The organism is Virgibacillus sp. MG-45, assembly GCF_036409425.1.
In the GTDB taxonomy this organism is placed as follows: Bacteria; Bacillota; Bacilli; order Bacillales; family Amphibacillaceae; genus LDC-1.
Map to the genome: position 1 here is coordinate 173,014 of NZ_JAXOFU010000002.1, position 57,671 is coordinate 230,684.

General features: G+C 37.4%; 57 protein-coding genes, 1 other RNA gene, 1 pseudogene and 3 other annotated features (2 of these 62 only partly in view). Of the genes and pseudogenes, 8 read left to right on the forward strand and 51 right to left on the reverse strand.

Annotated features, from left to right (window positions below):
• The 5 genes in view from recD2 to cymR are tightly spaced (at most 46 nt apart) and all read right to left on the reverse strand, a layout consistent with a single transcriptional unit that may run on beyond the window.
• Window positions 1–926, reverse strand: partial view of an SF1B family DNA helicase RecD2 gene (recD2, locus tag SPK86_RS03095; RefSeq protein WP_284139682.1) — the 5' end (the start) only. 1,396 nt of this gene lie to the left of the window's left edge; the window shows 926 of its 2,322 coding nt (coding positions 1–926); it begins with the start codon at window positions 924–926; the stop codon falls past the left edge of the window.
• Window positions 927–943: 17 nt separating this feature from the next.
• Window positions 944–1,609 carry a tetratricopeptide repeat protein gene (locus tag SPK86_RS03100; RefSeq protein ID WP_330948637.1) on the reverse strand — a complete coding sequence of 222 codons (666 nt, stop codon included), beginning with the start codon at window positions 1,607–1,609 and terminating at the stop codon, window positions 944–946.
• Window positions 1,610–1,655: 46 nt separating this feature from the next.
• The gene (gene mnmA, locus SPK86_RS03105; RefSeq protein ID WP_330948638.1) at window positions 1,656–2,768 is read right to left on the reverse strand and encodes a tRNA 2-thiouridine(34) synthase MnmA; all 1,113 of its coding nucleotides are present in this window, start codon (window positions 2,766–2,768) and stop codon (window positions 1,656–1,658) included.
• A gap of 10 nt (window positions 2,769–2,778) precedes the next feature.
• Entirely contained in the window at window positions 2,779–3,927 is a 1,149-nt protein-coding gene (locus SPK86_RS03110; RefSeq protein WP_330948639.1) for a cysteine desulfurase family protein, read from the reverse strand.
• Window positions 3,928–3,962: 35 nt separating this feature from the next.
• Window positions 3,963–4,382 carry a cysteine metabolism transcriptional regulator CymR gene (cymR, locus tag SPK86_RS03115; protein WP_330948640.1) on the reverse strand — a complete coding sequence of 140 codons (420 nt, stop codon included), beginning with the start codon at window positions 4,380–4,382 and terminating at the stop codon, window positions 3,963–3,965.
• A 197-nt stretch (window positions 4,383–4,579) separates the two neighbouring features.
• Here cymR and SPK86_RS03120 point away from each other — a divergent pair, with 197 nt between their 5' ends.
• Both SPK86_RS03120 and SPK86_RS03125 read left to right on the forward strand, forming a co-directional pair.
• A complete protein-coding gene (locus SPK86_RS03120; RefSeq protein ID WP_284139687.1) occupies window positions 4,580–5,857 on the forward strand; it encodes a replication-associated recombination protein A in 1,278 nt (425 codons plus the stop codon).
• A gap of 172 nt (window positions 5,858–6,029) precedes the next feature.
• Window positions 6,030–6,683, forward strand: a complete 654-nt coding sequence (locus SPK86_RS03125; protein ID WP_284139688.1) for an RsfA family transcriptional regulator — start codon at window positions 6,030–6,032, stop codon at window positions 6,681–6,683.
• Between the two features lie 70 nt (window positions 6,684–6,753).
• Here SPK86_RS03125 and ssrS read toward each other — a convergent pair.
• From ssrS to SPK86_RS03145, 4 genes are all read right to left on the reverse strand, one after another.
• Window positions 6,754–6,942: non-coding RNA, 6S RNA (ssrS, locus tag SPK86_RS03130), on the reverse strand.
• 116 nt (window positions 6,943–7,058) lie between these two features.
• Window positions 7,059–8,837 carry an aspartate--tRNA ligase gene (gene aspS / locus SPK86_RS03135; protein WP_330948641.1) on the reverse strand — a complete coding sequence of 593 codons (1,779 nt, stop codon included), beginning with the start codon at window positions 8,835–8,837 and terminating at the stop codon, window positions 7,059–7,061.
• A gap of 1 nt (window position 8,838) precedes the next feature.
• Window positions 8,839–10,119, reverse strand: a complete 1,281-nt coding sequence (gene hisS, locus SPK86_RS03140; protein WP_284139690.1) for a histidine--tRNA ligase — start codon at window positions 10,117–10,119, stop codon at window positions 8,839–8,841.
• 118 nt (window positions 10,120–10,237) lie between these two features.
• Window positions 10,238–10,463: a binding site (T-box leader), on the reverse strand.
• A 52-nt stretch (window positions 10,464–10,515) separates the two neighbouring features.
• On the reverse strand, window positions 10,516–10,689 hold the full coding sequence (locus SPK86_RS03145) for a sigma factor-like helix-turn-helix DNA-binding protein (RefSeq protein WP_284139691.1): 174 nt from the start codon (window positions 10,687–10,689) through the stop codon (window positions 10,516–10,518).
• A gap of 103 nt (window positions 10,690–10,792) precedes the next feature.
• Here SPK86_RS03145 and SPK86_RS03150 point away from each other — a divergent pair, with 103 nt between their 5' ends.
• Window positions 10,793–11,842, forward strand: coding sequence for an N-acetylmuramoyl-L-alanine amidase (locus tag SPK86_RS03150; protein ID WP_284139692.1), 1,050 nt, complete (start codon window positions 10,793–10,795; stop codon window positions 11,840–11,842).
• A gap of 159 nt (window positions 11,843–12,001) precedes the next feature.
• On the opposite strand, the gene dtd is transcribed toward SPK86_RS03150, so the two are convergent.
• The 7 genes from dtd to SPK86_RS03185 all read right to left on the reverse strand — a co-directional run bounded on the left by dtd (window position 12,002) and on the right by SPK86_RS03185 (window position 20,806).
• Window positions 12,002–12,448, reverse strand: coding sequence for a D-aminoacyl-tRNA deacylase (dtd, locus tag SPK86_RS03155; RefSeq protein WP_330948642.1), 447 nt, complete (start codon window positions 12,446–12,448; stop codon window positions 12,002–12,004).
• A gap of 50 nt (window positions 12,449–12,498) precedes the next feature.
• Window positions 12,499–14,703, reverse strand: a complete 2,205-nt coding sequence (locus SPK86_RS03160; protein WP_284139694.1) for a RelA/SpoT family protein — start codon at window positions 14,701–14,703, stop codon at window positions 12,499–12,501.
• A gap of 163 nt (window positions 14,704–14,866) precedes the next feature.
• Window positions 14,867–15,382: an adenine phosphoribosyltransferase gene (locus tag SPK86_RS03165; RefSeq protein ID WP_284139695.1), complete on the reverse strand. Its 516-nt coding sequence runs from the start codon at window positions 15,380–15,382 to the stop codon at window positions 14,867–14,869.
• The gene (gene recJ, locus SPK86_RS03170) at window positions 15,360–17,702 is read right to left on the reverse strand and encodes a single-stranded-DNA-specific exonuclease RecJ (protein WP_330948643.1); all 2,343 of its coding nucleotides are present in this window, start codon (window positions 17,700–17,702) and stop codon (window positions 15,360–15,362) included. The genes SPK86_RS03165 and recJ overlap by 23 nt, the downstream gene beginning before the upstream one ends.
• Before the next feature lie 82 nt (window positions 17,703–17,784).
• On the reverse strand, window positions 17,785–18,093 hold the full coding sequence (locus tag SPK86_RS03175) for a LapA family protein (protein WP_330948644.1): 309 nt from the start codon (window positions 18,091–18,093) through the stop codon (window positions 17,785–17,787).
• A gap of 117 nt (window positions 18,094–18,210) precedes the next feature.
• Window positions 18,211–20,460, reverse strand: coding sequence for a protein translocase subunit SecDF (gene secDF / locus SPK86_RS03180; protein WP_330948645.1), 2,250 nt, complete (start codon window positions 20,458–20,460; stop codon window positions 18,211–18,213).
• 37 nt (window positions 20,461–20,497) lie between these two features.
• A complete protein-coding gene (locus SPK86_RS03185) occupies window positions 20,498–20,806 on the reverse strand; it encodes a post-transcriptional regulator (RefSeq protein WP_330948646.1) in 309 nt (102 codons plus the stop codon).
• A 118-nt stretch (window positions 20,807–20,924) separates the two neighbouring features.
• Here SPK86_RS03185 and spoVB point away from each other — a divergent pair, with 118 nt between their 5' ends.
• On the forward strand, window positions 20,925–22,475 hold the full coding sequence (gene spoVB, locus SPK86_RS03190; RefSeq protein WP_330948647.1) for a stage V sporulation protein B: 1,551 nt from the start codon (window positions 20,925–20,927) through the stop codon (window positions 22,473–22,475).
• A 79-nt stretch (window positions 22,476–22,554) separates the two neighbouring features.
• Window positions 22,555–22,932, forward strand: coding sequence for a TIGR04086 family membrane protein (locus SPK86_RS03195; RefSeq protein WP_284139701.1), 378 nt, complete (start codon window positions 22,555–22,557; stop codon window positions 22,930–22,932).
• Window positions 22,933–22,979: 47 nt separating this feature from the next.
• On the opposite strand, the gene yajC is transcribed toward SPK86_RS03195, so the two are convergent.
• The 31 genes and pseudogenes from yajC to SPK86_RS03350 form a co-directional block, all read right to left on the reverse strand.
• Window positions 22,980–23,240: a preprotein translocase subunit YajC gene (yajC, locus tag SPK86_RS03200; protein ID WP_284139702.1), complete on the reverse strand. Its 261-nt coding sequence runs from the start codon at window positions 23,238–23,240 to the stop codon at window positions 22,980–22,982.
• A 17-nt stretch (window positions 23,241–23,257) separates the two neighbouring features.
• Window positions 23,258–24,397: a tRNA guanosine(34) transglycosylase Tgt gene (tgt, locus tag SPK86_RS03205; protein ID WP_284139703.1), complete on the reverse strand. Its 1,140-nt coding sequence runs from the start codon at window positions 24,395–24,397 to the stop codon at window positions 23,258–23,260.
• Between the two features lie 17 nt (window positions 24,398–24,414).
• On the reverse strand, window positions 24,415–25,443 hold the full coding sequence (gene queA, locus SPK86_RS03210) for a tRNA preQ1(34) S-adenosylmethionine ribosyltransferase-isomerase QueA (RefSeq protein ID WP_330948648.1): 1,029 nt from the start codon (window positions 25,441–25,443) through the stop codon (window positions 24,415–24,417).
• 27 nt (window positions 25,444–25,470) lie between these two features.
• On the reverse strand, window positions 25,471–25,647 hold the full coding sequence (locus SPK86_RS03215; protein ID WP_443089750.1) for a DUF2905 domain-containing protein: 177 nt from the start codon (window positions 25,645–25,647) through the stop codon (window positions 25,471–25,473).
• Between the two features lie 17 nt (window positions 25,648–25,664).
• Complete coding sequence (gene ruvB, locus SPK86_RS03220) at window positions 25,665–26,669, reverse strand: Holliday junction branch migration DNA helicase RuvB (RefSeq protein ID WP_330948650.1); 1,005 nt, start codon at window positions 26,667–26,669, stop codon at window positions 25,665–25,667.
• Window positions 26,670–26,684: 15 nt separating this feature from the next.
• Entirely contained in the window at window positions 26,685–27,290 is a 606-nt protein-coding gene (gene ruvA, locus SPK86_RS03225; protein ID WP_284139707.1) for a Holliday junction branch migration protein RuvA, read from the reverse strand.
• Between the two features lie 242 nt (window positions 27,291–27,532).
• Window positions 27,533–28,264: a YebC/PmpR family DNA-binding transcriptional regulator gene (locus tag SPK86_RS03230; RefSeq protein WP_284139708.1), complete on the reverse strand. Its 732-nt coding sequence runs from the start codon at window positions 28,262–28,264 to the stop codon at window positions 27,533–27,535.
• A gap of 107 nt (window positions 28,265–28,371) precedes the next feature.
• Window positions 28,372–28,872, reverse strand: a complete 501-nt coding sequence (locus SPK86_RS03235) for a YhcN/YlaJ family sporulation lipoprotein (RefSeq protein WP_284139709.1) — start codon at window positions 28,870–28,872, stop codon at window positions 28,372–28,374.
• A gap of 62 nt (window positions 28,873–28,934) precedes the next feature.
• The gene (gene nadE / locus SPK86_RS03240; protein ID WP_330948651.1) at window positions 28,935–29,672 is read right to left on the reverse strand and encodes an NAD(+) synthase; all 738 of its coding nucleotides are present in this window, start codon (window positions 29,670–29,672) and stop codon (window positions 28,935–28,937) included.
• A 61-nt stretch (window positions 29,673–29,733) separates the two neighbouring features.
• Complete coding sequence (locus SPK86_RS03245) at window positions 29,734–30,696, reverse strand: phosphotransferase (RefSeq protein WP_284139711.1); 963 nt, start codon at window positions 30,694–30,696, stop codon at window positions 29,734–29,736.
• Window positions 30,689–31,591 carry a SafA/ExsA family spore coat assembly protein gene (gene safA, locus SPK86_RS03250; protein ID WP_284139712.1) on the reverse strand — a complete coding sequence of 301 codons (903 nt, stop codon included), beginning with the start codon at window positions 31,589–31,591 and terminating at the stop codon, window positions 30,689–30,691. The genes SPK86_RS03245 and safA overlap by 8 nt, the downstream gene beginning before the upstream one ends.
• Before the next feature lie 163 nt (window positions 31,592–31,754).
• Window positions 31,755–32,624 (reverse strand): prephenate dehydratase, encoded by an 870-nt coding sequence (pheA, locus tag SPK86_RS03255; protein WP_330948652.1) that lies wholly within the window; start codon window positions 32,622–32,624, stop codon window positions 31,755–31,757.
• A 54-nt stretch (window positions 32,625–32,678) separates the two neighbouring features.
• Entirely contained in the window at window positions 32,679–33,131 is a 453-nt protein-coding gene (locus tag SPK86_RS03260; RefSeq protein ID WP_330948653.1) for an ACT domain-containing protein, read from the reverse strand.
• Window positions 33,132–33,159: 28 nt separating this feature from the next.
• Window positions 33,160–34,440 carry a GTPase ObgE gene (gene obgE, locus SPK86_RS03265; RefSeq protein WP_284139715.1) on the reverse strand — a complete coding sequence of 427 codons (1,281 nt, stop codon included), beginning with the start codon at window positions 34,438–34,440 and terminating at the stop codon, window positions 33,160–33,162.
• 15 nt (window positions 34,441–34,455) lie between these two features.
• Complete coding sequence (locus SPK86_RS03270) at window positions 34,456–34,992, reverse strand: Spo0B domain-containing protein (RefSeq protein WP_284139716.1); 537 nt, start codon at window positions 34,990–34,992, stop codon at window positions 34,456–34,458.
• Window positions 34,993–35,195: 203 nt separating this feature from the next.
• Window positions 35,196–35,486 (reverse strand): 50S ribosomal protein L27, encoded by a 291-nt coding sequence (rpmA, locus tag SPK86_RS03275; protein WP_284139717.1) that lies wholly within the window; start codon window positions 35,484–35,486, stop codon window positions 35,196–35,198.
• A gap of 12 nt (window positions 35,487–35,498) precedes the next feature.
• Window positions 35,499–35,834 (reverse strand): ribosomal-processing cysteine protease Prp, encoded by a 336-nt coding sequence (locus SPK86_RS03280; protein ID WP_284139718.1) that lies wholly within the window; start codon window positions 35,832–35,834, stop codon window positions 35,499–35,501.
• A gap of 16 nt (window positions 35,835–35,850) precedes the next feature.
• Entirely contained in the window at window positions 35,851–36,159 is a 309-nt protein-coding gene (rplU, locus tag SPK86_RS03285; RefSeq protein ID WP_284139719.1) for a 50S ribosomal protein L21, read from the reverse strand.
• 13 nt (window positions 36,160–36,172) lie between these two features.
• Window positions 36,173–36,242 (reverse strand) — a sequence feature (ribosomal protein L21 leader region).
• A gap of 70 nt (window positions 36,243–36,312) precedes the next feature.
• Window positions 36,313–37,173 carry a M50 family metallopeptidase gene (locus SPK86_RS03290; RefSeq protein ID WP_284139720.1) on the reverse strand — a complete coding sequence of 287 codons (861 nt, stop codon included), beginning with the start codon at window positions 37,171–37,173 and terminating at the stop codon, window positions 36,313–36,315.
• The gene (locus SPK86_RS03295; RefSeq protein WP_284139721.1) at window positions 37,160–37,936 is read right to left on the reverse strand and encodes a M23 family metallopeptidase; all 777 of its coding nucleotides are present in this window, start codon (window positions 37,934–37,936) and stop codon (window positions 37,160–37,162) included. Before SPK86_RS03295 ends, SPK86_RS03290 begins: the two co-directional genes overlap by 14 nt.
• 166 nt (window positions 37,937–38,102) lie before the next feature.
• On the reverse strand, window positions 38,103–38,900 hold the full coding sequence (gene minD, locus SPK86_RS03300) for a septum site-determining protein MinD (RefSeq protein WP_284139722.1): 798 nt from the start codon (window positions 38,898–38,900) through the stop codon (window positions 38,103–38,105).
• Complete coding sequence (gene minC, locus SPK86_RS03305) at window positions 38,893–39,582, reverse strand: septum site-determining protein MinC (protein ID WP_330948654.1); 690 nt, start codon at window positions 39,580–39,582, stop codon at window positions 38,893–38,895. Before minC ends, minD begins: the two co-directional genes overlap by 8 nt.
• A gap of 74 nt (window positions 39,583–39,656) precedes the next feature.
• The gene (gene mreD / locus SPK86_RS03310; RefSeq protein ID WP_284139723.1) at window positions 39,657–40,163 is read right to left on the reverse strand and encodes a rod shape-determining protein MreD; all 507 of its coding nucleotides are present in this window, start codon (window positions 40,161–40,163) and stop codon (window positions 39,657–39,659) included.
• On the reverse strand, window positions 40,163–41,041 hold the full coding sequence (gene mreC, locus SPK86_RS03315) for a rod shape-determining protein MreC (protein WP_284139724.1): 879 nt from the start codon (window positions 41,039–41,041) through the stop codon (window positions 40,163–40,165). Before mreC ends, mreD begins: the two co-directional genes overlap by 1 nt.
• Window positions 41,042–41,053: 12 nt before the next feature.
• A complete protein-coding gene (locus SPK86_RS03320) occupies window positions 41,054–42,094 on the reverse strand; it encodes a rod shape-determining protein (RefSeq protein ID WP_284139725.1) in 1,041 nt (346 codons plus the stop codon).
• 251 nt (window positions 42,095–42,345) lie between these two features.
• Window positions 42,346–42,486: pseudogene (locus tag SPK86_RS03325) on the reverse strand (JAB domain-containing protein); the annotation flags it as partial.
• A 282-nt stretch (window positions 42,487–42,768) separates the two neighbouring features.
• Window positions 42,769–44,124: a group II intron reverse transcriptase/maturase gene (locus tag SPK86_RS03330; RefSeq protein WP_330948655.1), complete on the reverse strand. Its 1,356-nt coding sequence runs from the start codon at window positions 44,122–44,124 to the stop codon at window positions 42,769–42,771.
• A 546-nt stretch (window positions 44,125–44,670) separates the two neighbouring features.
• On the reverse strand, window positions 44,671–45,240 hold the full coding sequence (radC, locus tag SPK86_RS03335) for a RadC family protein (RefSeq protein WP_284139727.1): 570 nt from the start codon (window positions 45,238–45,240) through the stop codon (window positions 44,671–44,673).
• Window positions 45,241–45,422: 182 nt separating this feature from the next.
• Complete coding sequence (locus SPK86_RS03340) at window positions 45,423–46,310, reverse strand: SPOR domain-containing protein (RefSeq protein ID WP_284139728.1); 888 nt, start codon at window positions 46,308–46,310, stop codon at window positions 45,423–45,425.
• 160 nt (window positions 46,311–46,470) lie between these two features.
• Entirely contained in the window at window positions 46,471–48,210 is a 1,740-nt protein-coding gene (locus tag SPK86_RS03345) for a sensor domain-containing diguanylate cyclase (RefSeq protein WP_330948656.1), read from the reverse strand.
• Between the two features lie 91 nt (window positions 48,211–48,301).
• Window positions 48,302–49,582 carry a bifunctional folylpolyglutamate synthase/dihydrofolate synthase gene (locus SPK86_RS03350; protein ID WP_284139730.1) on the reverse strand — a complete coding sequence of 427 codons (1,281 nt, stop codon included), beginning with the start codon at window positions 49,580–49,582 and terminating at the stop codon, window positions 48,302–48,304.
• A gap of 130 nt (window positions 49,583–49,712) precedes the next feature.
• On the opposite strand from SPK86_RS03350, the gene SPK86_RS03355 reads away from it, so the two are divergent.
• Window positions 49,713–50,609 carry an ATP-grasp domain-containing protein gene (locus SPK86_RS03355; protein ID WP_284139731.1) on the forward strand — a complete coding sequence of 299 codons (897 nt, stop codon included), beginning with the start codon at window positions 49,713–49,715 and terminating at the stop codon, window positions 50,607–50,609.
• 14 nt (window positions 50,610–50,623) lie between these two features.
• On the forward strand, window positions 50,624–51,490 hold the full coding sequence (locus tag SPK86_RS03360; protein ID WP_284139732.1) for an ATP-grasp domain-containing protein: 867 nt from the start codon (window positions 50,624–50,626) through the stop codon (window positions 51,488–51,490).
• A gap of 91 nt (window positions 51,491–51,581) precedes the next feature.
• On the opposite strand, the gene SPK86_RS03365 is transcribed toward SPK86_RS03360, so the two are convergent.
• Window positions 51,582–54,227, reverse strand: a complete 2,646-nt coding sequence (locus SPK86_RS03365; protein WP_284139733.1) for a valine--tRNA ligase — start codon at window positions 54,225–54,227, stop codon at window positions 51,582–51,584.
• 78 nt (window positions 54,228–54,305) lie between these two features.
• Window positions 54,306–54,562 (reverse strand) — a binding site (T-box leader).
• A gap of 173 nt (window positions 54,563–54,735) precedes the next feature.
• On the opposite strand from SPK86_RS03365, the gene SPK86_RS03370 reads away from it, so the two are divergent.
• Window positions 54,736–54,924 carry a hypothetical protein gene (locus SPK86_RS03370; RefSeq protein WP_284139734.1) on the forward strand — a complete coding sequence of 63 codons (189 nt, stop codon included), beginning with the start codon at window positions 54,736–54,738 and terminating at the stop codon, window positions 54,922–54,924.
• Here SPK86_RS03370 and SPK86_RS03375 read toward each other — a convergent pair.
• From SPK86_RS03375 to hemL, 3 genes are all read right to left on the reverse strand, one after another.
• Window positions 54,921–55,937, reverse strand: coding sequence for a phosphotransferase (locus tag SPK86_RS03375; protein WP_284139735.1), 1,017 nt, complete (start codon window positions 55,935–55,937; stop codon window positions 54,921–54,923). The genes SPK86_RS03370 and SPK86_RS03375 overlap by 4 nt on opposite strands.
• 94 nt (window positions 55,938–56,031) lie before the next feature.
• Window positions 56,032–57,138, reverse strand: coding sequence for a stage VI sporulation protein D (gene spoVID / locus SPK86_RS03380; RefSeq protein WP_284139736.1), 1,107 nt, complete (start codon window positions 57,136–57,138; stop codon window positions 56,032–56,034).
• 290 nt (window positions 57,139–57,428) lie between these two features.
• On the reverse strand, window positions 57,429–57,671 hold the 3' end of the coding sequence (gene hemL / locus SPK86_RS03385; RefSeq protein WP_284139737.1) for a glutamate-1-semialdehyde 2,1-aminomutase. It continues 1,047 nt past the right edge of the window; the window shows 243 of its 1,290 coding nt (coding positions 1,048–1,290); the start codon falls outside the window, past its right edge; it ends in the stop codon at window positions 57,429–57,431.

Sequence of the window (57,671 nt, forward strand, 5' to 3'; positions counted from 1 at the left end):
ATGATGCGTTTTAAATTAGATACGAACCCATCCTCTGCATAATAAAGCGAAGGCATATATACATGCCCATCCTGAATGATAATTTTCTTTTCTTGATTCAGTCTTTCCATACCGCTCTCTATTTCTTCGTCAGGTAGCGCATAAGATGGATGGTTTAATAATTCTTTCATTTCTTTTATACAATGGTCTACTGGTAAAAACACATGCCCTTCTTGAACACTTTTCTGAAGGATATACAAGCAACCCGCACCAATTCGATTTGAATGGGTAAACTCAATTCCATTTTGTCTTGCAATCGCATCTGCCGTTTGAAATCCAAAACCATCAATATCAAATACATATTGATAAGGGTCCTTTTCTAAAATATCAATCGCATCTTCCTTGTAATTTTGGTAGATTTTCTGTGCCATCTTAAGTCCAATATTATATTTAGATAGATAGACCGCTACGTGTTCAAATCCTTGGTTTTCCTGAAGTGATTTCACTAAATTCGCAGCTTTTTCCTTTTTTAAACCTGGAATATCCTGTAGTACGGTTGGATCATGAAGAATTTTAGAAATAGCAGATGCTCCTAGCTTATCCACGATACGAGTTGCTGTTTTCTTTCCGATTCCGTAAAACAAGTCGCTGGATAAGTAAGCGACGATCCCTTCTTTTGAATCGGGAATAATCGTTTGGTAAGATTCTACATTGTATTGCATACCAAATTTACGATGTTGTTCAAACTGACCGAAAAACATATAGCTTGTATTTTCCTGTAATGAAAAATACCCTTTGATAACAATTTCTTTTTCCTGATACGCTGTATTCGTTTCACGAACACTAATTTTAGCAATCGTAAAATTTTCGGTCTCATTTTGAAAGATCGTATAAAGGAGATCACCTTTTATATACTCTTTTTCTACTGCTTGAATTTCGTTCTCCATGGTCCTACCCCACGTTTCTACATGTCTTGATTCATAAACTCCATAACTCGCTTTAACCCATTCGCTGCTAATAAATGATCTGGTTGTATTTCTATTGCACGCTCAAAATGCTCCTGTGCCTTCTTTACAGCATCTTCGTACAAGGCAATAACTCCTAAATTATAATGGGCATCACTATGCTCTTGATCTTTATTTAACACTTGTTCAAACGCGGATTTCGCATCAGCTAGATGATTACTTTGTGCTAACGCAAGTCCATATTGGAACAAACTATCAATATGATCTTCTTCTAGCTCTGTTGCTCTTAGAAAATAGGGCAATGCTAGTTTAAAATGCTCCTCTTTTTGGAAGGTCATACCGAGCATATAATACACATCACCTTCTTCAAGTCCTAATTCAATCGCTTTTTGATAATTTTCTTGTGCCTTCGGGTAAAGAGATTGTTCATAATAAACATTTCCTAGCCCATAAAAGGCTGTAGCTGCATGTGGATCTAATTCTAAAGCCCGCTCATAAAATCGTTGTGCACGGCCTTGATCATTAATATGCATCAATAAATTACCGAAATTAATATATCCTAGTGCATCATCTGGATGCGCTTCAATGTATGCATTAAATAGACGTGCAGCTTCTTCATAATTATGTTCCTTCATTTGTTCAATTGCTAGTTGGATAGTATCCATGAAAAAACTCCCTTATCCATGTTAAAATTTCGTTTCCATCATTGGCTTAACCAACGTAATCTAAAAAGCTTCCATCTTTAAATACTTTATCAATCGTGCCTCCACCTAGACACACGTCATCCTGATAAAAAACAACCGCTTGTCCAGGTGTAATTGCACGTTGTTGCTCTCGAAATATTACACGTACATTGCCATCCTCTAATACCTCTACTTTTACCTCACTATCCGCTTGTCGATAACGAAATTTAGCGGTGCAAGAAAACGATTGTGCCGATTCTACTGGATTTATCCAATTCACATCCGTGGCAATTAATCCATCAGAATACAAGCTATCATGTGTATATCCTTGCTCTACATAAAGGATATTCTTTTGAAGGTTTTTCCCAACAACGAACCATGGATCTCCTGGACCGCCAATACCTAATCCTTGACGCTGGCCTAATGTATAATACATCAGCCCATCATGCTTGCCTTTTACAACACCATCGAAGGTTTGCATTTCTCCTGGTTGTGCTGGTAAATAATTACTTAAAAACTCTTTAAAATTCCGTTCACCAATAAAGCAAATCCCTGTACTATCTTTTTTCGTTGCTGTAACAAGATTGTGCTCTAGCGCGATTTTTCTCACTTCTTTTTTCGGAAGATGTCCGAGTGGAAACATTACTTTTTTAAGCACATCGGCAGATAATTGATTTAAAAAGTATGTTTGATCCTTATTTTGATCGACACCACGAAGCATTTCTACCTTACCATCCTGTTCACGAATTTGCGCATAATGTCCGGTTGCTAAAAAATCCGCACCGAGCGACATGGCATGATCCATAAATGCTTTAAATTTAATTTCTTTATTACACATAACATCTGGATTTGGTGTTCTGCCTGCCTTATATTCATCTAGAAAATAAGTGAAAACCTTATCCCAATATTGTTTTTCAAAATTAACCGCATAATACGGAATATCAAGCTGATTACATACACGTACCACATCGTCAAAATCCTCAGTTGCGGTACATACCCCGTTTTCATCTGTGTCATCCCAGTTTTTCATAAATATTCCTACCACATCATAACCTTGCTGTTTAAGAAGGAGAGCCGCCACTGATGAATCAACACCACCACTCATCCCAACAACTACTCTAATATGCTGATTATCGTTCATGCTGTAACACCTACCTATTCTTCATCATTCGTTTCACGATTCCTGCAACTCGCTCGGCTGCTTCTTTTACATTTTCCTTTGTATTTGCCGATCCAAAGCTAAACCGAACGGCGTTTTTTGTACGTTCATTATTTGCTCCATACATAGCAACCAATACATGTGATGGTTCAATTGATCCAGCTGTACATGCACTGCCACTTGATGCTGCAACACCATTTAAATCAAAATTAACAAGCAACGATTCCACGTTCATGTGTGGAAAGCTAATATTAATAATAGATGGAATGGTATTTTCCAATTTCCCGTTGACTTCAAAGGCTATTCCTTCCTCTTGCAGCGTTTGAATAAATAGTTCCTTGTATGCCTGGTATAAATTTCGGTATTCAGCTTCCTTGTTCGTGCGAAGTTCTACCGCTTTTTGAAATCCTACCACATTCGCTACATTTTCCGTTCCAGGGCGCCTTTTTCGTTCTTGCTCTCCACCATAAGCGAGTGGCTGCAGTTTCACATGCTTCCCAGCATATAAAAGACCAATTCCTTTAGGACCATTTATTTTATGTGCGGTGGCCGTTAATAAGTCAATCCCCATTTTCTTCACATCTATTTCTAACAGTCCAAATGCCTGAACTGCGTCTGTATGAAAATAAGCTTGATGCTCCTTTAATAAATCACCAATTTCTTGTATTGGTTGAATTGTTCCTGTTTCATTGTTAACATACATCACCGATACGAGAATCGTTTCAGCCGTAAGTGCTTCACGAACGTCCTCCACTTTTATTACACCATTTTCATCAACTGGTAAATACGTTACCTCGAATCCTTCACGCTCTAAATACTCAGCCGTGTGCAATGTCGCATGGTGCTCCTGAACGGTAGTGATAATATGCTTTCCTCTATCCTTATTGGCAAGAGCAGTACCGATTAAAGCTAAATTGTCGGCTTCTGTTCCACCACTTGTAAATGTAACTTCTTTTTCATGTGCATGAATACGTTGAGCAATTGTTCTTCTTGCTTCATCCAAGCTTTGTCTCGCTTTCCTCCCATAGGAATGCACACTCGATGGGTTCCCAAAAACATCAGACATTACTGGAAGCATCGCTTCTATGACTGCTGGATCAATTGGTGTTGTTGCAGCATGATCTAAATAAATTGTTTCCATGGTCTATCCTTTCCTTCCTTTAAAAAACATTCCATCTAAATATAAAACATGTACGCTTCCTTTGGCTCATCAAGCTCATGACGGATTAAATCCTCTAAGGTCGTATTATCTAAAACATCTTTTACCGCATCTCGAATACGAAGCCAAAGTGCTTGCTTCGCAGGCTCTTCATCCTCAATTCCTTCTACTGGAGTGATTGGGCCTTCTAAAACACGAATAATATCACCCGCACTGATTTCTTCTGGTTTACAAGGTAATTTATAGCCTCCATAGGCACCACGAACACTTTGAATTAACCCTGCATTACGAAGTGGCGTTGCAAGTTGCTCTAAATAATTTTCCGAAAGCTGATGTGCTTTAGCAATCGCCTTTAAAGGCGTAGGACCTTCCCCATAATTTTTTGCCAAAGCGATCATAATCGTTAATCCATATCGTCCTTTTGTAGATATCTTCATCTCAAACACCTCTATTTAAATAAACAATTCTTTTTCAATAAGCATGCATAGATGCGCAATTACTTAACTCGCCTACGTATCATTCGTTCTCATTTATAATACATGATATTATATCATGAACAATGTCCATCTTGCATTTTATCCATTTCATGATTAACCTTAAATTATCATTCTATTATTAGTAAAGGACGATTAACATGAATCAACAGCCATTAGCATATCGAATGCGCCCTTCCCACATAAAAGAAATTATTGGTCAAAAGCATCTTGTTGGCGAAGGAAAAATATTATCCAGAATGGTTCAAGCAGAACGATTAGCATCAATGATCTTATTTGGTCCGCCTGGTACAGGGAAAACGTCAATGGCAACCGCCCTAGCAAAAAGTCTTCAATTACCTGTTAAAATGCTAAATGCAGTTGTAGATAAAAAGAAAGATATGGAAATAATCGTTGCAGAAGCGAAAATGACCGGGCACCTCGTCTTAATTCTCGATGAAGTACATCGGTTAGACAAAGCAAAACAGGACTTTTTACTACCACATCTAGAAAGTAATTTAATTACACTTATCGGTTGTACTACGAGCAATCCGTATCATTCGATTAATCCGGCAATACGCAGCAGATGCCATTTATTTGAATTACATCCTTTAACAACAGAAGAAGTAAAGCTTGCACTTTATCGTGCAATGGAAAATGTAACAGAAGGATTAGGTAATGTCCATATTAACTTAGCAGAAGATGCACTTAACCACTTTGCTTTTGCATCGAATGGGGATTTGCGATCGGCATTAAATGGTCTCGAGCTCGCTGTCTATTCAACACCTAAAAACGAGCTTGATTCAATCGATATTTCACTTGAAATCGCCGAAACATGCATGCAAAAAAAGAGCTTTTCACATGATAAAGACGGAGACGCTCACTATGACGTATTATCTGCATTTCAAAAATCTATTCGTGGTAGTGATGTAGATGCGGCACTTCACTATTTAGGAAGATTAATTGAAGCAGGAGATTTAGATAGTATTGCAAGAAGAATGATTGTTACTGCCTACGAGGATATTGGTGTTGCGAATCCACAGGCAGGTCCGCGGGCAGTCGCTGCTGTTCAAGCAGCTGAACGAATTGGATTTCCGGAAGCACGCATTCCCCTTGCTGTTGCGATTGTGGAATTGTGTTTATCACCAAAATCTAATACAGCTTATAAAGCGCTTGATGCCGCACTTTCAGATATTCGTAAAGGTAAAAGTGGAGATATTCCGAATCATTTAAAGGACGCACACTATAAAGGTGCTTCCGAACTAGGCAGAGGAATAGAATATCAGTATCCGCATAATGCGGAAAATGGGTGGGTGAAACAGCAATACTTGCCTGATACGATAAAGCATAAACAGTATTATCATCCGAAAAGCAACGGGAAATTTGAAAAAGCATTTAAACAAGTGTATGAAAAACTAAAAAATGATCAATCACATTAAAGTATCTTTAAAATTACAAGGAAGCTAGTATAATTCTCCCTTCTATCGGCAAAGCTAATATAAACATTTGTCTAGGTGAAAAAGTCTAATTCCATAAAAAGAAAGGCTACAAGACTTTTTATTCAACATTCATAGACATAAAATGCTGATATGGAAAGGGAGCTGAAACTTAATGGCTAAAGTAAGACAAGATGCATGGTCACATGAAGACGACCTACTATTAGCTGAAACCGTTTTGCGTCACATTCGTGATGGAAGTACACAATTAAATGCATTCGAAGAAGTGGGAGATAAATTAAACCGAACTTCTGCAGCTTGCGGGTTTCGTTGGAATGCAGAGATTAGAAAAAAGTATGAAAATGCCATTGATCTTGCCAAAAGACAACGAAAAGAGAAAAAACGAGCGTTGCAAACACATGGGAAGCAGACGAGTAAAACACAGCCAGTGCTAGCATTGCCAGCGAATTTGGATAACACGGAGAAAAATCCGATAGAAGAAAGTTCTATTTCACTAGACTCTGTGATTCATTTTTTAACTCACCTAAAAAAAGATTACTATGCTTCTAATCAATCAAAAATAACGCTCGAACAAACAAAGCGAGAAAATGAGAAGCTCAAAAACAAAGTGTATGCACTTGAAAACCAACTAAAAGAAACAGAGTATCGACTCCAAACAATTCAAGAAGACTATCAAGTATTTGTCCAAATTATGGATCGAGCTAGAAAAATGACGGTGCTTGATGACCATGATAGCTTTCAAGCCCCTGCATTTAAAATGGATAAAAACGGTAACTTAGAGCAATTAGCACAAAGCTCAGGTAACTAACAAACAGGGCTTCCCATCGTTTAAAGAAGAAACGAAAGGGAAGCCCTTAATAATTGTTCTGCTATGTAAAATCAATCCCAATAATGCCGTCTACTGTATTGTTTTGATCCCGCTCTCGGCAGGTGGGTGCTCTGTTTTACATGTTGTGCTTCCTCTTGTGCCCAATCGAGGCCTGCACGTCATATAAAAACAAGTGGAGCTCCCAAATATAGAAATGTTCGGTCAAAACGATGGAAATAGACGAACATATCAGGATTGATTTTTCAACAAAATAATTGTTTAATATTGTAAATTAATTTTAACATAGCGAGAACAGTATTTCAATATCCCTACATGTGAAGTATAAGTTACAAAATTTACAGTTTCCTAACATTTTTATTGGTTTAGCATATTTTCTTTAGCTAGTCTTATCGAGAGATCCTCAAGCTGGTCCTCACTAACCTTACTTGGTGCTTCTGTTAATGGATCTGAAGCAGATGCTGTTTTCGGGAACAGTATCGTATCGCGTAAGTTAGATCTTCCTGCTAATAACATGATAATACGATCTAATCCTAAAGCGATACCACCATGAGGAGGAGCTCCATATTCTAATGCATCTAATAAGAAACCAAATTGTGCTCGTGCAGCTTCTTTCGTAAATCCAAGCACTTCAAACATTGTATCCTGTTGCTCTTTCTTATAAATACGGAGAGAACCGCCACCGAGCTCATAACCATTCAATACAAGATCATATGCGACAGCCCGTGCTGTTTGTGGCGCGCTTCTTAACTTATCCATATCATCTTCAGCTGGCATCGTAAACGGGTGATGTGCTGCTGAATATCTGCCTGCCTCTTCATCATATTCAAATAATGGCCAATCTGTAACCCAAAGAAAATTAAATTTCGAATGATCGATTAAATTCAAATCTTTTCCTAGCTTTAATCGAAGTGCACCAAGGCTATCGTAGACAACTGCTGTTTTATCTGCAACAAACAACAATAAATCTCCATCCGTTGCCTCTGCTTTTTCTTTTATCGCGATTGCTTCTTCTTCTGATAAGAACTTTGCAATTGAGCCTTTTAACTCTGATCCTTCTACTTTGAGCCATGCAAGACCTTGCGCACCGTATATTTTTACATAATCTGTTAACTTATCAATATCCTTGCGAGAAAAGCTAGCAGCTTGACCTTTTACGTTTAAAAGCGCTACTTCCCCTCCATTTTCTACCGCGTTTTGAAATACTTTAAACGATGACTGTGCTACGATATCCGAAACATGAATTAATTCCATCGCAAACCGTGTATCCGGCTTATCAGAACCAAATCTTGCCATGGCATCATCATACTTCATCCGAGGTAATGGCAATGTAAGATCAATTCCTTTTACATTTTTCATAACCTGCTGCATCATTTTTTCTGTCATTTCCATGATTTCATCGCTTGTCATAAAGGATGTCTCAATATCAATTTGTGTGAATTCTGGCTGGCGATCTGCACGAAGATCCTCATCCCGAAAACAACGGGCAATTTGATAATAGCGCTCAAATCCACTCATCATGATTAACTGCTTAAATAACTGTGGAGATTGCGGCAACGCATAAAACTCGCCAGGATGAACCCTGCTTGGAACAAGATAATCACGTGCTCCTTCTGGTGTGCTTTTTGTTAATATCGGCGTTTCCATTTCTAGAAACGCATTGTTATTTAGGAACGTACGAACTTCTTGGGTAACTTGATGTCTTAGCTTAAATGTTTCTTGTAGAACATTTCTTCGTAAATCCATATAACGATATTTTAATCGTAAATCCTCAGATACATCTGTGTCATCTTGAATTAGAAATGGAGGATTTTTTGATTTATTTAAGACCGTAATATCCGTTGCTATAACTTCAATTTTTCCTGTTTGCATATGCGGATTAACCGTTGCATTATCGCGCGCAACAACATTTCCACTTACTTCTATTACAAACTCTGTTCGAACCATTTCGGCTATTTCTAGTGCTTGCTTTGAAACTTCAGGATTGAATACGATCTGAACAATTCCTGATTTGTCACGTAGATCAATGAAGATCAGTCCACCTAGGTCTCTTCTTTTTTGAACCCAACCTTTTAAAAGCACTGTTTTACTAATATTCTCTATTCCCAATGTCCCCGCAAATACGCGTTCACTCATCTTATTTTCCTCCTTGAAGCTTTTCCTGCATAATAACAGCTAATTCTGTTAATGGTACTTGAATCTGATCCCCTGTATCCATATCCTTTAAATTAATCACTTGCATCTCTAACTCTTCATCGCCAAGCACGAGTACATACTTTGCTTTATATCGATCTGCAGCTTTAAACTGTGCTTTCACTTTTCTTCCTTGGTAATCCTTATCGACTTGAATTCCATGTGTACGCAATTCATGAACAAGCAATACAGCCTGCTTAGCTGCTTCATCTCCCATTGTAACGACGAAGCAATCCAAGGATTCGTCTACTGGAATATCCTTCTTCTCTGCTTCTAAAGCCATTAATAAGCGCTCTATTCCCATTCCAAAACCGATACCAGGAGTACTTGGTCCTCCAAGCTCTTCCACGAGACCATTGTATCTTCCACCACCGGCTAATGTAGTAATTGCGCCAAATCCTTCTGCCTCACTCATAATTTCAAATGCTGTATGATTATAATAATCAAGTCCACGCACAAGATTTGGATCAACCTCATAAGCAATCCCCATCATTGTTAAGTATGTTTTTACTTGTTCGAAATACTGTTTACTTTCTTCGTTTAAATAATCCAAGATCGATGGGGCATTTTCCATTGCTGGATGATTACGATCCGTTTTACAATCAAGGACTCGCATCGGATTTTGATTTAATCGGCTCTGACAATCCTGACACAGTTCTTCTTTTACAGGTGCGAAATAATCAATTAATGCTTGGCGATATGCTGCTCTGCTTTCTTTATCCCCTAACGTATTTATAACGAGTTTTAAAGAACGAAGGCCAAGTTCTTGATAACAGGTCATAGCAAGATCAATGACTTCTGCATCAACGGCAGGGTCGGCACTTCCTAATACTTCCACACCAAATTGATTTAACTGTCTCATCCTACCCTGTTGTGGCCTTTCATAACGAAACATCGGCATAAAATAATATAGCTTCACAGGCTGACTCGGATCACCATATAATTTATTTTGAACAAAGGCTCTCGTTACAGCAGCAGTTCCTTCTGGACGTAACGTGAGACTTCTTCCACCTCTATCCTCGAAGGTGTACATTTCTTTTTGGACAATATCCGTAGAATCCCCTACCCCACGCTGAAAAACTTCGGTATGTTCGAATACTGGCGTTCGAATTTCATCATAATGGTACCTTTCACATACCTTCTTAATTTGATCTTCTACATATTGCCATCTTTTAGCTTCTATTGGTAATATGTCTGCAGTTCCTCTAGGAGCCTTTATAATCATTTCAATCCCTCCAATTGATCCATTCTGTATAAATGTAATAAATAATAATAATGATTATCGAATAAGCGGCAAGAAAAATACTACCAATTAAAAAACTCCCGTCCCTTATATATAATATATAAGGGACGGGAGTTACCCGCGTTGCCACCCTGATTGATGCACGAAAAAAATGCACCCTCTTTTACACAGTTAACGCCTGCAACTCGTCTATATCTACTTTAAATGGTTCAATATAGATCCTCAGGAACGTCCTTCATTGGTGCATAAAGTAAAAATGCTTTCAGCCACGACATTTTCTCTCTAGACTAATGACAACCAACTACTTTTTCCATCATCGGATATTTTCGTTTATTTAATTATGAATGAATACTATAATAATTGGAAATGGGGATAAAGTCAAGCACGATTGAGTTTTTTCTTTAATGCTTTTACCTCACCTAAAGAAATTCCAAGCTCTTCAGCAATTTCCATATGGGTAGCATCTCCATAAAGCTCTATAAACCGATGAAAATCAACTTGAAAAATATCTTGGTTTGCATTTGTTGCCCACTGTTTTTCATGATATCGCATATTCATTCTCTCCCTTTTTCTATCTAGCTTTGCCTTAATCAATTGTTTTTATTAAAATAAAGGGAGAAATATTTTGTTTCGAAAAAAATTTAGGAGTGGTGCAATGGCTCGTAAAATAAATTTGTGGTCAGTGCTATTAATCGGTTTAATTGCTTCCTTATTTAGTACAACAGTCTATGCCGATGAAGCCATCATAATGACGGATCATCTCAATGTCCGAGAAGGCCCTGGAACGCAATTTGAAGTCATAACGAAAGTACATACCAATGAGAAATACACCATCCTAAATGAAGATGGTGAATGGATTGAAATTCAGCTTGCTGAAAAGACAGGCTGGGTCACAAAAGAATACACAACAATACAACCGGAGAAAAAAGCGAATGCTCCAACTAACCAAGACATGCAATCAAATGAAATTAATGTTATCTATGACCATACGCAAATTAGAGAAGCACCATCTACCACATCGGAAATCAATTATTTTGTTGATAAAGGAACGAAATTGAAGGTTATCGACGAGCAAGAGGAATGGTTAAAAGTAAAAGGTGAAAACGGAGAAGGTTATTTACATAAAGCATTAGTTGAGGAGACTAGTTTTCATTCTTCAAAAGGATTAAAAAATAAAGTGATCATTATTGATGCGGGGCATGGTGGAAGAGATGTTGGTGCGTTAGGGGCAAAGGACTCTATCGAAAAAAGCATGACAATGCGAACAGCACAGGAATTAGCGCAAGAGTTAACGACTCTTGGAGCAGAGGTAATTCTTGTGAGATCAAGGGATGAATACATTTCGCTTGCAAGCAGGACAAGCCTTTCTAATATCATGAATACAGATGCGTTTATTAGCCTCCATTATAACAGCTTCCCCGAGGCTCCTTCTGTTACAGGGATAGGCACCTATTTCTATCATACGCAAAACCAAGCGTTAGCTTCCTTTGTTCAAAAAGAACTAATAAATGAAACTACAGCAAAGGATCGAGGCACTGCATTTGCTGATTTTCAAGTATTACGTCAAAATTTGAAACCGGCAATTTTACTAGAGCTTGGCTTTATTTCTAATCCTGAAAAGGAACAGCTGTTACAAACAAACGCATATCAAAAAAAGCTCGTAAAAGGAATTGTAAGTGGATTAGAACGATATTTTAGCAGGTGAGATTCAATTAAAATTGTATTCACATCAAAAAGGCATAGCCGCAATTTTTACGACTATGCCTTTTCTAATTTCTAGCAGCTATCAACTAAAAATAGTTCCTTTTTCTTGTTCAACCTATATTATAAATGATTCCTACTTCAATGTTCTTTCCATAACAGGTTATTTATCCTTCGAGTCAATAATGATGGTAACAGGACCAACATTAGTGAACTGTACATCCATCATCGCACCAAACTCCCCAGTTTCTACATGTATTCCTTCTGCTTTTAATTGGTCATTAAATTGCTCATAAAGTGTTTCAGCCATTTCAGGTCGAGCAGATTTAACGAAACTAGGTCTGCGTCCCTTGCGCGTATCTGCATACAATGTAAACTGTGAAACAGATAACACCCCGCCATTTACATCCTTTAGAGACCAGTTCATTTTACCTTCTTCATCTTCAAATATCCGTAAATGAACAATTTTTTGAACGAGATATGCGACATCCTCCATCGAATCTTCATGCGTTACACCTAAGAGAATGACATACCCGTTATCAATTGCCCCGATAATTTGATTGTCAACCGTTACTGACGCATTACTTGCTCGTTGAATTACTGCTTTCATCTAACTTCCACCTTCAATGATTTTTCATCTGCTTTTTAAAACAAATGGGTTTATTGTACGGTTCGCGTTACCGTATATACATCTTTTATTTGTTTTAGCCGTTCTACTATTTTGCGCAAATGCTCTGTATTATGGATTAAAATTGTTATTTGAATTACTGCCATTTTATTTCGATCGGATCTTCCGTTAACATGCGTTATATTTGTTTTTGCTTCATTAACAGATTGGAGCACCTCGTTAAGCAACCCCCGGCGATCATATCCTGTTATTTCAAGATCAACATGGTATTGCTTTTGGTCCATCGGATGACTTTCCCACTCAACATGCAAATAGCGTTCTTTCGCTTCATCTGTTTGCACATTGGGACAATCGGCCCGATGAACAGAAACGCCTCTTCCTTTCGTAATATAACCAACAATTTCATCCCCAGGGACTGGATTACAGCATTTTGAAAGTCTTACTAACAGATTTTCAATGCCCGCAACCCTAACTCCAGAATCACCGCGATGCGCTTTTTTCTTTTCTTTTACTTCACTTTTTGCTTCTTCAATTGTTTGCGCAAGATCCTGTTCCTGCTGCTTTGAGCGTCTTATTTTTTCCGTTAAACGAGTAGCAATCAATGCAGCTGTAATTCCTTGATAGCCAACTGCTGCATACATATCTTCTTCATTTGAAAAATTGAATTTTTCGTTTACACGTTGAATATTGTCATTTGTTAAAGCCTCTTTTGGCTCGATTCCAAGCGCACGAATTTCCTTATCCACTAAATCCTTCCCTTTAGAGATATTTTCGTCTCGCCGCTGTTTTTTAAAAAACGCTTTTATTTTATTTTTTGCTTGTGATGTTTTCGTAATCTTCAACCAATCCTGTGAAGGACCGTAAGAGTGCTTTGAAGTCAAAACCTCAATAATATCGCCGTTTTTCAACTTATAATCTAGTGGCTCCATCTTTCCATTTATTTTAGCTCCGATTGTTTGATTCCCTATTTCAGTATGAATTCGATAGGCAAAATCAAGCGGAATGGACCCAGAAGGAAGCTCAATTACATCTCCTTTAGGTGTGAACACATAGACCATATCAGAAAACAGATCCAATTTTAGCGATTCCATAAATTCTTCTGCATCATGGGTTTCATTCTGCCATTCTAAAATTTCACGGAACCATGTTAGTTTTTCTTCGAATGACTTTTTATCCTTACTTACTTGTTTTCCTTCTTTATATGCCCAGTGCGCAGCGATTCCATATTCTGCGATTTCGTGCATATCATTCGTTCGAATTTGAACCTCTAACGGGTCTCCTTTTGGACCAATAACCGTTGTATGCAATGATTGGTAAAGATTAGGCTTAGGCATCGCAATATAGTCTTTGAATCTTCCAGGCATTGGTTTCCAGCATGTATGAATAATACCTAATACTGCATAACAATCCTTAATACTATTCACCATAACCCGAACAGCTAACAAATCATAAATTTCGTTAAACTGTTTGTTCTGTTTCGCCATTTTTCGATAAATGCTATAAATATGCTTTGGTCTTCCTGATATATCTGCCGTAATCTTTACTTCTTTTAATTGGTTTTGAATTTCGTTCATAACCTCTTCAATATATGATTCACGCTCATTACGCTTTTGCTTCATTAATTGAACGATGCGGTAATATTGCTGTGGATTTAAATATCGAAGTGCCGTATCCTCTAGCTCCCACTTTATTGTAGATATCCCTAGACGGTGCGCTAAGGGAGCGAATATTTCCAACGTTTCATTGGCAATTCGGCGTTGTTTTTCTGGGGGGAGATGCTTTAATGTACGCATGTTATGCAAGCGATCTGCTAGTTTTATTAAAATTACACGGATATCTTTTGCCATCGCTACAAACATTTTACGGTGATTTTCAGCTTGTAGTGCTTCCTTGGACTTATATTTAATCTTTCCGAGCTTTGTTACACCATCAACAAGCATGGCAACTTCACGATTAAATACTTCCTCAAGCTGCTCAAGCGTTACTTCCGTGTCCTCTACAACGTCATGTAAAAAACCGCCGGCAATTGTGACTGGGTCCATTTTCAGTCCAACAAGTATTCCAGCTACTTGCACAGGATGAATAATATATGCTTCTCCTGATTTTCGGAATTGATCTGCATGTGCATCTTTTGCAAAAAGATAAGCACGTCGAATAAATGCAATATCATCTTCCACAAGATATTGTCCTGCTTCTTCTAAAATCGTATCTATTGTTAATATGTTATCGTTAGCCATTCAATCACCTAATTTGTTGGAGAGAATAAAAAAAGAATATACCTTATAGTATCGAAAATTTTTCGCTAAAAGTAAAGTAAAAAACATTAAAATCCACGAATATAATGGGTCTGACGAATTTTAGGATAAAACACGCCAGACCCTTGCATTACACTTTTCACTATTACTCGTATTTCATTAAAGCAAGTACTTCATAGTTTTTTAGTTTTTCCATTCCGTCTAAATAAGAAAGCTCAATTAAAAATGCACAGCCTGCCACTACCCCACCAAGCTGCTCAACTAGGTTAATAGTCGCTTCAATCGTCCCACCAGTTGCAAGTAAATCATCTGTAATTAATACCCGCTGACCAGGCTTAATTGCATCCTTATGTATTGTTAATACATTTTCTCCATACTCTAAGCCATAGTCCACTTTGATTACTTCTCTTGGAAGCTTTCCTTCTTTACGTACAGGGGCAAATCCAACCTCCAATGCATAGGAAACAGGACAGCCTATAATAAAGCCTCTTGCCTCTGGTCCTACTACAAGATCAATATCTTTTTCTTTCGCAAATTCAACAATTTCATCTACAGCAGATTTAAATGCTTTTCCATTATCCATTAAAGGAGTTATATCTTTAAATTCGATGCCTTCCTTTGGCCAATCTTGAACAATCTTAATGTATTGCTTGTAATCCATTTGCCTTTTCCTCCTTGGAACCTTCCAAATCAATAAATTGTCCTACCCAATCTTTTAGTTGCTCATAGGTTGAATAATAAAGTGTTTCCTCCACCTTCGCACGAGTTAACCGTTGGTGGTAGGTCCATGATTCATGTAAGTCCTTTTTGTTTGATGTTGGCATAAATGTCACCACACCATTATCTATTTTAACAAATTCAAGCTCAGAAAACACTTTTGACATAAAAATAATATCATTCTTCGTCCATTTCTTAGCAGCCATGATTTTTCGAATGTCTTGTTTTAAATCAATCGTCTTTTGTTTCCATATTTGTGCATAGTACCATTTAAAGTCCTCTCTCGAAGGAAAACGAGCCATATACATGCTTTCCTCCAATTGAAAACAAACATGGATGTTAACAGGACTTAATTGCGTGAGATAATCTCCAAGCATTGGTAACGCTGGTGGAAGATCAACAATAAATAGCGTATTTACTTTTTGTAAAGCATCTAGATCAGAGTCATAGGAGATAACTGGAATATTGGATCCCAAGTCCTTCCTTACATTATCTATGTCATTCGCTAGGACCGCACTTGATTCAAATCCTTTAAATGATTGTAGATCTACATTTTTCTTCCCGCGATGGTCAAACAATTGCCAATCATTAATTTGAATATCCTCCATCACGATTTGCAGCTTCTTAAACCCATTCCACTCATTTATTCGTAATTCGCCAGCAACAGACACCTCTGTTTTCGGTGTGATAAACGAATATAATTCACCTAGTCCAAAACCAATACCTTCTACTACTGTATCCGCTTGTTTAAATTGAAGCTTTAAATGCTTCTTATTATTTCCTAGCTGTCGAGCATCTACCGGAACCTGTTGAATAAGAAATCGTGGTTTTGGATTTCCCATTCCAAATGGTGCTAGCTTTCCTATTTCTTGAATGAGAGATTCACTCATATCTGTTACTGCAAGCTGCTTACTTATTTCTAATTCTTGTTTAAAGTCTTCTTCTGTTAATTGGTCCATAACAAGATGATTTAATGCTGTTCGTAGCTCTGACACTTTGTCCAATTCAAGGGTCATCCCAGCTGCTTGTGCATGCCCACCAAATCGGACAAAAAGATCTTTCACTTTCATACAATTTTGAAACAAATCGAACGCAGGAATACTACGGGCAGATCCTTTTGCTGTTCCAGTTTCCTCATTAATTGCAAGTACAATTGCAGGTCGATCATACTTTCGTACTAATCGAGATGCAACGATACCAAGGACACCTTCATTCCAGCCTTTATTAGCAATGACAATAATGCCTGTCGTTGTTTGAAGATCGACCATTTCTTCCGCTTCGGTTACTATTTCTGATACAATTTGCTGACGCTTTTGATTTAACTGATCAATCCTTTCAGCAAGCTCCAAAGCTACTTCTTCATTATCTGCTAAAAGTAGTTCCACTGCTAAATCAGCATCTTGTAATCTTCCAACAGCATTTAAGCGTGGGCCTATTAAAAAACCAACGTCCTCTTCAGTCACTTCATTTGTAAGCTTACATTGCTGCTTTAACGCCATTAAGCCTGCTCTTTTTGTATTTGCTAGTTTTTTTAACCCATAATAAGCAAATATACGATTTTCTCCAACTAATGGAACAAGATCAGCGATTGTCCCAATAGCAACAAGATCCAATAAGTGTTCTGGGAAATAGCCTAGTATATACTGTGCAAATTTAAACGCAACGCCAACTCCAGCAAGCTCCTTAAATGGATAGTTCGGCGAACACTTCGGGTGAATAATTGCGAAGGCATTTGGCAACGTTTCTTGTGGTTCATGGTGATCGGTAATAATCAAATCAATTCCAAGTTCATTAGCTAGTTCTGCCTCATGAACAGATGCAATTCCAGTGTCAACCGTAATAATTAATGAATACCCATTTTGAGCAGCGACACGAAATGCTTCTTCATTTGGACCATAGCCTTCTGTAAACCGATTCGGTATATAGAAATCACAGCTTGCTTCAAGCTCCTCTAATGCATGTAAGAGAACAGTTGTCGAGCTCACTCCATCCGCATCATAATCACCAAAAACGAGAATTTTTTCTTTATTCTCTATTGCTTGGTGTACCCGAGCTGCTGCTTTCTCTATTGCGTCAAATCCTTCTGGATGATGCAACTGATCTATATTTGGGGATAAAAACTGTAATGCTTCCTGTTCGTTCGTTATCCCTCGTTGTATTAACAAATCCTTTATGATCGGAGGAACTGATGCTTTAATATCATTCCAATGCACATGTTCCTCGATATGATCGTTAATTTTCCATTTAGTTTTACTATGTAACATACGTTCACCCCTGACCTATTCATTATACAAAACAGGATCAGGGGCGGCAAATACATTTTCTTGAAATTATGCTTATTGATAGCTATTCTTTGTTGGTCTGCTCGTTAATGCTCTCCGCTTCAAGTCCATTATCAAGCAAGGTTCTATGCAATTTTTGATTTTCTGTTCTTAGTATTTTAATATCTCGTTGTAAACGAAAAACCTTTACCATACCTACTGTGGCAGTTATGAGCACCCCCATAAGAACTGAAAATAAAATAACTAATATCAGTGGGGATTCTGCAGTCCAAAATAAATAATTCACTTTAACTGGTGAAACATTGGTTACTGCAAAAATAGATATAATAATGATGAACACAATGGCAAATACAACATACGTTTGTCCCTTCATAGGTTAACCTCCAATCTACTCTACTAAATTATTACCCACTTCGCTGTAAAAATAAGCATAACCTCCTTTGCTACCTGCAACGGAGGTTATGTAAATAACGATTAGGCTTTGTTCAAATTATACTTGTGGCCCATCAACTCGCTTCTTTTTCGTGAAATCGACCGGCTTATCCTTGATCATCTTGCCTCTCCATACTAACCACAGCTGTGAAGCTAGGAATAAGGAAGAATATGTTCCGACTAATAACCCAACAGCTAGTGCAATTGCAAAGCCTGTAATTGATTGTGCGCCTAAGAATAGAAATGCTAATACTGCGAGCATCGTTGTAAATGACGTATTAATACTTCTTGTAAAGGTTTGTATTAAGCTGTTATTCACAATTCGAGCTAATTCTTTCGCAGATTTAACACGTTTTTTCTTTCTTAAATTCTCTCTTATTCGATCAAACGTAACAATTGTATCGTTAATCGAATATCCGACAATCGTGAGGATTGCAGCGACAATGGTTATGTCAAACTCTATTCTAAAGATACTAAAGACGACAAGGACGAAAAATGCGTCGTGTAACAATGCAATAATCGCGGTAATTGCAAAATAAAACTCAAACCGCATCGTCACGTATAAAATCATCCCTATTGTCGCAATACCAACAGCGTATAATGCATTCTTTACCAGCTCTTCTCCTACAACTGGTGAGACGACACTCACACTTGGAGCAACACCATATTTCTCACTAAAATAATTTTCAACTTCCTTTATTTTATCTTCAGATAACACCTTATCAAAACGGGTAACTGCCCGATCGTTATTATCACCAGATATAACGATTGACTTCGCTTTTATACCTAGCTCATCGAGATTATCTTTAACTTGTTCTGTTGTTAAACTAGTTTCCGACATCACTTCAATACGAGAGCCACTCGTAAAATCAATTCCAGGATTTAATTGGAAAAGAAGCAAGGACACAATTCCAACAATCACCATAATAAGTGAACCGATAAAAAACTTTTTCCGGTGCTGCACTACATTCACTTTTCGATTCCTAAATGTTGCTTCCTCTTCTTCTTTTTCGGCGATATCTCGAATGTCGGTTTGCTTAACACCAAACCATGCTGGACGCCTTTTAAAGAAAGGCTGTTTAATCCATAGCAATAGAAGTAATCGTGTTCCATATACCGCGGTAATGAAGCTTAGTATAATGGAAACAATTAGCATCGTTGCAAAACCCTTTACAGAGCTTGTTCCAAACGCGAACAAAATTATCGCCGCTAAAAGCGTTGTAATATTCGCATCAAAAATCGTTGACAATGAATTTTTTGTACCTGCTTTAAATGCTGCCGGAATAGATTTTCCAGCTCTGATTTCTTCTTTAATTCGTTCAAAAGTAATGACGTTCGCATCTACTGCCATACCAACCCCTAGAATTAATGCAGCTATTCCTGGTAGGGTCAATACCCCATTCATTAATGTAAATACAAGAAGAATAAGATAAATATAGATACTTAAATTAATTGTGGCAATCAAGCCCGGAAAACGGTAAACGAACAGCATAAACAAAAAGACAAGTCCTACGCCTATATAGCCTGCAAAAACCGTTTTATTTAATGCTTGTTCACCAAATTGTGCCCCAACTGAAGTAGAATAAAGCTCCTTCATATTCACAGGTAATGAACCTGAGTTAATGATATCTGCCATATATTTCGCTTCATCTACAGTGAAATTACCTTCAATCATGACATTTGTAGTATTTAAGGTTTGATTTACTGAAGGAGCTGATATGTATTTTGGCTCTTCTTTATCTGATTCCGCAGTAAAAGAATCACCTTCCTGATAATCCATCCATATGACTAACAGGTTTGGATTCATTGTTTTTACTTTGCTCGTAACATCAGCAAATTTAGAAGCATCCTTCAACTGTAACGTTACAATTGGTTGATTTGTATCTGGATGAAAATCCTGTTTGGCACTTCCTTCTTTAATATCAGAACCATCTAAGAGCTGTTTATCATCTACATCGCGAAAAGATAAACGTGCAGACGTTGCCAGCATTTCCCTTGCCTGCTGTTGGTTTTCTACACCAGCAAGCTGTACACGGATTCGATCCTCCCCTTCAATGTCGATACTCGCTTCACTAATTCCAAGTCGATTCACACGATCATTTAAGGTTTGAACCGTTGCTTCCAATAGCTTTCTATTTGTCTCCTGGATTTTATCAACTGGTTCGACTTCATACAAAATTTCAAAGCCACCTTGAAGATCGAGTCCAAGGTTAATATCTTTTACAATTCCTTTTACCGTTGTTCCAATCGTTCCTGCGAACAATAAAACGATTAGAAAAAAGGCAATGATTCTGCCTCTGTTTTTCATTTCGTTATTTCCTCCCTCAACTAAACAACAATTCGAATTATACATTCATTTTTGCTTGTACTTCACCAGTTAAAGCGGCGATTGAAGCAAATAAATCATTTTCATCCTGATATGCGGAAACTGTCAAATAACTCATATAAATATTAGAGCTAAGGTGAAACACGTCCTGAACTGCTTCATATAATCTTTTTTCAGGATTACCCTTCCAAACCTTCTGTCTTAGACAATCCCAAACATTCTCATTTGTCGCTTCTTTATAGCCCATTAACTGCAATTCACTCACTTTGCTTGCAAGCGCTGGTTCTATTTTTAGTTTCCAATCCTCAACTGTGCGAATTAATTCCAAGACATTCCCTCCTGCAAAAATATCCCTTCTATCTGACAACTTGTCATGCTTGGCCCACTCTATTGCATATATATCATTGTATATGAAAATTTCTTTTTTGAGAAGGCAGGTTGTCGATGTGTCTAAACAAACTTTTTTACAAGGTACACTTATATTAATAGCTGCTGGGATGATCACACGGTTTCTAGGCTTTATTAACCGACTTGTTGTAGCTCGCCTTATGGGAGAAGAGGGGGTTGGCCTTTATATGATGGCACTACCAACCCTATTCTTAATTATGACGCTGACACAGCTTGGACTTCCGGTAGCCATTTCAAAAAGAATTGCAGAAGCAGAAGCAAGAAATGATCGAGCAAAAATAAAACAAATTTTAATCGTTTCCTTAATTGTTACCGGCATATCTAGTTTGTTTTTCACAGGGCTTATGATGATTGGTGCGCCTTTTATCGCACAGCATTTATTAACAGATGAACGCACACTTTATCCACTACTAGCAATTAGTCCAATCGTTCCCATTGTTGCCATCTCTTCTATTCTACGAGGTTATTTCCAAGGAAGACAAAATATGAAGCCACAAAGCTATTCGCTCGTTATTGAGCAGATCGTTCGTATTTCATGTGTAGCGTTATTTGTAAATCTATTCTTACCGTATGGTATTGAGTTTGCGGCAGCTGGTGCCATGTTTAGTGTTATCCTTGGCGAATTTGTTTCACTATTATACATGATTTATCAATTTAAGCGAAAGAAAACCATTAAGATTCGCTATCGATTTTTTTCTTATTTAAAGACAAGCAAGGAGACATTAAAGGAATTGTTCTCTATTGCTTTGCCTAGTACAGGCAGTCGCATGATTGGATCGATATCTCATTTTTTAGAACCAATTGTTGTCGCGCAATGCTTAGCAATAGCAGGCATTTCAACAACGCTAGCAACGAAGCAATATGGTGAATTAACAGGATATGTTCTACCATTACTATTCCTACCTACTTTTATAACACAATCATTATCAATTGCGCTCGTACCTTCTATATCTGAAGCAGATGCGATGGCCAACCATAAATTAATACATTATCGCATACATCAAGCAATTCGAATATCATTTGCATCAGGAGCAATTGCAACTATCATTCTTACCCTATTTTCAAATGAAATCTTAAGCCTAATGTACGGCACAGCAAATGCTAGCAGGTTCTTAGTATTAATGGCTCCTTTTTTTCTATTGCTTTACATTCAATCGCCACTACAAGCAGCATTACAAGCGCTTGATTTAGCAAAACCAGCAATGTGGAACAGCTTAATCGGAAATGTATTTAAATTCGTTATCTTAATCGTATTAGCATCTAATGAAAATTTTGGAATTATGGGGGTAGCAATTGCTATGTCTATCGGTGTCATTCTTGTAACCCTACTTCACCTTGCTTCCTTGAATAAAATTCTATCATTTTCTATTCCATTCATCGATATAGGGAAAATGATTCTTCTTTTATTGCTTACATGGGGATCTGGCAATCTTATCCGAAATATTTTTATACAAGGAGAAGCAAATGTATTTCTGCTTAGTTTCATATTTATCCTTTTATCATTTATGTACTTACTATTTCTATTTGCACTGCGCTTTATTACAAGAGAAGAATTAAAACAAATTCCCTTTATCCAAAAGTGGGTATAGTTATTTTTTAGGAAACTCGTCTAAAAAATTTGTTTCCGAATAGGATGTAATAAAAGGACAATCATAGGGGGAGAAAAACATGAGACAACAGTTTATTGGACTTTTGTACGGCTGGACTGCAATATTTTCACTCATTCTTTTTACAAGCATTATTTTAGCAACAATTCTGCGCTTTACTTCGCTTAATGAACCAACACTTTCTTGGATTACGTTATCAATTGGATTACTTGTATTATTTATTGGAGGTTTTATTGCTGGAATGAAAGGAAAAGAAAAAGGCTGGTTTATGGGGACATTTACTGGATTAGGATTTACCTTATTTACATTTCTCGTGCAATACTTAGGCTATCAGCAAGCATTTTCAATGGAGCAATCCCTTCATCATGCTGGTTATGTATTAGCAGCACTTATCGGAGGCGTTTTTGGTGTAAACATGCTAACCTCTGCAAACAAATAGCAAGCAAAAGAAAGCGACTGTCATTTGGACAGCCGCTTTTTACATTATTATGCAGTTGTAACTTCTCTAATTGCTGAACGATCATATGTAAGCTTTGTACCGTCACCAGCTTGAATCACAACAGTGCTTTCATCGATTGAATGAATCACACCATGAAAACCACCAATTGTTACAACAGAATCACCTTTTTGAAGACTATCCTGCATTTGTCTTACTTGTTTTTGTCGCTTTTGTTGCGGACGAATCAACAAGAAGTAAAAAATAACAAACATTAGGATAATCGGAAGTAATGGTCCTAAAAATTCCATTTAATTCACTCCTTTCATTAAAAGTTTTTCGCATTCGGTTTATTTAACCCATATTGTTCAAAGAATGCTTCTTTAAAGTCACCAAGTCGATCTTCGCGTATAGCTTCTCGTACTTGCTCCATTAATTTTAACAGAAAATAGAGGTTATGATAAGTAGTAAGTCTAAAACCGAATGTTTCATTGCATTTTATTAAGTGTCTAATATATGCACGTGAATAGTTTTTGCACACATGACAATCACAATTTTCATCAATTGGTGTAAAATCACGGGCGTATTTTGCATTTCGAACAACTAGTCTTCCATTAGAAGTCATACATGTCCCATTTCGTGCAATACGGGTCGGAAGCACGCAATCAAACATATCTACACCACGAATCGCACCATCAATCAACGAATCTGGTGATCCTACTCCCATTAAGTACCGCGGCTTATCATTCGGCATTAACGGAGTTGTAAATTCAAGCACTCGATTCATTACTTCTTTTGGTTCGCCAACAGATAACCCTCCAATAGCATAGCCTGGAAAATCTAAGGAAATGAGATCAGATGCACTTTGTTTTCGAAGTGCTTCATATTCTCCACCTTGAATTATGCCGAACAATCCTTGATCTGATTTGCGCTGGTGAGCCTCTAAACATCTCTCTGCCCATCGAGAAGTTCTTTCTACAGAGCTTTTCATATATTCGTAAGTAGCAGGATATGGTGGACACTCATCAAACGCCATCATAATATCTGATCCGAGCGCATTTTGAATGTGCATTGCTTTCTCTGGTGAAAGGAATAGCTTTTCTCCATTTAGATGATTTCGGAAGTGAACACCTTCTTCTTTTATTTCACGCATATCACTTAAGCTAAAAACCTGAAATCCCCCAGAATCCGTTAAAATAGGGCCATCCCAATTCATAAATTTATGAAGGCCACCAGCTTCTTGTACAATATCCTCTCCAGGGCGGAGCCATAAATGGTAGGTGTTCGAAAGAATGATTTTAGCATTCATAGAATGTAAATCATCTGGACTCATTGTTTTAACCGTTGCTAATGTACCTACTGGCATAAAAATCGGAGTTTCAAAGGTACCGTGTGGTGTCGTTACCTTCCCCAATCGCGCTCCCGTTTGTTTACATGTTTTAATTAATTCATATTTTATCGGTGTCATTTCTAATCGTTCCTCTTCTAAATGATTAGCATTGCATCGCCAAAGCTGAAAAATCGATAGCGTTCTTCGACAGCTTGTCGATATGCTGTTAAGACTGGTTCTCTTCCTGCTAGCGCACTAACTAACATTACCAAGGTTGATTTCGGCAAATGGAAATTAGTAATTAACCCGTCGATTGCTTTAAAATGAAAGGGTGGATAAATAAAAATGTCCGTCCAACCACTAGTAGCTCTAAAACGACCTTGATTATCTCTTGCTATCGTTTCTAATGTACGGGTGGATGTTGTCCCTACAGATATTATTCTACCACCATTTTCTTTGATTTTATTCAATGTATCAGCGGTTTCCGCTGTCATATGATAAAATTCTGAATGCATCGCATGTGCTTCGATATCTTCTACACTTACTGGTCGAAAGGTCCCTAATCCAACATGAAGCGTAATAAAGACAATGGTTACTCCCATTTCTTCAATTTCATGAAGTAATTGTTGTGTAAAGTGAAGGCCAGCAGTAGGAGCAGCAGCAGAGCCTTCCTCCTTTGCATAAACGGTTTGGTACCGTTCTTTTTCTGGTAATTGTTCTTTGATATATGGAGGTAACGGCATTTCTCCGAGCTCGTCTAATATTTCATAAAAAATTCCTTCATATGAAAATTCTAAAATACGTCCACCATGTTCTAACATACGCGTGCATGTTGCTTTTAGTTTTCCATCACCAAACGTTAATACGGTTCCTTCTTTAATTTTTCGTGCCGGCTTTGCAAGTACTTCCCAACGATCATTTTCTTCTTGATGTAATAATAATATTTCTATTTTAGCACCAGTATCTTCTTTCATCCCATATAAACGAGCAGGAAGTACTCTCGTATCATTTAACACAAGACAATCTCCCTTTTTTAAATAATCTTTTATATTCGGGAATTGCTTATGTTCTATTTGCTTTGTCTCTTTGTTCAGAACGAGAAGCCTTGAAGAAGCTCTGTCTGCCAATGGAGTTTGTGCGATTAACTCAGCTGGTAATTCAAAATCAAAATCTTCTACATTCATTTTTACCTCTAACTTCCTTCCATATCTTTAACGAAATTTACCAATAAGAAAAAAAATAAGCGACAAAATAATACTGACCACAATCGAAGTCATAATCGGAAAATAAAAGGAAAAGTTTCCTTTCTTAAAGCTAATGTCCCCTGGCAACCGACCTATAAAAGTCCAAACAAAACCTACGATAAGAAGAATTACACCGGTTATCATTAGCCACTTTCCTGGATTCATCCCTCATCATTCCTTTTCAATCCAAAATGCGCATATGCTTTCGATGTAACGACTCTGCCACGTGGTGTACGTTGGATAAAACCAATTTGTAATAAATAAGGCTCATATACATCTTCTATTGTTTGAGCTTCTTCGCCAATCGTTGCTGCAATAGTTTCTAATCCAACAGGACCACCTTGAAAACCGTCAATGATACCCTTTAGTAGCTTGTGATCGATATGATCTAATCCCTCATCATCTACCTGAAGCATATGTAAAGCACGTATCGTTGTATCCATACTAATTACCTTTTCTCCGCTAACTTGTGATATATCACGAATTCGTTTTAACAAGCGATTCGCTATTCGTGGTGTACCTCGAGACCTTCTTGCTACTTCCATTGCAGCATCTTCTTTAATCGCAGTATCAAATATTTCTGCAGTGCGCTCTACAATCGCACAAAGGTGCTGCTTTTCATAAAATTCCAGTCTGCTTAGCACACCAAATCGATCACGCAAAGGAGCTGATAATAGCCCTGCACGTGTAGTTGCCCCAACGAGCGTGAAAGGTGGCAAATCTATACGAACCGAACGCGCACTCGGCCCTGTTCCAATCACAATATCGATAAAAAAGTCCTCCATGGCAGAATATAATACTTCTTCCACTGTTCTTGGTAAACGATGCACCTCATCAATAAACAGAACGTCTCCTGGTTCAAGTGACGATAGAATTGCTGCTAAATCTCCAGCACGATCAATGGCAGGTCCAGAAGTTGATCGAAACTGAACGCCCATTTCATTGGCTATTATCGCAGCAAGTGTCGTTTTCCCTAGTCCTGGGGGACCGTATAATAATACATGATCTAATGGTTCTTCACGCATTTTTGCGGCCTGAATAAATATTTCAAGGTTTTCCTTTACCTTGTCCTGACCGATATACTGAGTTAAAGTTGTAGGACGGAGGCTAAGCTCTACAACAGAATCCTCCGCCTGCAACTCACCTGTAACCATCCGTTCATCCATAATATCCCCCCTTTATTACTTTTTCATTAACAAAGCTAATGCTTTGCGAACAAGTTCATCCGTGCTATGTATTTGATCCTTCGGAAGCTGTGGCATAATTGCTTTAATCTCCCTATCGGTATATCCAAGTGCAAGTAGCGCTTCTTTTGCTTCATTAAATTCTTTCGCTGTTGATACAAGCGGTGATGATGCATGTCCTTGATCTTGACTAATTGAAAATGTAGTCGTTAGCTTTCCTTTTAAATCTAGAATAATTTGTCGAGCTGTTTTTTTACCAACGCCAGGAAATTGGGATAGGAACTTGTCATCTTCTCGTTCAACAGCAGCAACAAATTCTGGAATATCAACAGTAGCCATCATCGCTAACGCACTTTTAGGTCCAATACCCGAAACTGAAATTAATTTCGTAAATAGAAATTTTTCATCTTTATTTTTAAACCCGTACAATAGATGGGCATCTTCGCGAACATGATAATAGGTTTGAATTTGTATCTCTTTATTTAAAGATGCTTGAAAAATAAAAGGGTTGGCACATATAATTTCATACCCAATGCCAGCCATTTCTACTATTACTGCTTCATCCTCTATCGCAGTACACTTTCCTTTTACATATGCTATCATTTACAATTCTCCTCTTTTAAACCTTCCCTCATTTTATCACATTTTCTTTATATCCGTATAAAATCCAACCACTATAACCATTGAGAAGACAAAGAAAATGGTTCGGACAAAACGGTAGCTTCTCACTCAACATCCAAATAATTGCATTATAGCTTAAAATAGCCTTGCCGTTTTCTATACTTTGGATACGGCTTCATTCGGTTGTTATCAGTTAAACACCTTTTTGTCCCAACCACATCTATCTATTCGTTTTCTTTTAAGTTATGATATACATCCTGTACGTCTTCATCATTTTCAAGCATATCTATAAGCTGATCCATTTTTTGTTCCTGATCTTCTGATACCGATGTATAGGTTTGCGGAATTAATGTAACCTCTGCTTCTTCTAATACATAGCCTTTCGCTTCCATAAATTCGCGAACTTCTTTAAAATCTTCAGGAGCTGTTAGGATTTCATAGGCCCCATCCTCCACAACAACATCATCTGCGCCAGCTTCAATTGCATCCAATGAAATATCATCTTCTTCATACTTGTGTTCTTCATCTAATATCAACATATATCCTTTTCGGTCAAACATAAAGGAAACACTTCCATTTTCCCCTAGGTTCCCATCGTTTTTCTTGAACGCGTGGCGGATTTCTGCTGCTGTTCGATTCCGATTATCGGTGAGCACATGAACGATGACTGCTACACCACCTGGTCCATAGCCCTCATAAGTGATCTCTTCATAGCTTACTCCGTCAAGTGTTCCTGTTGCTTTTTTTATTGCCCGCTCTATATTATCGTTTGGCATGTTATCGGCTTTTGCTTTTTCAACAGCCGTTCTTAAAGCGGCATTTGTTTCAATATCTCCGCCACCTTCTTTAGCGGCAATGTATATAATCTTTGCGTGCCGCATAAATACTTTTCCTTTTTTAGCATCCTGCGCATTCTTTCTTCTTTGAATATTTTTCCACTTAGAATGACCAGCCACTGGACATTCTCCTCTCTTCAAATTTCCACTTCTACTATATCAAAACTTCTAGTCTACATAAAGAAGAACAGCCCGCCACGTATAAGAACGGAACAATGATCCAAAGTTTACTTAAAACGTGAATTCATATTTCGTATCCGATCCCAATGGTTGTCATCTGTATAAATAACAATGGGTTTATCGGAGATAAATTTAGATACCTCGCGCTCTATATTTTTTTGAATAGTTGGATCAACACCTTCTGCTAATCGAACAGCAACGATTACTTTATCCTTTGTAATTGCAACTTGTGCAACTTTTACTTCTTTCATATTCATCAAGTGGTCCGCCACTCTTACTCCATCCTCAGTCGTGTACTTATCCGTATATGACCCTGTCCGATCTCCTCCATTTAGCGACTTCTCTTCTTGTTGTGGATAAGCGTCTCTTTCATGTTTATCAGACTGATGTGAGCCTAACCTTTCTTGTTGCTCTTGCTCAGTTTCGTAATGTATAGGAGCTGCTTCGCTATCATTTTCTTTTGTCTTCTTCACACTTGTATCCCCGTCACATGCAACTAACACGGTGATTACGAGCGTCATCCAAATCATACTTTGCAGTTTCAGCATGACCAAAACCTCCCTTAACGATTAGTTTGGTTAAGGGAGGATGATTTAATCGTGCTAGCTATTTAATTTGTCCGAGAAAAATATGGTAATGGAGATCGTTTATGTTCCGTACGTTGATGCATCCGTTCAATAACCGTTCTTTCTTGCTGTGATATTTGTTTGCCTTGTAAGAAAGCGTCAATCGTATCATACGAAATCCCCATCTCTTCTTCATCTGTTTGCCCTTCCCATAGATCGGCACTTGGCTGCTTTTGAATAATTTCATCCGGAACGCCTAAGTAAGATGCAAGCTCGCGAACTTCGCCTTTTGTATACTCTTTTAGCGGTAATAAATCAACGCCACCATCACCATATTTTGTAAAGTAACCGGTATACCACTCCGCAGCATTATCTGTTCCAACAACTAAATAATTAAAATTCGTAGCAACTGTATATAATGTACTCATTCGTAAGCGGGCACGTAAATTCGCATCTGCTAATCGACGATTATGTTCTATTATATTGTCCTGAAGCTTCTCCTGAATTGTTCCTAGCAATTGCTTGTGTGCAGCCGTTAAGTCAATCGTTACTCCTTCAATACCGCAACCATCAATAACTTTCTGCGCATGCTCCATTCCAGAAGGATTACTATTTAATGGCATAATAACACCAATGGAGTTATCGGGGAATGCTCGCTTAATTAAATAAGCTACCACTGCCGAGTCTAAACCGCCACTAACACCTACGATTAACCCTTTCATTCCTGCTCCATCGACTTGATCTTTTAACCAACTTGTTAATTTTTCCACTGTTTTTTTCATGAATATTCCTCCAGTATGCAACTAAAATTCCTTTATTATTATCGGATAATTTCTTCATCCATCACATTGATTTTACCATTTTTTCCGTTTTTCTAAAAAAGTTTTTACGTGCTTCCCAATCCTGCTCCATTTCTTCGAGGTATGTTTTCAGCTTATCATCTGTTGCTTCCGGGAGAAAATACATCCATTCTCGCATGACATCACTAGGAATCGCAATCGCACAGAGCCACTTTGGAATAGCCTCCTCATCCACCATGTGATAGGAAATTAACGCAGATAGATCCCAATTTAAAAATGGTAAAAAACGTTGTCCAAGTTGAATGAAGTCAAAAATATGTGGACTAGCTTGCAGTAAGTCATAATCAATTAAACAAGTTGTTTTCCTTGTATGAATAAAGTTATGTGATGCAACATCCCCATGAATCCACTGTCCTTTTTGCTCTGCTTCTTGTTGCATTGTTTTCCATGGAAACCGCATATTTTTTTTAAAAAAGTGCTCCGCAGTTATTACAATATCTTTATACAAAGCTGTATAGCCATTTTCAGCAAACAAATGCGCTGTCTTTTGAAAGGATAATAACCTATCATACCATCTTTCAAACAAAAGTCTACGTTTTAAGCGCTTTTCTATAAAGATGCCAGAAGCTTGAGCATGAAACTTTTGTACTGTCTCTAATGCTTCTTGTCGATCAGAGGCTTTCGCATAGCGTAGCTTTTTTCCCCGTATAAATGGAGATAACGTCCAAGTGAATGGCTGCAAGGATATTGTTCTTTTCCCATTAGGGAAAAAAATAAACGGAACGATATGTGGGTTGCTTACTTGCCGAAAGAAATCCCATTGTTGCATAACGTTTTTCTTATTGGCATGTGCCTTTACAATATATTCTTTTTCATTTACTGTCTCGATGTGAAATACATGTTGTTTTATTTTTCGTACATATTGTACGGATAGACCTCCTTCTGAGAGCAAAAAAGAAGAGAGACGATGGTGAGTCATCTCCTCTCCTTTGTACCTATTACTCACTTCCTGCTTCATCCTCTTCATCACGATACATCGGAAAGCCAGGTGGTGTTGGATAAGCTGGATAAGGTGCACTAGGCATTGGCGAATATGGTTGTTGTCCGTAAGCAGGACCAGGTGGCATTTGATATCCTGGTGCAATGCCTTGCTGAAACGCTGGATTACCATAGTATGTTCCCGCATATGGATCTGCTCCATAGTACCCACCGCCATCATAATAACCCATTTTAGCTGGATTAACTGGCATATTAGTACTAGAGCTACTTGAACTAGAGGATTCCATATCCCAACCCATATGTGGTGCTTGCCACTGCTGAGGCATTGGCTGTTGAGGACCAGGATAGCCTCCTTGCATATTCGCCATCAAAACAAACGGTTCTGATGGATGACACGGATCCATAACATAGCAGCAAAGCGGGACTAAATGAGTGGGTTGAGGCATTGGCTGCGGAGCCGGTTTCATCACAGGCTTCGTTTTTGCTGGTTTTTCTTCCTTCGATTCTTGATATGGCGGGAGATTAATTGTTGTATAATTTGTTAATTCTTGTTCCATCATTGGCATTTGCATCATTTGTGGATGCATTTGTACTGGTGGCATTTGAGGCTGAGGCATTGGCATCGGCTTAACGACTTCTTTCTTTTTCATCTTATCGTCCTCCTTGATAACTGGCATTGGCTTTGGTGAAATTTCTTTATAAGGTTGTTGTGCTTTTGGAGGTTGATATGCTTCTTTTTTAACTGTTTTTGCAGAGCTTGGGATCTTAATTTTCATTCCTGGCATAATCATGTCTGGACTCGACAATTGGGAATTAAGCTGCTTTAATTCTTCAAAATTAACGCCATATTTATGGGCGATATCCCAAAGTGTATCCCCTTTTTGCACAATATGAATTTTCATTTCCTCGATACTCCTTTCATTTCTGATAGGTAGGCTAATAACTCTATATCAACATATGCAATCACCCAATAAATGTTGAACGATTATTTAAGTGATGCATATTCTTTTGAAAAGCAAATCAAAAAACACCCACTTCAAAAGAAGTAGGTGAAATTAGATTCGTTCATAAAGAAGAAGAGTTTGCTTGTAAATGATAAACTGGAAAGGTACCCAAAATCGTTACACTACAACCTAGTGCTTCTAATTCTGCTTGAACACCTGGAAAAAGAACAGCATCATATGGATCATCTACATCAATAATAAAAAAGTAATTTCCTAATCCAGTCTTCATTGGTCTAGATTCGATCTTAGATAGATTCATTTTCCTCCATGCAAAAGCAGACAATACTTGATGTAATGCGCCTGCATAGTCTCGTGGTAATGTAACAAGTAAGCTCGTTTTTTCTGTTGTAATAGGATGTTGAATAGATAAGGCTTCCGTATTTTTCGTCAACACCGCAAATCGTGTATGGTTATTTGGATAATCATGAATATTTTCTTTTACAATACATAAACCATATTCTTTTGCTGCTAGCTTATTCCCTATCGCTGCGATGTTTCCTTCTTTAACGGATATAAGTTCCGCTGCTTTTCCAGTGGAAGAAGTAACATGTAATACAGCGTTTGGCAAATTTTGATGAATATATTGGTGACATTGTGCAATCGCATGACTATGCGAATAAACCGCTTCAATATCTTTTAATGTTCCTTTAAAGTTAGGTGTGCATATTAAATGTTGTTGAATTGGTACAACAATTTCTGCTACAATTGGCAATCTTACTTGATGGACTAAATAATCCACTGTAAGATGTACAGTACCTTCAATTGCATTTTCCAGCGGAACAACACCGATATCAACTTCTCCGGTATCAACCGCATCAATACAAGCGGGGACAGTGTCAAATGCTTTTTTATCTTCACCATTGAACGCTGCGTCCACTGCAAGTTTTGTAAACGTCCCTTTTGGTCCTAAATAACCTATTCGCTTCGTCATCTTGCTCTTCTCCCTTTATACACCTTGCCATTATTATCGTGCGATGTACCATGCTCATGCTCCTGAGCTAAGCATATCAACTCGCGTTACGAAATCCAGTTGTTTTAGGCGATGTAACATTTGTTCTATGTCTTCATTTATCATGGAAACGTCTAATGATAAGGTAACATTCGCCTTACCAAAAATAGGGATTGTTTGATGAATAGTTAATACGTTACATCCAGCCCCAGCAATTAATTTTAAAAGCTTCGATAAAGTTCCAGATCGATCCTCTAAATGAAAAAATAGGGTGATGATTTTTTCCTTCACCATTGCCTGAAAAGGAAAGACAGTATCTTTATATTTATAAAAGGCGCTCCTTGATAGTTCAACCTTATTTACTGCCTCATAGACGGAACTTGCCTTCCCTTGTTCAAGCATTTCCTTTACCTGAATTGTTTTTTTCATTGATTCAGGTAGCACGTCACTTCGTACTAAAAAAAACGATTCATCCCTCTGACGTTTCACAGTATCCCTCTTTTACAATTGCAGATAATCATTCTACAAACTCAAATTCATAATCAAGCAGGCGGATCGTATCTCCATCCTTTGCCCCTTTTTTGCGTAGCGCATCATCTACTCCCATACCTCGCATTTGTCTAGCAAAACGTTGAATAGCCTCATCTCTAGCAAAGTCCGTCATCTTAAATAATTTTTCAATCTTTACACCTGAAAGCACATAAGCTCCATCTGGGTCTCGTGTTATGGAGAATCCATCCTCTAGGCGCTCATACTTATATACAACCTTTTCTTCTGTATCATCGATAATAGGCTCTTGCTTTGGAATTTGCTCTAACATATCGGCGACAGTAAAGAGAAGATCGCGAATCCCATTCTTTGTTATTGCAGATATCGCGAACAATGGAATGTCACTCTCCAGCTTCTCTTTAAAATGAACTAAATTTTCATCTGCACCAGGCATGTCCATTTTATTCGCTGCAATTACTTGTGGGCGCTGAAGTAAGTTTTTATCATACGCTTCTAGCTCTTGATTAATTTTAACATAATCTTCATAGGGATCTCTTCCCTCTGTTCCAGCCATATCAATGATATGTACAATTACTCTCGTCCGTTCTACATGTCGTAAAAACTGGTGTCCAAGGCCAATACCCTCATGTGCACCTTCAATAAGACCAGGTAGATCAGCCATAACGAAGCTTCGTTGATCGCCGGTTTCTACTACACCTAGGTTAGGAGCCAAGGTTGTAAAATGATAATCCGCAATTTTCGGCTTTGCCGCACTGACAACAGATAAAAACGTAGACTTTCCAACGCTCGGAAATCCTACAAGTCCAACATCTGCAATTACTTTTAGCTCTACTTTAATATTTCTTTCTTGACCTGGCTCTCCATTTTCGGCAAAATCAGGGGCAGGATTTCTTGGAGTAGCAAAGCGGATATTTCCCCGACCACCTCTTCCTCCATTTGCAATAATTGCTTCTTGACCATGTGTTGTCAGATCAGCAATTACCTCATTTGTATCCTCATCAATAACTGTAGTCCCTGGTGGAACAGGAATAATTAATGGGTGTGCATTTTTTCCATGCATGCTTTTACTCATCCCATTTTCCCCACGCTTTGCTTTAAAATGACGATTATAACGAAAATCCATTAGCGTATTTAAACCTTCATCAACCTGAAAGACGACATCACCACCATTTCCGCCGTCTCCTCCAGCCGGACCGCCTTTTGGAACATATTTCTCACGTCGATATGCGACAAGACCATTGCCTCCATCACCGGCTTTTACATAGACACTAACCTGATCTACAAACATAGCTGTTCACCTCACCTATACATCCAAATTATTAAATACAAATCGATATTCATTACCTGCTTCATTCACAAACAAACCAATGTTTTCTTGATTATAGTTTGCTAGCAATGTTTGTACAGAAATACAGTCCGTCTTACGTTCAAAAACTATTTGTACCTCTATATTATGTTTTACCTTATCTCCTTTTAAACGAACCACAGCCTCATGAAGCTGTGTTCGATCCCAACATGCTTCAATCGCTTCAAACAATTGATTACATTGCTTAACCAACTCATTATCAATTCGATTAAGATTCATATCTTGGGCGTCTATCTCATACGTTAACCGAATATTCGTATGCATTGCATTGAATCCGATTAACCAAAGTGCAAAATGAGGGGTGTTTAAATTCATCAGCTTCCGTTCTTCTTCATATCGTTCTAACACACGTGTAATTTTAGATTGTACTTTATCAGATTTCCCCATACTTAAATAGCCTTGGATAACCTGCATATCATTCATCACATCATGTCGAATATGACGGAGTAACATCATTACATCTTTACTCTCCATTTTTTTCCCTCCATTATGAAGAAAATTATAACAGAAAACAACTATAACTTCATGTAATCTTAGATGCTATTCAATGATGAGTTACGATTAATTGTGTTGAACGGCACTTTATACGAAAATAACTTAAAAAGGATTCTTCACCCATACGAACGGATCCATAAAAAAACTCCAACCATTGAAAGGCTGGAGTTTTTTATGATATATTAAGCTTCTTTGGCAACTGGATAAACACTTACTTTTTTACGATCGCGACCATATCGCTCAAATTTAACAACACCATCGATTTTAGCAAAAAGTGTGTCATCACCACCACGTCCAACATTCTCGCCTGGGTAGATTTTCGTTCCGCGTTGACGATAAAGAATGGATCCACCAGTTACAAATTGTCCATCTGCGCGTTTCGCACCAAGACGCTTTGATTCAGAATCACGTCCGTTTCTTGTACTACCAACACCTTTTTTCGTTGCAAAAAACTGCAAGTCTAAACGTAGCATCCGAGTCACCTCCTAATTCTTTATTTTTATATACTTACTATATTCTTTTTCGATTGTTTTCAATGAAACTACCATACCTTCCAGTAATAAGGAAGCCTTCTTCGCAGTATCATCATCTAGGTCAATAGGGAGCATGATATGGAGAAATCCACCTTTGCCGCCTTGTTTAACCTTTATATCTTTTTCATCAATGTTACAAAGCTCTTCAACTGCATTTGCAGCACCAAATGAAACCGCAGATACAGCAGCACAAACTAAATCATATCCGTATGGTCCACTATCTGCATGTCCTGAAAGCTCGAAGCCTCTTATTTGGTTGTCTTTACGAAATATCGATACATGTATCATTTATTTCACTCAAAACTTAAAGATTAATCTTGTCAATGATTAGCTTTGTGTAAGGCTGACGATGACCTTGTTTGCGATGGTAATTTTTCTTTGGCTTAAATTTGTAAACCATAACCTTCTTTTGACGGCCATGTTTTTCTACTTTAGCAGTTACAGTTGCACCTTCAACAAATGGAGCACCGACTTTTACATCATCTCCACCAACAAATAACACTTTGTCAAAAGTTACTGATTCATTTTCATCAGCTGCAACTTTTTCAACGTAAATTACTTGACCTTCTTCTACCTTTACTTGCTTGCCACCTGTTTCAATAATTGCGTACATGTTTGCACCTCCCTGATAAACTAAGACTCGCCATGCAGGTACCACAATGGTTTATCACCTGATCTGTGCGGTTGTAGCACTGGTGCTACGATGAATAACGTATTGATGTTATCATAAAAAACATAGTTGTGTCAAGCCAACCTCTTAATATTTCTATAAATACTTCGCTATCTCTCCGATTGTTTTATCATGTGCCTTTTCATGAAAGTAACACCTTAAACAATCCATTTCATCAATCATCTTTCGGCGCTTATTTGGATAGTTGATGTAGATGGAATGCTTTTTTCCTCTTTTAAACTGCTGAAAAACATCCATTAAATTTTCTTGATGGTTTACTGATATAGGTAAAACACGATGAATAGAAGCATCCTCTTCATAACGATTTATCAAAAATCGCATAAACACATAGAAACGTTGCTTCCATTCGGTTTTATTTTCCACAAATAAGAAGATAAATACTAAAAATGCACTTAAATTAAACGGAAGAACAAATAGAATTACAACCATCATAATCATACATAATAACAGTGATAGTTGAACAATAAGCTGATGCGCTTTTCGGTAAGCAAAAAAATGACTACACACAAAAAAAATAAGCTTGCCACCATCTAATGGCCAGATTGGAAGTAAGTTAAATAGTAAAATAACTCCATTATAAAATAATATCATTTCTACTACTGTCGGTGAAAGAAGTTGATAATAAGTGCACATAACGCAAACTAAGAAAATAAAAATATGCTGTAACGGACCAGCGATTGTCACGATGATGTCTTCATACAATGGGCGATTACTGTGCTCGTCCGTTCGCATGACACCTCCAAAAACCCATAGCTTAATCTCTGAGACTCGCCATTGAAACCATCTTGCTGCAAAAAAATGTCCTGCTTCATGAATGAAAACGATAGAAAGAATAATAAACAGCTGTATAAATGTTCCCGTAACAAACGATATTACTATAAATACATAGAGGATTGGATGAATACGAATAGGTGGAAGCATATTACGGACTGTCATCAACTTTTATCACCTGAATCGGATCGATATATTGCTTGTCTTTCTCGATTGCGATATAAACCGAATCATTTCCTACGGTTGGTTTAAAATTTCCTATTCGTTGGTTTGCAACCACCGATTGATATAAATGAACATCTATACTACTTAAATTCCCATATATAGACTTACTATCGTCTGCATGTTGAACGATGACAGTTTTATTTGTTTTTCGATCTTGGCCAGCAAATATAACAATACCATCACGTAACGATGATATATTTGTGGATTTTTCTGGAGCAATTCGGATTCCCTTGCCATTTACTTGAAAGGTTTCTTTTACATTCCCACTTACTTGTGATGCAAGTGGGTTATCGCCTGAATTGACAAGCTGTTGTTGAGGGGAAATCCCCATTGGGCTACCAAAGGTTGTGCGATACCATTGATTAACTTTTGCAAATGGAAATTCTTCGGTCAATGCATAGCTTGTCCAGCTTTGAAGAGAAGAAAAACGTACCGAATCAGTTTGCCACAACAAGGCAACTGCAAAAAAAAGCATGACAGATAATATTCCCTTTAACACAACCCCTGTAACAAGCTGACTTCTTCGGTTTCCCAGTTCTGTATTGTCAACAAAGCTTTTATAATACCCGTGCTTCTCTTCATCTTGTGGTATCGGAGAAACGATTTTTCTATTATTGGCGGTTCTTCTTGGAGATGGCTCCCAATTGCGTATTTTTTTCCGCTTTGTAATGGATTTCCTTACTTTTTGTACCCCTCTGTTCATTCGCCTCAATCCCTCTTTACGCTTTTGTCTAAGTGTATGAAAAGAAGAAAGGAGATATGAATCTTTTAGCGTATTTACAACGGTATGATAGATAAAAAAATGCTATTCTACATCCGAATAGCTTGAAAAAGCTTTCAGACAGAATAGCATTTGAATGAGTATAAATCTATGATCGAATACCAAAAAACTTCTTCATTTTGCTAAACATACCTGCATCTGTATCTAATGATTGAAGTGGCACAGTTTCACCTAGAACTCTTCTCGCAATATTTCGATAGCTAAGCGACGCTTTTGACTTTGGCTGCATCGCAATAGGTTCCCCTTGGTTAGAAGCCTTAATTACTTCATCATCGTCCATTACAATCCCGATGATATCAATCGAGAGAATTTGTACAATTTCATCAATATCAAGCATATCTCCATTCTTCATCATATGATTACGAATACGATTAATGATGAGGGTAGGTGGTTCCATTTCTTCTTTTTCTAGTAAGCCTATAATTCTATCAGCATCGCGAACACTCGATTTTTCTGGGGTCGTAACAACAATTGCTTTATCTGCTCCTGCCACCGCGTTTTGAAATCCTTGTTCTATGCCAGCAGGACAATCAATAAGAATATAATCATATTCTTGCTTTAATTCGGCAACAATTTTTTTCATTCCATCTGTTGTTACTGCAGATTTATCACTAGTCTGTGCGGCTGGCAAAAGTGATAGAAAATCAAATCGTTTATCTTTAATTAATGCCTGCTTTAATTTGCATCGATCTTGAATAACATCAACAATATCATAGATAATCCGATTTTCTAACCCCATAATTACATCTAAATTACGAAGACCAATATCTGTGTCAATCAAACAAACCTTCTTGTCCAATAATGCAAGAGCGGTTCCAATATTTGCGGTAGTGGTTGTTTTTCCAACCCCACCCTTACCAGAAGTAATGACAATAGCCTCACCCATTTTTTATTCTCCTTTCGAACCCGCTAAGCGTTTTTAATCGATGCGACAGCACACTAAGTCGGTCAATGATGATTTTATCTTGTTTCTCATCAATGAAGCCACATTCCATAAATACACCTTCTGACTCATAATCTGGTGCTCGACTTATATAATCTGCAATTCTAAGCTGGGATGGTTTCATATAAGATGCAGCAATAATTGCATTTCGATCTCCAAGCGTACCTGCATGTCCAATTCCTTGTAAACTACCAAGAATATATATATTTCCAGTAGCCATTATCTTCCCACCAGGGTTAACATCACCGATTAACAGCAAATCTCCTGTCACTTCTAAAACTTGTCCAGATCGAACGATGCAATTTTCCACTTTAATTGTACTATTTTCTTGCCATAAAAGCGCGTCCTGCTTACTTATTACATCAGATTCAAAGGATTGGACCGAAAATCGATTTTGCGCTTCGATTAAATTTTTAATTTTTTCTTTTTGTTCGCTATGTATATAACGATTACCTAATCTTACAACTACCGGTACAATTGGTTCTTCTTTTTGATTTAAGCTTATGGACATCTTTTCACCTAGTTCAATATATGCCTCTTCAAATGAACAGGAATCATCGATTACGAAAGTTAGACCTTCTCTTGTTCCCTTTATTGTTATTAATTGCTTCTTTTCATGCAACATGCATTCACCTCATCATTCCTCATCCTAGCAGAGCTATTAACCAATCCTTTACACCATTTTAAAAGGTTTTCTATTTACTCTACTTTTAACCGTTTTACTACCAGCGGATACAACAAGCACATAAAGATTATATTGGCTATTATAGAAGGAGATAGGCGATAAATCACATATGTGTCCCACTGTATATCTGTAATGCCAATAACAGTGTAAATAATATAAATGGCTGTGTCTGCAATGCCAACAATTAAAATCGTGAACAAGATAGCAACATAAAAATTCGCATGTAAATATTTTGTTAAACTACGAACAATATATACTGCTACTCCATAAATGAACATATATACACCTAATACATCTGTATACACAATGTCGATTAACATTCCGAATAATACAGCATAAAATGTAGCAATATGCACATTCTCTCGTTCATAGAACATTGCAACACATATTAAAAATAACAAAACCCAATGTGGGACAACCATTAGATGTGCGTGAAAGAATGTTGTTGGTAAAAAATCTAACGCAACGCCTTCTAACACTAACAACAAAAACAGAATAAGAGGGATATATAAGCGTTTCATTATTTATCCTCTTCTTTCTCTGTCTTTTCTTTCTTTTCAACAAGCTGTCTATCAACAACAATTACATTATCAATTTCATACATATTCGCTGCTGGTTGAACAAGCGCTGTCTGTGTTAGACCGTATTGATCAGGAATAACCTCTTTCACAGTCCCGATAACTAATCCGGAAGGAAAAACCCCACCCATTCCAGAGGATATAACCATCTCACCTTTTTTAATATCCTTATCTGATTCCTCAATAATCCGGAATAGAAGAGAGTTGCTCTCTGCATCAAATTCCTCAATCATCCCAACGATATTTTTGTTATCTTTTCGTGGTATGGTAGCTGAAATCCGGTTAAATTGGTCAAAACCTGTAAGCAGTTGAACCGTAGATGTGAACTGAGATGCTTTTTTAATTTTACCTACCATTCCATCCGCCGTGATGACCGCCATGTTTTCTTTTACACCATCCTGCTTTCCTTTATTAATTGTTACCTTATCCATCCATTGCTCAGGAGAACGTGAGATAACAATTGCTTGAATTGGATTATAATCACGAATGGATTTCGTTTTATCAATTGTTTTTCTTAATTCTTCATTCTCTTGCTTTAACTCTTGCACTTCATAAATCAACGATTTATATTGAGCTAATTTTTCTTTCAATAATTGGTTTTCATCATACGTATTTTTAATATCATCAATATTCGATATCAAAGAGGAAATTAGTTTAACAGGTGCTTGAATAACACTTTGTGTCCATCCTACTGCGTCATTAATAAATTGCTCCGGCGTAGTTAGTCCTCCGCGTTTTTGCATGGAAAAGCCTATCAAAACAACAAGAACGATAAAACCCATTAAAAGAATAAACAATCGTTTTTTTCGAAAAAATGACATCGAAACACCTACCTATTCTATGGTAGGGCGTGTGGATACATTAGGATGTGACCGAAAATGCTGAATGTATTCCAATGATTTACCCGTACCTATTGCTACGCTTTCTAATGGATTCTCAGTGACAAACACAGGCATCTTAGTTTCTTGACTAATTACACGATCTAAGTTTTTCAACAGCGCTCCACCACCAGACAATACGATTCCTCGATCCATAATATCCGCTGCAAGCTCAGGTGGTGTTGTTTCTAATGTTGCTTTTACAGATTCTATAATTGCTGTAATTGTATCTTGTAATGCGGTAGAGATTTCGGAAGCAGTAATACTTATTGTTTTAGGTAGACCTGTTAATAAATCTCGCCCACGAATTTCGATTGTTTCATCCTCTAAAACTTCTCCCGCAGCACCGATTTCCATTTTTATCGATTCTGCTGATCGTTCTCCAATCATCAAATTATACGTTTTACGAATATATTGGATAATTGCTTCGTCCATATCGTCACCAGCTGTTCGAATCGATTGACTAGTAACAATTCCTCCTAAGGAAATTACTGCGACTTCAGTCGTTCCTCCACCAATGTCCACAATCATACTACCAGTAGGTTCCCATACTGGTAAGCCTGCCCCAATTGCTGCTGCGAATGGTTCTGCAATCGGAAACGCATCCTTTGCTCCTGCTTGCTTTGTAGCATCAATAACTGCCCTTTCTTCAACCATCGTAATTCCTGAAGGTACACAAATCATGACACTCGGTTTTTTCGCAAAAAACGAACGCTTTCGCATTGCCTTATTAATATAATATTTCATCATAATAGCTGTTGTATCATAATCTGCGATTACGCCATCCTTCATTGGGCGGATAACAGAAATATTACCTGGTGTTCTTCCAATCATATTTCGAGCAGAACTACCAACTGCTTCAATTTCGTTTGATTCAATATTTTTAGCCACTACAGATGGCTCTCTTACTACAACACCTTTTCCTTTCACAAATACAAGTGTATTTGCCGTACCTAGATCAATTCCTAGGTCTTGTGAAAAACTAAATTTGCCCAAAAAAATCTTCCTCTCCAGTTGCATCAAAATATATAAACTCTAAATTGGGTAGCTTTTTATAATCGACTTTACTTCCCTCAATAATGGTGGTTAATTCGTTTTTAAAAGCTATTGAAACGTACTACTTTGTTAAAAAATACGCTTATTGTATCCTAATCTTAAGAAGCGCCAATTTCAACTCGATTCGAAAATGGCGCCTAATTTTGATTGTCTATTTAATTATACGAAAAAAGTAATAAAATTGATAGTACTTATAGGTATCCTTTTTCTTTTAATGATATAAATTTACGATCTCCTATTATTAAATGATCTAACAATTCAATTCCAATAATCTTTCCAGAATCAACCAAACGTCGCGTTACGTGAATATCTTCTTGAGATGGAGTGGGGTCGTAGGGTAGAAGCTATGTGCCTTGCTTAATCGCTAAAGCAGGTTCCACTGCTCCCCCCTCAGAACCGTACGTACACCTTTCAGCGTATACGGCTCGCCAGCTGATGAAACAAGTGATACCTCTCTTTTTAGTTTATGTGTACATCGATTATTTATTATCTGAAGCGTTGTCCATCCATTTCATGTATCTAAATACCGATCACTCTAATTAAAACATTTCATTTTTGTTTACAATGTGCAAAGTCCATTACTTACAATACGTCTTCCCAACATGTATTACACTTCATTCGAAAGATAATTTATTTCGTTTTATAAAAGAGTGAGTTAATTTATTTCCCGCTTTATCCTTGCTTACAATACATATAGCTCCCTGTCTATGTCTTTTCGTACTTAAGATAACCTTTCTAAAGGTAGTTCTCCTTTTATGAGCTAGTGTTTTAATAAAGCTGCATTGAGCAAAGTAAAAGAAGCCATCTAACTGATGGAAGTTATCGGCCAACCTATAATAGGCTGCTATTTCATATAATTCTTTATTATACATGCGCAGGATGGTGACTTCTGACTTGTTGATGAGGTTGGGGCGATGCGTGCATTTATACCGCATGAGATCTCCATAGTTGTGTTTATTAGCGGCTTCCTGCAATTTCTTTTGCGGGATTTCTAAACGTATGCTTTGAGTGGTGTTTTTCTTTTTTATCGGATGTTGTTTTTTCATTTGACCTTTATTCTGTTCACGGCGAAGATGAAAACCAAGAAAAGGAATGGATTTATCGAAATGAATGATCTGTAAATTAGCAGGAATACAAAGCTTCTTCTCTAAATAATGATGAATAGTTTCGCTCGTGTTTTTGGAAAAGTATTTATGAGCAGCAATACCAATAACAAAATGATTATGATAACGCACATATTCCATTTCCAGAGCGTTGTTTGACTGTTTCATTTCCCTTTTAAGAAATTGATTCTCAATAAAACAATCGAACTGTCTTAGGAAAATGTCGGTTAGCAATAGGTAGAGTTTCTTATTATATATTGATCTACCGAAATTTGCAGGTGCTTTGGATTGCTTTAGCACACCATTTGCTACTGCATTGTGGATAAGAAGAAGAAAGCGTCGATCATTGATTTTTTTTGCAATACTTTGAACCACTTTTGCTGGGGTCAAATGGTCGTGCAAAGCTGTTATTTCCCCTTTCAAGCACCAATTTAATTCTTTCCAATTGTTTTTAATGCTAGAAAGTGCTGTATGTCTTCCGCTGCCGCTTCTACTTCCATGTGCATGCTCCGAGAATAGTGGATCATATACATTTGTTAGTATGATGCGAATTCCTTCTCCTACAAGCTCGTTTTCCCACATCACTTCATTAAGGACAGCTGTTTTTTTGTTCACTTTTAACTTCACACAATTATTTACAGCACTAAAGCGAAATATTCCAGCCTTTAATTTTTCAATGAGTCCATCTATTTTCAGCATGTATGGAAAATCAAAACGTTTGCTACTCTCTTTTATTCCATATAAATTTTCGTGTACTTTCAGCCACAATGCCTTGTGATACATGAGACGATAACAATCTGTAATGATGTAACCTTTTCGAGAGGCTTCCCTTATAACGTTTAACTGGTGAAATGGATTCTTTGCCATGTTCATGACTCCTTTCTAGTTAAAGTTCTCATCAGCCTGTCTCCCTTCCCCATGCTAAACTCATTACAAGCAAACGTTGAGTACTATGGAGACTCCGTTACCTTATGGAGTGTTCATAAAACAATGCTACAAATGTTATAATACTCGCACTTAGGTAATCCCTGCATTATCCATAATTTTAGTTGCGTGATGGTTAGGTATCCCTTTTGACGGTTTACTCTATTAGAGAATTGAAGGATAAACCTTACTATGGATGAGAAAGCAAAAGCTTTCATGGACGCTCAGACGATACGTCTCCATTTTATCCTCATTACCTGTTAGCTATCGTAGATAATGGCGCACCCATCGCTCATTCGCCTAGGATTCAAGCAGTATAGCTTTTACCGTACATCACTTGGTCTGAAGAACTGAATCGATATAGATAGCTTTATCGTCTATTCCCCTTTTCACATCATGCTTCGTTCCCTATTAGAGTTTCCTCGTAAAGTAAGATGCTGACCATAGAACATCGTAAGGAGTTCTAGATTTCTTATGAAACCGCTAAAATTATGCACCTTGCAGGCGCACGCCGGAAGGGTGATTATGGGCAACAATAATTGATGCGGCGGATCGTTTGACTGCTTCACGATATACTTCGCGTGGATGTACAATCGAGGCGTTGAGGCTGCCGATGAAAATCGTTTGTTGATGAATAATTTGGTTTTTCGTATTTAAAAATAAAGCAACAAAATGCTCCTGTGTTAAACTACGTAGTTCTTCCATCACATAGTTTGCCCCATCCTCAGGAGAACGGATTACATAACGTTCAATCGGCTTATATTGATTTAATCGCTTTCCTAGCTCTAAAGCAGACAATAGTAAAATCCCCTTTGCACTTCCGATACCTTTGATTGCTGTTAATTCTTCAATCGTTGCATTTTGAAGGAGCTTGATTCCTTCAAAATGCATGAGTACACGATTCGCAAGTGTCATGACAGATTCTTCCTTTGTACCACTTCCAAGCAATATGGCAAGTAACTCTTGGTTGTTAAGATGATCCGGTCCATATTTCAAGAACCTTTCTCTCGGTCGATCTTCTTTTGGTACATCTTTAATCATAATAGAAGCTGCTTTCATTTAATTCCCTCCTTTCTTAAGATAACTCGAGCATAGCGAAGGAATGAAAGACAGACAACCTCCGATATTATGGTTGTACGATTTAAAAATGCAAAAAAAAATAGATTTCCTATTAGAGAAATCATTTTATTACTAGAAAACATTATCTATAAACTAAAAGTCATTTCGTAACCTGCCAATTATTAAGATGAACGGATAGAAGCATACTCCTTCCAAAGTTCTAATAAAAATGCTTGCCACCCTTTTTGATCAAGCTTACTCAGCTTATCTTGTTTAGCTTGGATTTTTTCCTGTAATGATATCAGCTTAGAGCCCTTATTCAATTGCTGTTCCATTAGTGCATTCCAATTATCTACACTCACATTATCATCAGTAATAGAGGCAGCGGTTTGCTCCCAATGTTCGAAAAAGGACTGCAGCCATTGGTCTTCATCTGTCGTTAATTGCAGTACCTTTTCTTCAACCTGCCACGCTTTTATATACGTTTCAAATCCGTTTTCTTTCATACTGTCTGCGACCGTTTTTGCCTCCTGTTTCGTCGTTGCCAAGCCTACAAGCACATAAAAATTTGTATCTTTTTTCCAGCTAATTGCTGGGTAACCCGATTTTTCAAATTGCTTTCTTACCACATCAGCATTTTCTTGTTGAGAAAAGACGCCACCCTGTAATACAAATGCGTTCATCTCACCAAAGCTAGCATCTATTAGATTCACTGCTTTTTTTTGTGAATCTCTTGATTTATTATCTGAATCAGATGTTAGCGCTGCCGGCTGTTCGACAGCTGATGGTTTTTCTCCCATATTTCCGAACATATTTAACATAATAAACCCTAGCAATAATCCTACAGCTACTGCAGATATCGCGGATAACAAAAAAGGTTTTACGATTTTATTATTTGCTCTCTTTTTTGGGGGATGCTTTCTATTGCTGCTTTTTCTTATATAAGACGGAACCTCTTTATTATTTTCAGTAGAATCCGATTCGCCTTGAAATTTAGCAAACGTATTTTTGGCATTTTTTAAAACATCTTTTTGATTTAGTTTTACGACTACTGGTTTTTTTCTATTCATTATAGTCCCCTCACTTCCTAGCTTGTCTTAAAGTTCACTCTAGCATAGGGCATATAAAAAGTAAGGGGAATATTGTCAAACTCGTATCCTTTTTATTCTTCATAAATTCTAATCATTCTTGGAATTTCTCACTATTTGTCACGCTTCTTAAAAGATTTGTTCAGAACACATTCTCTTCCGTATCGTGCGAAAGAAATGCTACACGATTTCGACCTTTCTTCTTTGCGCCAATATAAAGTGCACGATCTGCATGTCGAACAAGATCACTTACTATCAAACCATGATATGGAAAACTAGAAACTCCAATACTAGCAGTAACTTGAATTGTTAAAGGCTTCTTTGCTGGTAACAAATGGTTTTGAATAGAAAAAGGGGTCGCCTCGATTGTTTTTCGTACCGTTTCACCTATATTTATCGCTTCATTCGATTTTGTATTTAATAACAAAATCATAAATTCTTCTCCACCATATCGCCCGACAATTCCATTTGCATCGATATGTGCTGTTAGTAGATTACTAATTTGACAAAGCACTTCATTTCCTGCCTCGTGTCCGTATGAATCGTTAATCAGTTTAAAGTGATCCAAATCAACAAGCAATAATGAAAATTCGTTCCCAGTATCAGTCGAATAACTTGCCTCAATTTTATGCTTCATAACATTTTCCATATATCGATAATTGAATAGCTTCGTAAGCGCATCTCTTTCGCTTCTCGTTTTTGTCACTTCATAATTTTTAGCATTTTCAATAGCAACTCCTAAATAGTTTGATAAAATATCTGCAATTCTAACATGCATGCTTTCATATTCTTTTTCTTTTGTTGATATACAGGTAAACACACCAATTACTTCTTTTTCATATTGAATAGGCATTGATAACACACTTTGCGTATGAGACGGAAATATTTGAATATCCTCATTTTTCCAATCCTTCTCTGATTGATAGACTAAGGGAAGCTTCATTTCCATTGTTTTCTTACTAAATGTCTCCTTCATATCCGGGGATAATGCTTCACTAGCTTCCATAAGGTCATTGTGCGAAAATGTAACAAGTTTCATAGCTTCATCCTTAGAAACTAAATAAATATAAGCCGTATCATAAGGGAGTACCGATTTGATTTCCCGAAGAAACACGTCATATACTTCTCTTTCTTCAAGCCTTCGCGCTAACCGATGCCCAATATCTCCTGTTCGCTTCAAGTAATAGTTTATTTCTTTATAAGAGTATAGCAATTTCAAAATGACGGATATGCTAATATACGGTATCCCAATGAACAATAAGGCCCGTATTCCAATCGCTTCATAAAGTATATAAAGCGCGAAGCCAGTAGGAATAACTAGTAGAAATGAAAACAACTCCCACTTTAAACCACGGTCAAAAAAACGTGCGGATTGCCGATAAAAAAAACGCCGAACTAGATAACTAAAAAGATGGTTAAACGCAACGATAATGACGGCGTAAACGATAATCGCGATCATTTCAGTATAACTTTGATATTGAGATTGCGCATACGTACCACCTAAAAGTTGATAAACAGAGGCAGCAAGTAAAGAACCGGCACTAAACAGAAGCATATTCAATGGTATACGATATATGACCTTCCTCTTAATACCTACCTTTAAAATAACAAATAAAACAGCAATTAAGGTGACGATAATTTCTACGAATAAGCCAAACGCTAGAAATACAGCAATACTAATTCCATTAATAAAAAAGATGGGAACACTATTAATTGTTAAAGGAAAAAAGGCAACAACAATAATAAAAAATGTAAATAAAGCAATATCAGTGATATTACCTTGCAAATTTATAAAATAGAAATGGTAGGAAACCCATAATATTGCCGGCCAAAAAAGAAGCCAAGCAAACCAAAGTGCACTTATTTTCCATTTATCTACCATTTCAGCTACCCTCTTTCCTAGAATCCTTATTTAAACATTACTTTATACCTAATGTTCATAACTTTATGATAACTTAACTATATCATAAGTCCTATTTATTTACCAAGAATTCTCTGACTATTTTAATAAAATACAACGAACCACAAATAAATTGTGTGACATGAGGGTTATTGATGTTAATCGCTTCCTGCCAATTTTCCACAAATCGAATCTTGGGATCGTTTACAACTTCTTGTAATTCGCTCAATGATGCGGCTCGTTTGTGGTCAAATGTTGTTATTGTAATCTCATCAAAATAAGGAAGCGCGGCAGAAATCATCGCATGGAGATTCTTGTCTCGGAATCCTGCAAACAACAGACACTTTGGTGTAGCAGCATATTGCCTTTCCACAGTTTGAAGGAAAGCTTGCATTCCCGCAGGATTATGGGCGCCATCTATTATAATATCCGGGTTGCAAGAGACATGTTCAAACCTTCCATTTAGACATGACTCATGAAAGGATTGCACAGCGTTATCCCAGTCTAAGCGAATGCCGGAAGCTTGTAATTGCTTCAAAGCCATTAATGCCAAGGAAGCATTATTCACTTGATAAAATGCCCCCTTTTTAATTGTTACGGTAGTTTTTAACGTACTCGTACTTTCACATTCCCAGAAAAATCGCAGCTCCTGTTCGTCTTGCGTTATATTCGAATAAGAAAACTCTTTATCCATTCTGAAAATTGACGCTTGCTTTTGATTCGCTTCGTTTTCAATTACTTGCAGAGCCTCCTCATTTATTTCTCCTGTAATTACAGGTCTATTTGTTTTAATAATTCCTGCTTTATGACTAGCTATCTCCGCAAGCGAATCTCCAAGAAAAGCCGTATGATCAAATGCAATATTTGTTATAATGGAAAGCACGGGAGTAAAACAATTTGTCGTATCTTCCCTTCCACCCATTCCTGCTTCTATTAATGCTAAATCAACGTGATCTGCAAAATACAGCATTGCCATAGCAGTAATGATTTCAAAAACGGTAGGATGCATGTTTTCTCTATCTAGCGTTTGAATAGCTGGATATAATGTCTCAAATAAAAATAAAAATGTTGTTTCTGAAATAGGGGTACCATTATGTAAAATATGACCGGTAAGTCCCTCCATACTTGGTGAAGTAAACATACCAACCTGGTAGCCATTGGCAAGTAGCGCTCCATTTATATATTGCAAAGTTGAACCTTTCCCATTTGTACCAGCAATGTGAACAGCAGCTAGCTTATTTTGTGGATTTCCGACCAAGGCTAATAAACGATTCACTCTTTCAAGTCCAGGTTTTATACCAAGTGTTTCTCTTTGTCTTAGAAACTGTGATAATTGATCAATATTCATACGCATTATCGTCACTCTTTTCATTCAATATGTAAGAAAGTATAGCATAATCACTTTAAAAAGGTTAACTGCTCAATCATTCGAGTTATATAGCCTAAAATTTATGATGAGCAGAAATATAGAAAGGAAGTTAACAATGAAGCCAACAGGATGGATAATATATAATGGAAACTTACGTGGAAATAAATTCAAGGATTATGCCGAAATGCTACAACAAGCTGCAGAAAAGAAAGGAAGCTTGGCCTATATCATCAAAAATAATGATCTTTCTGTCTTCCTTGATGGAAAAGAAAGCAAACTACTTCAAAAAGCAGCATTAGAAAAACCAGATTATGTTATTTTTACAGATAAGGATATTTATCTAGCAAAGCAATTAGAGCTACTCGGCATTCGAGTGTTTAATCGTGCTCAAACCATTGCAATGAGTGATGATAAAATTGCTACATATCAAGCGTTAGCGAGCAAAAATCTCCCTATCCCGAAAACAATCATTGCACCAAAAGCATTTCTGCAGCATGATGCTAAAGCTTTCTTCAAGCTTGATACTATTGTACAACAGCTTGGCTTCCCAATGGTTGTCAAAGAGGCATTTGGTTCTTTTGGAGAGCAAGTATACTTGATTGAATCGATGAGAGCGCTAGAACAGATTACGGAGCAGTTGCAAACAATACCTTTTGTGTTTCAGGAATTTATTTCCACAAGCTATGGCAAGGATATTCGTTTACAGGTAGTTGGAAATCGCGTAGTCGCTGCAATGAAGCGGATAGCTAAAGATGACTTCCGAGCAAACATTACTGCTGGAGGCGTGATGGAACCTTATACACCTAGTGAAAAGGAAAAGCAGCTAGCGATTGCAAGCTCACAGGCAATCGGAGCGGATTTTGCAGGGGTTGATTTATTATTTGGCAAAGAGGATGCTTCTTACATATGTGAAATTAACTCGAATGCCCATATCCGCAATTTATTAGATTGTACCGGTGTTAATGTAGCGGATAAAATCATGGAATATATTTTCGAAACGATATCCCATTAAGGAGATAGATTTATATGTATACTGCTTGGCTAATTTATAAAAAAATGGATGCAGCTGATAATCACGCTTATATCGAGTGGTTTAAAGAAGAAGCTAAAAAACAGGATATTCAATTGACCCTTGTATTGCGTGAAACAATGCAAATTGGTGTAGTTGAAAATGAACGCGCATTATTTATTGATTCTACACGTGTAGAACTTCCAGATATCGCTATTGTTCGTACAGTTGAACCGTTATTAAATGAATTTCTTGAATCACTTGGAGTCACTGTTTTCAACTCTGCTAAGGTCGCTAAAATAGCTAATCATAAAGGATTAACCCATTTTGAGATTAGTAAGCTCGGCATTCCTATGGTTGATACCTTCTTTGTATCCAAGGAGATGTTACAAAAGGAAAAACCTCCGATGCCCTTTCCTTTTGTAATAAAAGAAGTTGCTGGACGAGGTGGAAGGCACGTTTATTTAATAAAGAATATCGCTGAATGGGATCAGCAGTTAAAGACGTTAGTTGGAAAAGAATGGATCATTCAACAAACGAATGTACAGAAAGGAAAGGATTTACGCGTCTTTATTGTAGGAAAAGACATAATCGGTGCCGTTCTTCGAGAAAGCAGTCTAGATTTTCGCGCGAATTACAAGCTGGGCGGTACTGCTAGCTTGTACACGTTATCTAGAGAAGAAATCGCAATGATTAATCCAATTATTTCACACTTCGATTTTGGCATGGTCGGTATTGACTTTTTAATTGGTAAAAATGACGAATTATTATTTAATGAAATTGAAGATGTTGTCGGCTCCAGAACATTAAGTGCTGTTAGTGATGTTAATATTTTGCGTACCTATCTATCCTTTATAAAGCGCACCATGGATAAGCAAATTTAAAACACAAAAAAATCGCCCCTAATCGTTTATTCTAATAACGAGGGCGATTTTCTGATGGAATGAAGAAGGTCAAAGTCCCTTCCCTACTATTTTACTTACGAAGCTCATCCAAACGAGCTTTTACCTTTGCTTGTTTTTCTACATAATCTTTTTCCTTTTGTCTTTCTTCTTCTACAACTGCAGCAGGTGCTTTTTTAACAAAGCCTGCATTGGCAAGCTTTTTCTGCACGCGATCCACTTCTTTCGTCCATTTATCAAGCTCTTTTTCTAACCGTTCGATTTCTTTTCCGAAATCAATTAAGCCTTCTAACGGTAAAAATAACTCTGCACCGGTAACAACCGCAGTCATTGCTTTTTCTGGCGCTTCGATAGATGTAGCAATGCTAAGTTCAGCTGTATTACAGAATCGTTCTAAATAATGACGTTCACTTTCTAACTCGGAAACGACAGCATCATTTTCTGCTTGGATAAGCAATGAGATCTCCCGTGACATTGGTGTATCAACCTCAGAACGAATATTACGAACTGATTTAATAATGGAAACAAGACGCCTCATTTCATCTGCAGCCTTGGGATCATGAAATTCTTCTTTCACCTGTGGCCAACCAGCTACGGTAATTGATTCGCCTTCATGTGGAAGCTGTTGCCAAATTTCTTCTGTAATAAAAGGCATAAACGGATGAAGCATTCGCATTGTTTGATCCAGTACATATGCCAGAACAGACCGTGTTGTTTGCTTACTTGTTTCATCTTCTCCATATAACGAAATTTTAGCCATTTCGATATACCAATCACATAACTCATCCCAAATGAAGTTATAAAGCTGACGACCCGCCTCTCCAAAATCATACTTTGTTGCGTTCTTCGTCACATGCTCAATGGTTTCATTTAATCGTGTAAGAATCCACTTATCTGCCAGCGAAAGCTCTCCTGAAAGATCAATATCTTCATAAGAGAATCCTTCCATATTCATTAAAGAAAATCGTGATGCGTTCCATACTTTATTGGCAAAGTTCCACGTAGATTCTACCTTTTCCCAATAAAAACGTAAGTCCTGACCTGGAGTTGATCCGGTAAGGAGAAAATATCGTAACGAGTCTGCACCGTATTTATCAATGACATCCATTGGATCGACGCCATTTCCTAACGACTTACTCATCTTTCTACCTTCCGAATCACGAATCAATCCATGTAATAGAACATCTTTAAATGGTTTCTTCCCAGTAAATTCCTTTGATTGAAAGATCATGCGTGCTACCCAGAAAAAGATAATATCGTATCCTGTCACAAGCACATCTGTCGGAAAATGTCGTTTGAAATCTGGTGCATCTTCATTTGGCCAGCCCATCGTGGAAAATGGCCATAATGCCGATGAAAACCATGTATCAAGTACATCATCATCCTGCTGCCAATTCTCGATATCTTCTGGGGCTTCTCTGCCAACAAAAACTTCACCAGTTTCCTTGTGATACCAAGCTGGTATTCGATGTCCCCACCAAAGCTGACGGGAAATACACCAATCTCGTATATTATCCATCCAATTAAAATAAGTTCGCTCGAAGCGTTCAGGAACAAAATTCACCTTGTCTTCAGTATTCTGCATAGCTAACGCTTCAAGGGCTAATGGTTGCATTTTAACAAACCACTGTGTAGACAAATAAGGCTCTACAACGGCCCCACTACGTTCAGAATGACCAACCTGATGAACATGATCTTCTATTTTAAATAGAACACCACTTTTTTGAAGATCTTTGACAATTTGCTTTCTACATTCAAAACGGTCAAGTCCTTCATATTTTCCCGCATTATTGTTCATCGTACCATCTTCATGCATGACAAGCACACGAGCAAGCTGATGACGATTGCCAATTTCAAAATCGTTCGGATCATGAGCAGGAGTGATTTTTACTGCACCAGAACCAAACTCCATGTCTACATAATCATCTGCAACAATTTCGATTTCTCGACCAACGATAGGTAGGATTACTTTCTTCCCAATTAAATGCTGGTAACGCTCATCTTTTGGATGAACTGCTACAGCTGTATCTCCAAGCATTGTCTCTGGCCTTGTTGTTGCAATTTCAATCGTCTCGTCACTATCTTTAATTGGATAGTGCATATGATAGAACTTTCCTTGTACTTCCTCATATATTACTTCAATATCGGATAGCGCTGTTTTTGTTGCTGGATCCCAATTGATAATATACTCGCCACGATAGATTAGTCCTTTTTCATATAGGGTGACGAACACTTCTCGTACTGCATTTGATAATCCTTCATCCATCGTAAAGCGTTCTCTGGAATAATCAAGTCCAAGTCCAAGCTTTTCCCATTGCGTGCGAATGAATTGCGCGTATTCTTCCTTCCATTCCCAAACCGTTTCTAAGAATTTATCGCGCCCTAAATCGTAGCGGCTTTTCCCTTGCTCTCTCAATTTAGCTTCTACCTTTGCTTGTGTAGCTATTCCGGCATGGTCCATACCAGGTAACCATAGTACATCATAGCCTTGCATTCTTTTCATACGTGCAATTGTATCCTGCATTGCTGTATCCCATGCATGCCCAAGATGAAGCTTCCCTGTTACATTTGGTGGGGGAATCACAATCGTAAATGGCTCTTTTTCCTTATCTCCTGTTGCTTCAAAATATTTTCCGTCTAGCCAAAATTGATAGCGGCCATTTTCTACCTCTTTCGGGTCATATTTGGATGGTAAGGTATTATTTTTTTCATCTTGCATATCCGTTCTCCTCCTAAAATGATTTATTGAATGAAATGTACAATTATTAAAATAAAAAAGCCTTCTCATCCTTTAAAAATAAAGGACGAAAAGACTTGGGCTTCTCCGCGGTACCACCTTTGTTTACAAAAACATAAAACATTTTTGTACACTCAATTTGATAACGGACGCTTGTGTCCGGCTACCTCTAATTTGGTGAAGAACAATTCCTTCATCATTTCAAAGCAGCTGTATCAAGGGCGACTTTCCAACCGACTTTTTCCTAGGAAACTTCCAGCATCTGTTCCCCTCTCTGTAGGACATCGTATTGTACTACTCCCTATCATTACATTTCACTTATTAATTTATCATATCGAATGCTGACTAAAAAAGCAACTGGATTTTTAAAGGGGCTTTATAAAAATACACATAGATTTATTTACAATATCTTTTTTATTCTTTCACGAAAAAGCCTGCTTCATACATATCATATTAAAACAATAAAAATCAGTGAGGGGAGGAGCTTCCAATGGCTAGGTTTTATCGTTATCGCCTTCCACCTTGGATATTAAAATGTCTCATCGTCATTGAAACATGTACATTGCCAATTTTAATCTATCAATTAATCCGAACATTATTTTTTCCGACAACATTAGATGTGTTCTTGCTTGGTTTGCTTGTCGGCTTATTTATCGCATTTTACTTGGAATGGATTTAGCTTTCCATTTCTTCTAAATCTTGATGCATAAGTTCTTCATCCAATTGTTCATTCCACTGAATGCCAAAAAGCAACTGTCGGTACACTTTCTCTAGCTTCTGCACACGTGAAATCATACTTTCTGAAGAGCGTTGCTTCACATCATCCTCTACCAATTGCAAATATGAAGTAGGGTGTAATAAATAAAGCGCTAATAAATATTTATCTTGTTTTGCTAATGGATTTTCTTCTGTATAATATTGAAAATGGGAAATTAATTCATCATTATCTGTATCATAATACGTTGTTTGGCTTTGAATATAGGTCGCAATGTCTATCGTAGGATGCTCCAATCGACTTTGCTCCCAATTAATGAATTGAAGCTGTTCTCCTTGTAAGATATGATCCTTATGCAGGTTACCATGAATAATACTATATACGTAATCGTCCCTTTCTTGTTGTTCCTCAAGATATTGATCAATACGTTTTTGAAGCCAGAAAAATAAGCGTTCCATATCACGATAATGCGTGCACACTTGAAGCTCAAACGGGGACATAAAATGAGAAGCCTCAAATTTCTCAACAGTTGACAGTAATTTTTTTTGGGAGGTAACGCAATAAGCTGCATACTGTCGAAAATCCTGCAGCATATTATCTTTGGAATCATCTTTAGAATAAGGTTTCGTCTGTTTTGTTGCTGAATGAAGTTTTCCGATTGCTTGATACACTTCCTTTGGACGACTACGTAAATATCGCGTCTGTATCCATGGAGATAAATAGTAATAGTCACCATTTATCTTTACGAATAATGAACGATCCTTTGTTAAATAGACGGGCAAAATAGTGGATAATCCATTGGCATACCCATAATGATATATATGTTCCCAGTTTTTAAGAGAATTAGCATTTAGCTTGCTTTTTTTTAATGCATAGCTCTTGTTCCCATCAAAAATACGAAACATGCGACTTGTTCGTTGATCGATCTCCATTGGGGCAATACCATAATGTAACAATGCTTCTCTAATTGCTTCCATATGTCACCACCCTATTTCACTCATTTACCCCTTGACCTAATAGGCAAGGGGTATATACATACAATATTAGTTTTCTTTTCATATTCTACTTTATTTAGCGTTCCCTTTTTCGAATGGGAATATATAATAGCTGACCAGCTTGCACACTGTCCGCTTCTAAACTATTCTTTTTAGCGATATGCATTGAAGTCGTTTGATAACGTTCTGCAATGCTTTCCAGTGTGTCATTTTCTTGCACAATACATAGACGCATTTTAGCATACCGTTCTTCATCATTTCGAATCATATCAGAAAGATAGCTTAAATCAGCAAATCTACTCGCACTACTGCTTTCGATAGATTCATCTGGCACACTACTTTTATTTCTCCCCTTTCCTTTCTCACTATGCTTGTGCGCTTCACGTGATGACTCATACCATGAAGATGACGATTCCATTGAAGACTCCTCAGATGACATTTGCCCACTTGATTCCGACGATGATGATTCTACTTCTTCCGTCTTTCCAAAGAACTCTGCTAATGTTTGCGTTTTCTTCTTTTTCCAACGCCCTGATTCTTCTTCAGAAGTTGACTCGACAGCATTACTTGAAGAAGATGAACTTTCGCTTGATTCATCATGCTTTGTTGAAGACTCAGATTCATAACTCGATGATGCTGATTCCTCTGATTTTTTTATATCAATATAAAAGGCTTCTTCATTTTCTTCTTTTGAAAAACGATCCGCTTCTTGTTGTTTCGCTGTATCTGTTGTGTTTAAATCCGCACGATCACTAATTCCATGAATATCAATTGTAGCTTGTAATCTTAACTGCGTATAATCCGGCATCTCATAATCAAAGCTTGCAATATTTACTGTTACATTTTCAATATCCTCCACACGATACGTTGGCACAGAAATCTCTACGGGAAAGCGGTGCGCGAAAACAGCTAAATCATTCGCTTGTTCTTCTACTCTCTCTACATATCGTTTTACAGCGTAATCATCTACTTCATCATATTCGTCCGCTTCTTGAAACATTGGTTCCATTCTATATTCACCTTGTAGTTCAACAACTCCACGTATAGAAATATACTCATTAAACGTTTGGATTAATATTTCTGGATCTAATGAAATACCAACAATTTCTGCAACTTCCTGTCCTCTTTGAAAATAAAGTGTTTCGTTTAACTCAAAGCTAAAGATAGCTTGATCATTAGACAAGTGACTTCCTCCCTTCAGCATATGTAAATCATTTTTACTCCCGTTGTCTTATTTATCTATATGACCTAGTTGAAGGGGATATGCTTTAGAACAAAAAATCATTATCATGAATCACGAGAAAATAACAGCCATCTTTTTCAAAAAATTCTTCTCAGTTACATCATATGGAATAATTCAACATCCTCGTTCCTTCCAAAATTACTTTTTCAAAAGAGAAAGCAAAAAATAGCTGTCCAGATACCAAGGGTAATATCGGTTTCTGAACAGCTTTACTCTACTCGTTTATTCCTTTATTTCGCTAGTTTTGCGAAAGTCTTATTAACTGCTTTAATCGTTCGCTCGATATCCTCATCGGTATGAGCTGTTGACATAAACAAACCTTCAAACTGAGAAGGCGGCAGAAATACGCCTTCTTCAATCATGGAACGATAATATTGTCCAAAATAATCAAGATTAGAGGCTGCAGCTGTTTCATAGTTTACAACAGGGTTATCTGCAAAAAAGATCCCAACCATAGAGCCTGCACGATTTAC

Excerpts from the sequence above, each read along its gene's own strand:
- SPK86_RS03175 (WP_330948644.1), bottom strand. The coding sequence starts at position 18,093 with ATGAAGGGACAAACGTATGTTGTATTTGCCATTGTGTTCATCATTATT.
- SPK86_RS03145 (WP_284139691.1), bottom strand. The coding sequence starts at position 10,689 with ATGCGATATCATGAAAAACAGTGGGCAACAAATGCAAACCAAGATATT.
- ruvA (WP_284139707.1), bottom strand. The coding sequence starts at position 27,290 with ATGATAGCATATGTAAAAGGAAAGTGTACTGCGATAGAGGATGAAGCA.
- tgt (WP_284139703.1), bottom strand. The coding sequence starts at position 24,397 with ATGACACCGATAAAATATGAATTAATTAAAACATGTAAACAAACGGGA.
- SPK86_RS03160 (WP_284139694.1), bottom strand. The coding sequence starts at position 14,703 with ATGGCTAACGATAACATATTAACAATAGATACGATTTTAGAAGAAGCA.
- pheA (WP_330948652.1), bottom strand. The coding sequence starts at position 32,624 with ATGACGAAGCGAATAGGTTATTTAGGACCAAAAGGGACGTTTACAAAA.
- yajC (WP_284139702.1), bottom strand. The coding sequence starts at position 23,240 with ATGGAATTTTTAGGACCATTACTTCCGATTATCCTAATGTTTGTTATT.
- SPK86_RS03330 (WP_330948655.1), bottom strand. The coding sequence starts at position 44,124 with ATGGCAAAGAATCCATTTCACCAGTTAAACGTTATAAGGGAAGCCTCT.
- obgE (WP_284139715.1), bottom strand. The coding sequence starts at position 34,440 with ATGTTTGTAGATCAGGTTAGTGTCTATGTAAAAGCCGGTGATGGAGGC.
- ruvB (WP_330948650.1), bottom strand. The coding sequence starts at position 26,669 with ATGGATGAACGGATGGTTACAGGTGAGTTGCAGGCGGAGGATTCTGTT.
- rplU (WP_284139719.1), bottom strand. The coding sequence starts at position 36,159 with ATGTACGCAATTATTGAAACAGGTGGCAAGCAAGTAAAGGTAGAAGAA.
- SPK86_RS03120 (WP_284139687.1), top strand. The coding sequence starts at position 4,580 with ATGAATCAACAGCCATTAGCATATCGAATGCGCCCTTCCCACATAAAA.
- SPK86_RS03370 (WP_284139734.1), top strand. The coding sequence starts at position 54,736 with ATGGCTAGGTTTTATCGTTATCGCCTTCCACCTTGGATATTAAAATGT.
- SPK86_RS03375 (WP_284139735.1), bottom strand. The coding sequence starts at position 55,937 with ATGGAAGCAATTAGAGAAGCATTGTTACATTATGGTATTGCCCCAATG.
- minC (WP_330948654.1), bottom strand. The coding sequence starts at position 39,582 with ATGTTGCATGAAAAGAAGCAATTAATAACAATAAAGGGAACAAGAGAA.
- SPK86_RS03195 (WP_284139701.1), top strand. The coding sequence starts at position 22,555 with ATGAGACAACAGTTTATTGGACTTTTGTACGGCTGGACTGCAATATTT.
- secDF (WP_330948645.1), bottom strand. The coding sequence starts at position 20,460 with ATGAAAAACAGAGGCAGAATCATTGCCTTTTTTCTAATCGTTTTATTG.
- SPK86_RS03295 (WP_284139721.1), bottom strand. The coding sequence starts at position 37,936 with ATGAACAGAGGGGTACAAAAAGTAAGGAAATCCATTACAAAGCGGAAA.
- nadE (WP_330948651.1), bottom strand. The coding sequence starts at position 29,672 with ATGAAAAAAACAGTGGAAAAATTAACAAGTTGGTTAAAAGATCAAGTC.
- SPK86_RS03110 (WP_330948639.1), bottom strand. The coding sequence starts at position 3,927 with ATGGAAACAATTTATTTAGATCATGCTGCAACAACACCAATTGATCCA.
- mnmA (WP_330948638.1), bottom strand. The coding sequence starts at position 2,768 with ATGAACGATAATCAGCATATTAGAGTAGTTGTTGGGATGAGTGGTGGT.
- queA (WP_330948648.1), bottom strand. The coding sequence starts at position 25,443 with ATGAATGTAGAAGATTTTGATTTTGAATTACCAGCTGAGTTAATCGCA.
- SPK86_RS03270 (WP_284139716.1), bottom strand. The coding sequence starts at position 34,992 with ATGGAGAGTAAAGATGTAATGATGTTACTCCGTCATATTCGACATGAT.
- aspS (WP_330948641.1), bottom strand. The coding sequence starts at position 8,837 with ATGAGTGAACGCGTATTTGCGGGGACATTGGGAATAGAGAATATTAGT.
- SPK86_RS03360 (WP_284139732.1), top strand. The coding sequence starts at position 50,624 with ATGTATACTGCTTGGCTAATTTATAAAAAAATGGATGCAGCTGATAAT.
- radC (WP_284139727.1), bottom strand. The coding sequence starts at position 45,240 with ATGAAAGCAGCTTCTATTATGATTAAAGATGTACCAAAAGAAGATCGA.
- SPK86_RS03290 (WP_284139720.1), bottom strand. The coding sequence starts at position 37,173 with ATGACAGTCCGTAATATGCTTCCACCTATTCGTATTCATCCAATCCTC.
- SPK86_RS03100 (WP_330948637.1), bottom strand. The coding sequence starts at position 1,609 with ATGGATACTATCCAACTAGCAATTGAACAAATGAAGGAACATAATTAT.
- SPK86_RS03215 (WP_443089750.1), bottom strand. The coding sequence starts at position 25,647 with ATGATAACCGGTGTAATTCTTCTTATCGTAGGTTTTGTTTGGACTTTT.
- mreC (WP_284139724.1), bottom strand. The coding sequence starts at position 41,041 with ATGTCATTTTTTCGAAAAAAACGATTGTTTATTCTTTTAATGGGTTTT.
- SPK86_RS03365 (WP_284139733.1), bottom strand. The coding sequence starts at position 54,227 with ATGCAAGATGAAAAAAATAATACCTTACCATCCAAATATGACCCGAAA.
- SPK86_RS03345 (WP_330948656.1), bottom strand. The coding sequence starts at position 48,210 with ATGGTAGATAAATGGAAAATAAGTGCACTTTGGTTTGCTTGGCTTCTT.
- rpmA (WP_284139717.1), bottom strand. The coding sequence starts at position 35,486 with ATGCTACGTTTAGACTTGCAGTTTTTTGCAACGAAAAAAGGTGTTGGT.
- mreD (WP_284139723.1), bottom strand. The coding sequence starts at position 40,163 with ATGAAACGCTTATATATCCCTCTTATTCTGTTTTTGTTGTTAGTGTTA.
- cymR (WP_330948640.1), bottom strand. The coding sequence starts at position 4,382 with ATGAAGATATCTACAAAAGGACGATATGGATTAACGATTATGATCGCT.
- SPK86_RS03165 (WP_284139695.1), bottom strand. The coding sequence starts at position 15,382 with ATGGATTACAAGCAATACATTAAGATTGTTCAAGATTGGCCAAAGGAA.
- SPK86_RS03350 (WP_284139730.1), bottom strand. The coding sequence starts at position 49,582 with ATGCGTATGAATATTGATCAATTATCACAGTTTCTAAGACAAAGAGAA.
- SPK86_RS03355 (WP_284139731.1), top strand. The coding sequence starts at position 49,713 with ATGAAGCCAACAGGATGGATAATATATAATGGAAACTTACGTGGAAAT.
- hisS (WP_284139690.1), bottom strand. The coding sequence starts at position 10,119 with ATGATTATAAAGGCTCCTAGAGGAACTGCAGACATATTACCAATAGAA.
- safA (WP_284139712.1), bottom strand. The coding sequence starts at position 31,591 with ATGAAAATTCATATTGTGCAAAAAGGGGATACACTTTGGGATATCGCC.
- recJ (WP_330948643.1), bottom strand. The coding sequence starts at position 17,702 with ATGTTACATAGTAAAACTAAATGGAAAATTAACGATCATATCGAGGAA.
- SPK86_RS03280 (WP_284139718.1), bottom strand. The coding sequence starts at position 35,834 with ATGATACATGTATCGATATTTCGTAAAGACAACCAAATAAGAGGCTTC.
- SPK86_RS03125 (WP_284139688.1), top strand. The coding sequence starts at position 6,030 with ATGGCTAAAGTAAGACAAGATGCATGGTCACATGAAGACGACCTACTA.
- SPK86_RS03150 (WP_284139692.1), top strand. The coding sequence starts at position 10,793 with ATGGCTCGTAAAATAAATTTGTGGTCAGTGCTATTAATCGGTTTAATT.
- SPK86_RS03235 (WP_284139709.1), bottom strand. The coding sequence starts at position 28,872 with ATGCTGAAACTGCAAAGTATGATTTGGATGACGCTCGTAATCACCGTG.
- SPK86_RS03340 (WP_284139728.1), bottom strand. The coding sequence starts at position 46,310 with ATGAATAGAAAAAAACCAGTAGTCGTAAAACTAAATCAAAAAGATGTT.
- dtd (WP_330948642.1), bottom strand. The coding sequence starts at position 12,448 with ATGAAAGCAGTAATTCAACGAGCAAGTAATGCGTCAGTAACGGTTGAC.
- minD (WP_284139722.1), bottom strand. The coding sequence starts at position 38,900 with ATGGGTGAGGCTATTGTCATTACTTCTGGTAAGGGTGGGGTTGGAAAA.